Genomic DNA, 57,279 nt, shown 5'->3' with positions numbered 1-57,279 from the left:
TTTCAGAGCGCAGCGCCATTACATAGGGATCAAGGACATCTTCGTTAATGTACTTTAACGTTTATACCGATGCCAGAGACATCGTAGAAGGCTACCTAATCCCGGATGGCTTTTCGACCAAGCCGTCGATTATGGTAACATGCGGAGGCCACGTCTTCGGGCCCTTGAAGTGCGACGTTTTTCTCGATGCACCCGTCAAGCACGGTCATCACGACACGGGTATCGTTGGTTTTCGATTGACCGAAGAAAATGTGCCTGGCGTGACTAATGCGACCGAACTCGAAATCAGCGATGCGGAATCACGGTTTATTTTTTACCGCCGCCTGAAGCCTGAGCATATAAACAAACGCGTCTTCAGGCTGGAAACTCAATTCGCCCCGCATCGCGAACTCGACGATAGTTTCAGAGGCCATTTTCAGTTTTACGCGGGCAGTGCCGAACAATATGGCGGAGAGACGGTTCGCCAGATGTTGGAGATCATCAATCAGCCGTCGACTTACGTCAGCGGGCGCGTCTTGTTGCGCAGTGTTCATCGATACTTCACGGAGGACACGATAAAAATAACGTCTCTCAGAGATCCGTTCTACGAACTGGCCATCAGGCTAGTATCTGTTGCATCATATAAAAAACGGCCGATGTCTTTCGTCTCAGAGAGAGACGCGATCCTGTTTGAACCCGCAATGGAGTATTTTGCCGACACAAATTTTGCTGACGTCGAAAAAATAAGGTCTAAGATACTTTCAGCGCCCAAAGATGTGCTGTCCCTTTTCGAGTCTCCTTTTACGCACCAGTTTGTCGCATCAAGTCCAACGGACAAAATATCGCGGGAAGGGGTCTCAAGCGCATTGGATGCGTTGTCGCAATTCACGATATTCGACTCAGGCGAACTAGACAGTGCTATCGCGCAATCGATTGGCGAGTTTATCGGTTTGGATAGCGCTGAAATCTCGTTTTCGCCGGTGCGTTCACCGTTTCTGGAACTTTCAGAGGTGCTGCGAGAAATCAAGGTTCTCGAACAAGTTCTCGAGAACGATCTCATTCTTTTTCATTTCATCAGAAAAGCGGAGCAACGCGCCAGAGCGTCATTTGCGTAACGAGGATTTACTGGTCGTCATGCTGATGACACCATCTGCTGCTGGGTGTATCTAGAGACCTCAAGGCTCGGATTGTCGTCACGAGATTATTATATCTCGGTCAGATACAACGCAGTGCAACACACTGGTATGCTAACGAAGCACCATTGAATTCCAGCTCCAGGGATAAACCATGAATCTTGAGGTCGGTCATCTCGACAAGGCGGTTAGTATCGCGGCGGCAGACGACGTGGACGCCAATAGTGAGAGCTATGAGCGCGGCAGCAGATTGTTTAATAATACGAACTCATTGCTTATGTTCGTGATTCTCCCAGGAATAATCGCCGGAATATATTACTTCCTTTTTGCAAGCGGCCAGTACATTTCCGAATCCCGCATGGTTGTTCGCACAATCGGAGTGAGTGAGCAGTTCGATACCTCTGAAAAGCGTGACGGTCGGTCGATTATCGGTGGAGATTCACTGACTCAGGATTCCTACATCGTTGCCAATTATATCCAGTCGCCACAGATCGTACGGCTGCTCGATGAACGTATCCAATTACACGACCTGTTTTCACGTGCCGATGTCGATTATTTTTCGCGGCTGCCCAAAAATGCCAGGTTCGAAGACCTTCACAAATTCTGGTCACGGCAGGTCGACACCTATGTTGATGGTCCATCGGGAATTATTATTCTTACGATCCGTGCATTTTCACCAGAAGATGCCGTGGAAATTTCCAAGGCTGCCCTAGATGCTGCCGACGAGATGATTGATACAATTTCAGAAAAAGCAAAACACGACCTCATACAACGCGGTGAGAATGACGTTACCCTTGCGCTGGCGGAATATCGCAAGGCACTTGACGGTCTTAGAGAGTATCAAAACAAGACTGGAATTCTCGACCCTTTGGCTTCGGCAAAAATGTCAAACGCGATTATTGCCAAGTTGACAGAGCAGAAGTTGAGACTGACCGTGAGCTTGAACTCACTCGTAGCCGCTGGGGCCGATAACACCGCTAGGGGGCGTGAACTGACACGGTCCATTAACGCGATCGATGACCAAATACGGTTGCGTCAGGACAGTGTTGCCGGCGCAACGCCCAGCGACGGTGTGCAAATTTCGTCCAGCATGGCAGAGTTTTCGCGACTTGAAACGCAACGTGTCGTCACGCAGGCGTTGTATGAATCAACCGTGCGAAATCTGGACACAGCGAAATCGACGGCATTGAAAAGAACGACTTTCATCTCGGTTTTTTCGGACGCTCATGTTCCGGAGGAGTCACGGTATCCTGATCGTTTTTCGCAATGGATTATTCTTGTCGGTGGACTTTTGACCCTTTGGATGACCGGCACATTGATTTGGATGTCCATAGAGGATCATAGAGTATAATTATGATTTTTATGGACCGCGTCACAAAATACTACAAAACTGCCGCGCATCGGCGTTACATCCTGCGAGACCAGACGATGCATTTTGCCTCCGGGAGGTCTTATGGCCTGCTGGGTGTCAATGGCGCAGGAAAGTCGACGACGATGCGTCTGATTTCAGGGGCAGAACTCCCGAACTCAGGACGTATAACGCGACAAGTGCGTGTTTCCTGGCCTCTAGGTTTTGCGAACGGTTTGAACCATCAACTCAGCGGTAAGGAAAACCTGAAATTCGTTGCACGCGCGTATGGTGAAGATTTTCGCCGTGTTTTGCGTTTCGTCGCTGATTTTGCCGAGATTGGCAGCTATCTAAACGAACCAATACGGACGTATTCGTCAGGTATGATGGCACGTTTCGCTTTTGGGCTTTCGATGGCGATCGAATTTGATTGCTACCTCGTTGATGAAATCACCGCTGTCGGAGACTCGAACTTCCAGCGCAGATGCCGGGAAGCCTTTCGTCAACGCAGAGAGAGATCGGATGTGATTATGATCTCCCATGATATGGATACCATTAAAGATTATTGTGACGTCGCGCTTGTTCTCATAGATGGGCATATGGTGCAATTCGAGAGCGTCGAAGAAGGGATAGCGACTTACATGCGCTTGAACCGTTAATTGGCCTCGTCGTTCGGAGATTCGGTGTGAAAGAAGACAATAAGCTTATTCAACAGGGCGCGTTATCTGCATCGGAACGGAGCCAAAAACTAGCGTCCGCTCTTAGCTCCTACGCACGTATGCTGACGTTTGAAAACCGCAGCCGCCGTAATCTCTACCGTTTGGCAGGGTTGGCGCCGCGAACGCGCGACAAAATATTCTCCATCGTGATCGCGATTTGCTTTGCGCTGACATTCGTCATTCCGCTGCTGACAAGTGTGATTTATTACACAATGGTTGCCAGTCCAGGTTATGTGTCGGAGGTTCGTTTCGTCCTTCGGTCTTCTGCTCCCATGCTCTCTAGAGACCGTTACGCGAGTTCAACTGTCGAGCCAAAAGCGAAGATCGTTCAGGACACCGCCGTATTATTGAATTATCTCGATAGCCCCGCTTTGATTGAGGATGTGTCAAAAAACATATCGCTTGAAAAATATTTCGGGCGAGACGAAATCGATTACTTTTCAAGGCTGAAGCCCGAGGCCAATCAGGACAAGACGCTGAAATATTGGCGTAAACATTATTCCGCTTCGGTTAACCCCAAAAGTGGTATCGTCGAGCTTCAGGTCACGGCCTATACTCCGAAAGAAGCAAAAGATTTGCTACAGTTGGTCCTGAAACTGTCTGAGGCTCAGGTCAACAAACTGAGTTCGGGCATGTGGAATGATCTTTTGGTCACGACTCAGCACGACGTGGAAAATGCTACAAAAGATGTGAGCGACTTGAGAGGTCGGCTGAGGGATATCCAGAACACGACTGGCGTCTTTGATATTGACATGTCTGCGGAGCGATTCAGCTCGGTATTGACCGGCGTCGAAGCCAGCATAGCTGATCTTAGAAGTCGCAAGGCGGCTTTGGCTAAGACAGTTGGCGCGGATGCTCCACAAGCCTCTGAAATAGATAGACGACTGCAAGGGCTAGAGGCTCAGTCAAAAGAACTGCAGGAGAAAACGGCCGGTGTCGGTAAGGAGAGCCTCGCAGCCTACTCAACCGCTTTTGAAAATGTGAGGCTTGATCTCAGCATGGGGGAAGAACGTCTCCGTTCGGCTATCTCAGATCTTGAAAAGGTAAGACTGGTGAGTTCACTTCAATTGGTCTATGTCGATGACTTTACACAACCGACACTACCGGATGACGCCACTTATCCCAAAGTGCTTCTGGAGCTGTTTCTGCGGTTTTTGGCGTTCACTGCGTTAGCGTTTGTCGTTTGCGGTTCGATTGTACTGATCCGCAAGAAGCTGGATTGATTTGCTTCACCCACTCCCTGCACCGCAACTTCGACGCTGCAAATGCAGTGTTATCTCTTCGCCGACCGTAGCCTCTCAGACAAAAGGTTTTTGATGACGGATCAACAGTTTGATATCCGAAGAAAAGAAAATAGGTCTACTGTAAAAGTCGCCATAGCGCGCAAGCTTAATGTGATGCACGCCGTTATCCTGCGTGATATCCGAAGTCGATACTTCGACCACGGACTGGGGTTTTTAATCGTACCTCTTTTTCCTGTCGCGCATATGCTTTTATTGCTAATTATCTACAAATTGGTTGATCGCGAAGCGGTGTTTGGTGACGATCTTGTGCTGTTCTTTGCTACTGGGCTTATCCCAGTGCTTACATTCAATTATGTGTCGAGATTCATGTCAGTATCGGTGCTGTCCAACAAATCGATGTTAGCATTTCCCGCCGTTCGCCTATTGGATATCGTTCTCGCTCGTTCCGTGCTCGAACTCGTTGCAATCGTAATGTCGATACTAATTGTCTTGGGTATTCTTGTTTCGGTAGGATCAAATCCAGTTCCGCGTTCAATGGAAGATGCGGCGTTGGCTATACTGTGCGTTGCTATCCTGTCGATAGGTGTTGGGATCGTGGTGAGTGTGGTTAGCGCGATTTTTCCATTTTTTGCGATGTTCTATGCCTTATTTACAGCTGTAATATATTTGAGCTCGGGGGCGCCAATATACTTGCACGCGTTTCCTGATATCGCACTTTACTATTGCTCTTTCAATCCCGTCTTCCACGCTGTAGAATGGATGAGATCGGCTTATTATCTTGGCTACTCCGAACAATATCTCAGCAAGACGTACCTGTTGGCTTGGGCGTGCGGCAGCTTGGCCGTGGGACTTTTTATGGAGCGGCTCATGCGCCGACAAATTTTGAATGGCTAGAGCAGAGAAGTAGCTGGGTTTACGAGGTCAGCTGCGCCTGACGTGCGACCGACAGTTGATCTGAGCGGTCTATCATTTCTTTCCGCCCAGCAATCAGTTAGCGTCCGGTGAGCGGACTTTCGGTCGGCATCACTCAATCCTGTCTTACGCGGCCCATCAGGCCGCCTCGTTCAATTCTTTTAGCGGTGACCACCGCCAAGGCAAAAGCTCTTCGNGCGGCCCATCAGGCCGCCTCGTTCAATTCTTTTAGCGGTGACCACCGCCAAGGCAAAAGCTCTTCGAGGCGATGAGCGGGGTGATCCTGAATGCGTGTCAGGACATCGGTTAGATAGGCTTCCGGATTGTGGCCGTGGAGCTTTGCTGTTTCGATGATGCTCAGGATATTTGCGATGCGCTCACCACCCTTGTCGGAGCCTGCAAACAACCAGTTTTTGCGGCCAATTCCCAGTGGCCTCATGGCACGCTCAGCTATGTTGTTGTCGATTTCGACCCGGCCATCATCGAGATAGACGCTCAATGCTGACCATCGTGACAGGGCATACCGCATCGCTTCTGCAAGCTTCTGTTTCTGTGGCAGGGTCTTCTGGNGACCATCGTGACAGGGCATACCGCATCGCTTCTGCAAGCTTCTGTTTCTGTGGCAGGGTCTTCTGGGCATCCTCGATCCACTCTTTCAGCTCGGCCAGTATGGGCTTGGCATGCTGCTGGCGCAAATCCCGCCTCTCGTCAGGCAACATGCCACGGATACGATCCTCGATATCGTAGAGAGCACCAATGCGCGACAGCGCTTCCTGCGCGATCGGTGATGGCTTGAGTTTGATCACGTCATGGAATTTGCGGCGTACATGNCAGCGCTTCCTGCGCGATCGGTGATGGCTTGAGTTTGATCACGTCATGGAATTTGCGGCGTACATGCGCCATGCAGGCAGCCTCTATGATCTGATTGCCGTACAGCTTGTTGTAGCCAGCATAGCCGTCCGCGTGCATCACGCCACTGAAGTTGGAAAGATGTTCAGCCGGGTGCACCCCCTTGCGGTCAGGGCTGTAACAATAAGCGATCGCTCCGGGCCGGGGATCTTGATAGCCACGCCCATCGAAGACGTAGACCCAGACCCTCCCGGTCTTGGTCTTTCCTCGTCCAGGGTCGAGAACATCGACCGGAGTGTCGTCGGTATGGATCCGATCGACGGCCGCGATATGCGCTCTGATCAGCAANAACATCGACCGGAGTGTCGTCGGTATGGATCCGATCGACGGCCGCGATATGCGCTCTGATCAGCAAAATCAGGGGGCCGAGCAAAGCCGATGCACGCCCCATCCAGTCGGCCATCACGGAACGGGAGATATCTATCCCAAGCCGATCGTACATCTCCGACAGTCGGTAAAGTGGGATGTGATCGTCGAATTTGGCGACCATGATATGGGCAAGCAATCCGGGACCGGGTTTGCCGCGCTCGATCGGTAGGGTCGGCATCTTGCCAGACACCGATGTGTCGCAGTCCTTGCAAACGAAGCGCTTTTCGACATGGCGAACAATCTTCACGGATGCCGGCACATGCTCCATGACCTGGACCACCTTATCAGGTGCTTTCAGGAACGATGTCCCGCCGCAGGTCGGGCAATTGCACCGCGCTGGATAGATCCGCTCTTCTGTCGGCAGCCCATCCGGCAAAGGTCTGCGTTTTGGCTTTTCGCAGGCATCTTCCAGCTCCGGCAGAGGTGTCCTTCCAGAGCGAACCTCAGCCTCGGCGCGGGACGCTTCAATCTCCTCGAGCATCAGTTCGAATTGTTCGATCTTGCGGTCTATTTTCTCGGACGAGGCCCCATGCTGTCGATGTCGCAGCAACTCCAACTGCGCGCGCAAAATGTCGATTATGGTATCGCGCTTGGTAACTTCCGCGTCTTGTCGCTCGAGTTTCGCCGCCTGCTCAGCAACCAGTGCACGCAGTGCAGATAGCTCGTCCTGACCCTGTGGCGCCGTTGTTTCCATACCCAAAAATGTAACTGATTTGGCCCTTTAGCGCCAGTATTTTACCCCTGACACNCGTTGTTTCCATACCCAAAAATGTAACTGATTTGGCCCTTTAGCGCCAGTATTTTACCCCTGACACCCTTGCAAAATAACGCTTTCAGCCCGTGCGATGAGGCGCTGACGTCCATGTCGGTCGCCGCCAATCGATCCCCTCGACGAGCATCGACAACTGAGCCTGCGTCAGATGCACAACGCCATCTTTGGCCGCCGGCCATGGGAAGTATCCGCGTTCCAAAACCTTGTAAAACAGGCAAAACCCCTGGCCGTCCCACCATAAAAGCTTGATCCGGTCGGCGCGCCTGCCGCGGAACCCGAAGATCGCGCCAGAACCAGGCGCTTGCCTGATCACTCCCTCGACCAGTGCAGACAATCCGTCGATACCGCGACGCATGTCGGTCACTCCGCAGGCCAGATAAACCTGCACATTCCCTAACGGCCCGATCATGCGGCTTCAACACAAGCGATCAACGATGCCAAAGTCTCCCGCTCGATCTTTGCCGGTACCTTCAGGCTGCGACCGTTGCGCAGCGAGATCCGTACAAACGTTTCCGGGGACACAGTGGATGGCACGTGCTGGGAAGGATCGTTGTCAACAAGACGAACCGGCAAGAACGACGGCGAGTCATCTCGACCGTAGAGAGTTCTGCGCCAGACCCTGATTTGCGATGGATGAACGTCATGCCGACGTGCCACATCGCAGACGCGTGCGCCAGGCTGAGCCGCTTCCGCCAGGATGCCCAGCTTCACTTCCAACGGCCAACGCCGCCTGCGTTCAATGCCTGAAATAATCTCCATGCGAGCCATGCCAACCTCTAAGATCCCGATCTAATCCCAGCACTAATGCTGGTACTAACGCCAGATCATCGCCTGGATGGCTCAGTTCGCGAAATGACTTGGCCGGACGCACACATTTCATTTGAAGCGAAAACGGCTTTCCATGCACTTAAGGGTGCGCCGACGAAAGATGGCTCTCTAAGACAACGGCGAGGATCTAGAATGCCGTCGAAGTGAAATTCCAGGGCGGAATGAACGGGGGATGGTTCCAATAAACTGTGGCACTTCGCAGGCTCCGATCAGGGTGTCGATCGCGCCATTTGCGTGGCGAGGGTATCCGCCTATGCCGACTATCCTATGTCCGAGCTCAGCGAACATATGTCTTGTTCTTCGAAGACGGTATCGAAGACCTCCAGCAGATAATCGCCAACCTTCGGGTCTCGGAAGACGCACCGCCACAACCGACTGCCCAAAGCGATTGCGAGAAACCATAGCTATAGGCGCGCCGAACAGACGTGCTGATTACCCTGGTCGAGTCTCCTGAAAAACATCCTCAACTCTAGGCTTTGATCTTGGTACGAATCGCGTAGGCCATCGTCCTGGAGGATATAGGTTTGGGCAGAAAAAGCGCGGACGTCATGTCATCGCTGGAAAGTGACATTTTAAGATCACTTCCTCCAATGATGATGGACGCCGTCTTGAAGGCTGCGTGCAAAGCAGTAGCACTCTGATTCTCGGGAAGAGACGATTGGTCAACTAGAACCAGATCGGCTTGCTTGCCTTTTGATATCCAATTGCAAAGGTCTGCACATGTCTTAAAGCCCACCGGCTCATAGCCCAGAGCGGCGATCTTGTCTTCGTACACCTCCCGCAAGACAGGATCTGGCTCAATCAATGCCACAATTTCTCCGTTGCCACGCGGTGTTTTACAGGGCCCAAAAAACGCGTCCGGGCTGACGGGCTTCTTCGAGGAAGGAGGTAGATAAATGTCGAAGCGCGTCCCTCGCCCTACGGCTGAAGTAACGTCAATATATCCTGCAAGCGCGCTGACATGACCGTGCACGGCAGCAAGACCTAGACCCGTGCCGCCGCTGCAAGAGCGTGTTGTAAAGAAAGGCTCAAAAATGTGGGGGAGCACAGTTTCGGCAATGCCTTCACCGTCGTCGCTGACAGAAAGAAGAACATAGTCGCCAGCTGGCATAACACCATGCGCCAGTACTTTCTGTCGAGATACAAAAATTCGGCTAACGATGATGTCGATTTGACCATCGGCGGTAAACGCCTGGGAAGCGTTCTTGCAAAGATTCATCAGCATCTGCTGAACCTCTAGCGGGCTTCCTTCGACTACGCTCTTCTTGTCGTCAAACTTGAACTTCAGCTCGATGTTGCGCTGCAATGCAACACGCAATAAGGGAGCAATTTCCATTACGAGTTCGGAGACACTGAACGGCTTTGTCACGCGTTCTAGTTTTCGACTTAGAGTCAAGATCTGATCGATAATGAGCCTGGCTCTGTCACCCGACGAAATAATTTGGTCAATGTGTCTTCGGGTGACAGATGACCGACGCAGCATGTTTTGCGCCATTTCAGCGTACCCGAGGATTGCTCCCAAAATGTTGTTGAACTCATGCGCTATTCCACCAGCAAGTGTACCAACTGCCTGAAGACGTTCCGCATGCTCTAATCGCCTCTCCAGAATATCGCATTCGGTCTGCTTACGCCGAACATCGATATAGTGGCAGAGGCAGGCGGTGGCGAGTTCAAGAAGCTGAACTTCGCCTGGACAAGATTTCAGACGATAGCCCTGGTAACCGAGGGAACAAATCGCTATCAGTTGATCCGTAGATTTGTGTGCCAGCAGCATAGAAACGCCCGGAGTCTCCGGAGGAAGGCAGCTGACCTTTCGCGTCGACATGATGCGGAATACTGACGCACGCTCATCCGCTCTGGCAAGAGAAACCATCTCGCGTAGCGCGAGGTCCTCCCAGACGGGCTCAGGCAGCTTCGCAGCGAAACTTTCGACAGCCCACCTGTCACCATGGTCCACCAATGCTAGTGCACACGATTCCGCATTAAAGAAGCGTTGAATAATTCCAAGCGCAGCTTGCGCGGACGAATTGAGGGACGACGCTGTGGCCCCTCCCCCCTCGAAACAAACCCCAATCTCTTTGATTACCTCTTCGTAATCCAAACGCCGCGTTAACCAAGCCGTTTTCCGACGCAGCCTATAGACCAGTGAGATGATGTAGATGCAAAGGCCCACCGAAACGGAACCCAAGAAGATCCGTGCCCGCTGCTCCCTCACGCTTTGCAAGCTATAGGCCTCCAAACACTTGCGCTCCAATCTTTCGGCAATTTCAGCGGTGTCGGAGGTCTGAATCATGTTTACGGCATCGTTCACACGGGGCAAAATCGACAAGATGACGCGACCCTCGCGTGCAAGTATACGGATAGGAACTTCAGCCCCACCGCTAGCTTTTTGGAGCATGTCGAGTTCGTGACTGATCTCCAACGAGAGTGCTGGGCTTGGCTGACGCACAAACTGCAGCATCAGGCTGCCCAATTCGTTCGAATTTTCGACCGTCTGATCCGTCGACGACATTTTGGGAAGAATACTAAGCGCGCGAGTGAAGCTGGCAAGCGAATCTTGCAGGAGCACGTTTTGCGCTCCGAAGGCTGCAACGGCCGCGTCGGTCGTATCCACAGACACCTTTAGCTTGTCGAGCAGTTGAGAGAAATCATTGCCGATCACAAGATGAGATTGTTTAAATAGTCGCTTCAAATTTTCCAGGTTCTTCCGCAAAGCTCCCAACCTGGAGATAATGGGCCGGTAGTTCGCCACCACACCCGCTTCCGCGCGGAGTACATCCCGCTGCAGCGAAGCACTGTCGATGTTAATAGCTCGCAATTGGGTCAGGATCGCCCGATTGGTTTCATTGTCCTGCCAAGACGTAATCGCCATCAAGGCAAAAATCATTGCAGCAACTACCAAGGCCAGGATAGACCAAGGCTTGGCGCCTGTCTTGAAATCTTGCCGAGACGGTGAATACCTTCCATTCATCCGCACTTACGTCCTCGTACCAGCGCTCAGTCCCACCCCGGTGGCCCTTAGGCCGCACAGTAGGGTTTGTAAATGGGTTGAAGCAACAAACGTCGACTCAGTGTGTTTCAAATGAAACACAGCCTCGGCATTCCAATGGATGTTTCCGGTTGCCGAGGTGTTCTTTGACTCCGCGCGGTGGCTGGTAGGATCGATATGGTCGGGATGTCGCCGTTTGCACCGAGAAAAATGAAATCGTCGACATTAACAATATGGCTGATCATGCGTCGACAGGGCAAGTTGCTATGCTATGCGCAGCGAGAACTGCCGTGGCGGCTGCCGCGGACACTAGCGGATATTAGGTCTGTGTTCGTACCACCTTAGAGGCTGTCGGCTTCGAAACGAAGCCAGGACGTCAGCGGCATATGAGACCCAACCGGCTTTTTCGTGTGCATATCCGTTAAATATTCTTCAGCGGCATTTTTCGTTTCAGGTGACCAAGCAAAGCTGCAACACGAACTGTCAGGTGCTGACGGAGCATACCGCGCGGCCGATGTGGCTTCCCTACTCAAATCGCCTATCCGCTTTTCGACGTTGCGTTAACGGGGTCCGCTGCATTCACCATAAGCAGGTGTCGGGGCCAAACTCCTCAATTGTTCAGGAGGACAACGGGATGGAAACTCTCATGGCCGAATGAGCCGGCAACGTCAAAAATGTACGATTACAAATGTAGCGCGATATTAGTTCAGCAGATTGCGTAAAGCTGGTAAAAATCATGCAGTAAAACATCATAATCCGAATTGAAAAATCTGGTTTGGAACAGATGGGATATCCCATTAAATTTATATGAGGCGCACATGATACTCCATCTCATCTACGGACCGACTTGCAGCGGCAAAACGGACATGGCGATCCAAATCGCACAAGAAACCGGGTGGCCGGTGGTTGCCCTTGATCGTGTGCAATGCTGTCCTCAAATCGCGACAGGTAGCGGAAGACCTTTGGAATCGGAATTGCAATCAACGCGGAGAATATATTTGGATTCCCGCCCCCTCACCGAGGGCATCCTTGACGCTGAGAGTGCCCATCGTCGACTCATATTCGAAGTGGATTGGCGGAAGTCCGAAGACGGTCTTATTCTCGAGGGCGGGTCGATTTCGCTTCTCAATTGCATGGCTAAAAGTCCGTTTTGGAGATCGGGTTTTCAATGGCATGTCAAGCGGCTACGTCTTGGGGATTCGGACGCCTTTCTCACCCGAGCCAAGCAACGCGTTGCGGAAATGTTTGCCATCCGGGAAGATCGCCCCTCGTTGTTGGAGGAGTTGGCGGAACTCTGGAACTACCCTGCCGCTCGACCGATTTTGGAAGATATCGACGGATATCGCTGCGCAATTCGTTTTGCGCGCAAACACGATCTCGCAATCAGCCAGTTGCCAAATATTGATGCAGGGCGGCACGTAGAGCTCATAGAGGCCATAGCTAATGAATATCTTGAACATGCGCTCTCGCAGGAGCGCGATTTTCCTCAGTGGCCAGAAGATGGCGCAGGACAGCCTGTTTGCCCGGTCACGCTGACGCGAATTCGGTGATTCGCCGCTTCATCATTTGACCTGCGTGTTGGATGGCCATCGGCGGCGCAGCATCGGTCGGCGTCACCTCCAAGCGCGACATGCGGCGCGCCAAAGCTATTCGCACATCTTATTTGAGTAAGTGATTTCTTTCGAAGCACCTCGGCCGGCGCTCGGTCCTCGAGGGATTTGGCCGCTTCCGAGTTCCAGCAGTTGCAGATTTCGATTAGCCGGCGTCGGTCAGGCTTCAAAGTCGACTTCCATCAAAGTCATTTTGGTTACACGTCGACATTGCATCTCAGCAAGACGAGTGGCTGTGCCGACTGATATCGACCGATTGCCATTACGTACAGCAGGCTTATTCGGTTACATTTGAAACCAATCTTTGGTCTCCTGTAATCATTATACTGCTGATGGACTGCACATATCGTCGGTAAGCTTACATAAGGAGTACGATGACATGGGGCACCAAAAGAAATCAGACAAGCGCCTGGGCTACTCGCATCTGCGATTGGCAACTATCGACGGCGTATCCCTGCCTGATCTACAACTATCGCCCGACCGGCAGCAGCGCCCAACTTCGACGAAGAGGTCCTTTTTCGAGCAACTGCTCTTGGATTTTGCGTTCGGTTGCGAACTATTTTATCCGATCCAGCTATACGAGCATCTTGCAACGCGCGAGGGGGAAGACCAAGAGCGCTGACTCGCAAGTGAGAATAACGATTCGATAGATTTGGGAGAAATCCAACCAGCCGCCGCGCTCCTGGTTTGAAACCCAAGTCCATTGGATTTCCAAGTGCCACGATGAAAATTGTCGCCACGCTGGACGAAAACCAACGTGGTATCTCACTCGTCAACACCTGCAAATTCCAACTATAGGTCGGCGAGTGGACGGAGGATATCATGGACAACATCAATGCGACGCAAGCAAAGAACGGCTCGGGCACCTAGGCTTCAACAGGTGCGAACCTGCGCGGCAGGAACATCAAAAGATGGTGAGAAAGTCAATCGGGAACCTGACCGGTATACGGTGCGCCCAAGGCGCAGGCCAGATCTTGCTGCCGGTATCATATATGCTGACAACGCGCGCTCGCCTCCCAAAATCAACGCAATTTGACCGCAGGGTTCGCCCATCAAATTTGCTCCACAAAGGATTTCATTCTCCGTGTCATTATGCCCTTCGAAATGCTTTCGCATCGCCGCACTTGCAGCGGCCTCCATCGTGCTGGGCACCCAGATCGCAATTGCGCAAGAACCGTCTATAGGGTCTCAGTGGTTGAACACGCCGGCATCTCGAGTGGAAGCGCTTGCGGTTCTCCAGACCTTGAATGCCAATCTCCTGAGTAACGCCAGTGCTACGTTGACCCTTGACCGCTGGTGCGCCGGGCACAAGCTCGCACCGGAAGGTTCCAAGATCCTAGCTCAGCGTGTGCGCGGGCAAGCCAAGCCGGCCGATGATCACATCCGTGAACTACTGACCGTCGGACCCGACGAGCCGATCGCTTATCGCCGCGTTCGCCTGGTCTGCGGCGACCGCGTCTTGTCCGAGGCCGACAATTGGTATGTGCCGGCAAGATTAACGGCCGAGATGAATCAGGCATTGAATACCAGCGATATCGCGTTTGGCAGAGCCGTTCTGGCTCTCAATTTCACACGCACCAATCTATCTGCCAAGTTACTCTGGTCTCCTCTATCAGAAGGCTGGGACATGGACGGCTTGATTGCGTCTGGAAGGGGATCTCCTACCCTGCCGCCATTCCTGCTCGAACATCGTGCTGTGCTGAAACTTCCTGACGGCACGCCGTTTAGTACCTTGGTAGAAAGTTACACAAGCAAAGTATTAGACTTTCCGGTTCCACGCTCGCTTGCTCAGTAGTGTTTTGCGACGGCTACCGGATTCACTGCTCGAAAGAGAACGGATCGATACGAGTCATCCAGATCGCTTTTCAAGCTCAGGAGCTCGCTATAAAGGCGTGCTGCACAGGATCGGTTCGTCGTAACCGTGTTGAACAGCTGGCTGAAAACATCTTTGAGCGGGGCTGGCCATTCTGCCGCGCTCGCCCCTCGCATCATTCATGAACGGGCTGTCTTGGACGGCTGGCACTCATGTTCCCACGATACGTCAATAGGTCCCCAGTCGGATTGCAGAAACTGTTCGCGCCGCTATCGGCCAGCGGCTCCATCTCCTTACAAGAAACGCGAACGCAATTAGCAACGAAGAGGAACCCTATTTTTACAATGGCAGGTTGGTGCATCTGATATTGTTTGATCTAAAGCTAGATGAGGTCGGTTGTGCGTCGCGGACCGGTGCCTTCGCTGAAAGCAGCAAGGTGTGGAACTGGTGCTGCGTGATCTTAGAGCAATAGCGTTACCCGGCATGCAGCGGACGACGCGCTGCGCCTTAACTGCTTGTTTTTCTTCCCGTCCTAGAAATGCGGAGGCAACACGGATAGTTGTGGTTATCGGGAAAAACGATCAGGTTCAAAAACCTTTATGGAATGGGCGATTAATCGGGCCGAGGAGATTGTGTCGGCCAGGGACTGGATTTGCTGCGCTCGACATCCGAAGGTCATCGATGGAGCACCGATTATTGTACCATGCGCCTGACTAGTGCGATTATTGAAGCGCTGATCGAAGCTCGCAATTTTGAGCAGGCGCCGTTCGAAAACGTTCAAAAGAACTGATGGCCAGCCGCCAAGCGCAGCTTGTGCTCTATTTAGCCAAACTAATTGAGGGTCGGGGGATCTATTGAATATTAGCCCTGTCACCAAAGGTTAAGTTGGTGACAGGGCGTATCGCTGACACGGGGTGGCGATAGTGTCAACGACCAGGGCAAAATGCCAATACCCCAAAAGAAGTCCGATGAACATCCGCTCTGATCGCAAGGTTCATGCGAAATATGCGACCTGCTATCCAAGAAACCTTGGCGTCCGGATCATGAGTACAACCTTGGCGACATTTTTTGCGCATTTAAACCGGACGTTCGGTGCTCAAGCGCTTAGCTTCCTCGGTCCGAAGCGCATTGGGCCGGTCAGTACTCACTTGCCTATCCATTTCCAAAGGAGGTTGGCATTGACCCCATGTTCGAGCGCAAGTCTCGATACCGATGCCCCCGGCTCAAGGCAGGCTGCGACAAGCCGCTCCTTCGATACCGGATCAAAACGACGTCGCCCGTTCCGGCCTATAAGCCTCACACGCAGTTTCTGATCATCTTCCATGATTTGGCGTCCACCTCATTTTAGGTGGACACCAAATGCCTCAGCTCATTCAACGGAAAAAGGTGCGGGGTATTGCGCGCTTACCCTAAACCGCACCCGCACTTGGCGACTTGCGAGCTGAAAAATTCGTGAGATTATCTGCCGTTTCCAATGGATTGCCGAATGGCAAGTGCGTCGCGAATTCGGCGAGCAATTCAGGCGGAAAATGAGTTTTTCGTTCGGCATTGCATCCAACGCCGAGAGAGCCTTGTGGGATGCCAGTCTGCTGCTTTTCTCCCTTCGTAGATCAGCCTCCAATATGGCTCCGGCTCTACCACTTGGGCCTGGTCGGCCGAACCGCTTTCACGATACATTTGCGATCGCACCCTCGTCGAGGCAGGGATTCGTTGAAGGATGCGGAAAGAAACCTCATGAATTGAGCTTTCATTGCTATCACCCGCAATTATGCCGCTAAGATGAAGGCCTGCAGCTCATCTTTGCCCCAGGCTCCTCCCTTGGCGATGCCTGCCCGAAGGCCTCGGTCATCGACCAACATGGTCGACTCTCAATCGCGAAATTCCCGAAGGAGACCAACGACTACAGCATGGAGAGCTGGGAAGAGATCGCGCTGCGGCTGGCCGGCCAGGCAGGTATCGCCACTCCTCGGCACGAGTTGATCGACCTCGCCGGCAAGGCCGTCATGTTGTCGCGACGCTTCGATCGCGAGGGGCGATCCGCACCCCGTTCCTGTCGACGATGGCGACGATGGGCGGCGAGCGCGGCAGCTCTCCGGAGATCGTCGATGCCCTTGCTAAACACGGCGCCCAAGGTAAGACGGACGCCCATGTCCTCTATCGGCGTGTCGTCTTCCATGTGCTGATTTCCAATGTCGACGATCACCTGCGCAATCACGGTTTCCTGTGACTGGGAAAGGCGGACTGGTCGCTCTCGCCGGCATACGACCTCAAACCCGTTCCGACCGATCTGAAGGCTCGGGAGCTGACGGCGAACATCCATCTCGACGAGGGCACCTGCTCGCTCGATCTGCTGGAAGCCGCGTCGGAGTTTTTCGCGCTCTCACGCTGCCGCAGGCCCGCGCGATAATCAAAGAGGTCGCGACCATGACCGCAACCTGGCGCGATACCGCCAAGGCGATCGGCGCCCGCTCAGCCAAGATCAATCGCATGGCCAGCGCCTTTATTTTAAAACGAGCGCTTGCGCTATGACGAGTACCTTTTTCATACTCGAACCACCATCTGCAAATTGCCTCGCCGGGCAGATTAAGCCAACTCTGATTGGCGTCACACAGGAGTCAGAGATCACTATGGAGCGAAGAAACTCAACCCGTGACTGATCGCGCACTTGTAGGCCAAGCTGGTACCTTTTCTCTCGTAGCTTGGCATGTTGAATACGACCATAGTCAGTTCGGCGTCACCGTCCAACCGGATTTGGTAGCGAAGAAACTGAAGAATAGGCTTACCGTCACGATCAATCGTAAAGTGCTGATCCGCAAAAGCGAGGGTGCCGTCAGAAGTGATTCTATACCCATCTATGCGAATGCCTCCGCGCGTCTTCGTCGGCGGTGTATCGTCGGTCCCCGGAGTACACAAACTTAAATCGACCATAACGTCCACTGGCTTGCCGGTAGTCAGTGCAAGCGCAATCTCGGGAAAGGTTGCTAGTACATGACTATCATTGGCAGCGTTTGCAGCCGTAGCCAAAAGTATCCCAAACAGGGTGGGTAGCATAAGTTTCATAGGTGATCCCATTTAGATTGACTAAAAGAAGGTAAGCCATTCCGATACTATGGAATTGCTGTTACGTTGAGCTTTGAGATGAGGAGTCAGTCGCCTAGCAAGCCCTGCCTTGCAGTCGCCCCGTCTGCTTGATGAGAAGCAATCTCTCAGCGCGGACGATGATTCCACTAGGATGGCGTTTTCGGCATCTCCATGTTTCTGTTTGGTATGAAGTGTTGAGGGCGGCGGATTCCCCTGAAGCTCCGAGCGCCATGAGGCGATCCACGCGCTCATTCGCACGCGCTCCGGTGCTTCGAGACATTGCAGTTCACGGACAGCAAAACGCAACCCCGGAGGCGGGCCGCGCCGTTGCACTATCGCCACTTTGAGAATTTTCAGGCCCCGTATTCGCCTGTTTATTTCCGCGCATGGACAAGGCTCCGAAACCGTCCTCTTTTCCAAAGGCTGCACTCAGGGAAGATCGGCTCAATTGATATCCCTTTGCATTTTTTAGTTCAGTGCAGTCGACGTTGCATCACCGTGTTGCACCAGATCGCAACCAGAGGGGTGGGGCCGGATAGGTAATGCTTTCCAACCTAGGCGTTTTAGGCCGCAGCGTGAAACCGGAAAAACCGCTGCGTCTACCATCCCTATCACGTCCGGTTGACACGGCCCCTTCAGACGAACGTAGGGTCGGACGTTTTCAGAAGGATTTCAGAAACGCCGGCGAAAGCTTCATTTGAAACAAATGGGGCCGTACATTCGAGACCTGATGTCCCTTCAGAATTTGCGAGGGAAGTGATACGGGATCAAACAGCATTCGCGTCATGGGGCGGTTCAACTAAAGACGTCCCCAAAAGTCCCGTCAGCGGCAAGACGATGCGATGTGTCAACTTACAACAGCGCGGTGGATCCAGGAAATTATCGCGATAGTCCAGAGCGACTTCTGTCACGTGAAGAAGCGTCTAGCTCGGCTCGCGTACGGTTGTAGACCTCATTGATATTTTTCTCAAAGCTTTCGTTCGTCGTTAGGAGTCCCACTGCATTTGGACCGCCTCTTGCTAACGACGCACTATATCTCTCAATTGTCTCAATTACTGTGTCTACAGCTCTGACCTCAGGCCCCGCCGCGTCCCTATATCGTCTAGGATTTGCGTCCATGGTTTTTTGAACCTCGAAATCGGCTATGGCTCGGCCAAACAGGGGAGACAGCCGCGGACGGCTGCTCCTCTCTTGTTGTATGCGAGCCAGTTGATCCGCATTTAGGTACTTTTCGCCTTGGACCAGCACGTCGACCGCAGGGCATTTCTGGCCCATATTCCAGGTCAAAGGGGGTTCTAGCCGCAAAATTTCGATAGAGCGTTCGATAAGTCGCGTCTTGTTTGCTTCACCAAGATCATTCAAGTGTTTTATGACACTAAGAATTGCGTCGCACTGAGCAGATTCAGGCAAATTGAGTATATTGGTGACAAATCTCGATTTTCCCGCTTCAGACTGGAACTTAAGAATTGGGCCAACGGCTCGCGTTCTGGCCGTCGGAGAGGGTCGGTTCGTCTCCCACTCAGGTAATTGATTTCCGGGAATGACCGTATCGAACACGGTTTTGGCGGAGGCGCCAATTCGTTTCATTCGCGCGTGATATTTTCCGACGGGATCACTTGTAACGGCTTCACGACCTGCACGCCCTGTACGTTCCAGGCTTCCAAGATTTCGTGCCGTTTCTATCGGGTCCTGGGTAGGAATATAAGTTGCCACCTTAGCCAAAAGCTCGGGAGGCATATCCCTATTTGTCGATGTAGAATGGACTTCCGTACGGGACGCTTCGGATTCATCACTTAAGCTTCGTTGGTTGGGCTCCATCGTGCATGCTCCTTCTTTCTCTCAATCGGTCGGAACCTACTGTGATAAAGAGAGAGCCTCAATTTTTATTGTATTACTTTTGCAATTAACAACCTGTGATTCAATTGACCTGGTGAAAATGCACGATGTTGAAGTAGTCATTTTCCGAAACCAAAGCTTGAGTAGTGTCTTAGCGCCGTAGATGGTCACCCTCACGTTTAAGCGCCAAGCGATTCCGATTGCCACAGGCGGAATGATATAAGAAAATAGCTTATGGTCGATCTTATAGAGTAATATTAATCAGACTATAGCATGATTTTTCTCCTAACGCACATGCTGCAGGCTGACTGATTATAAAGAGAATCTTTACATTTCGATTCTCGAATAAGATACCGAACCACGTCGAAACGGTCGCATTCCTGGGGGCAGAACAAGATTAGTGCGAAATTGTACGCTCTCATGAGCGATTTAGGTTTTCCGGGCGCATTTAAACTACCCCGTTTTCGCGAGGTCAGTCAATTGATGCAGCCTGTGCACGGTGCTGGAGATGGCGATCCGAACCGATGGTTATCATACTCTCATCCGCGGATTTTCACCGCCTGACCATATTCGATGCGGGCTTGCCTCTCTCTAAGGACGGATATCTATCCCAACGTAAGTCGAGGGTTCCCTGTTCTTTGGCCGTCATCTCCAGCATGCTGCACAGGCAGAAAGGTGCGGTACGTCTCGGGCTATGCTGGGATCGGCACGTGCCGGGCAATATCCCAGATAAAGCCAGCAAGTTCGCGCGCAATAGCGGTCAGAACACGAGGTTGTGGTTTCCCGGTTTTTGAAAGGTCCCGGTACCGCTTGCACAATCGCGTCTGCGCTTTCCAGCCAATATCTTTAATCTCTTGAGGCTGATGCTGACTGCGCTTCAAAAAAGGATGTCTTTCTCGAGGTGGGTGTCGATACGACAACTAGCTTCAACCATCATGGTTCGGGCCAGGGCATTACCTGTCTTTGTAATGCGCCCCCGTCTGACTGTGCTGCCGCTGGAATGCTCACTTGGCACCAGCCCCAACCAGGCCATGAGCTGGCGTGGATTGTCGAAGCGGTTGATGTCGCCGATCTCTGCGGCCAGTGTCGCAGCGATGATCGTGTTGACGCCGTGCAATGATCGCAGGGCATCGACCAGTGCACCAAAACGCCAATCCTTTACAGCATCTTTAATGGCCTGATCCAACGTGGCGATGCGCTCTTCGATCTGGCGGATGGTTCGCTTCAGTTCCTCAAAAGCCAGTTGCTGATGTGGAAAGCGGAATTTGCGCAGCTCATTGACCCAGCGCCAATGGATTTTGGTCCAGTAAGTAGGTCGATTGTAGCGAAGGCCATGCCGCAGCAGAAAGCTCTGGAGCTGCTGTTTTGCAATCTTCAGCGCATCCAGGGACTGTTTGCGGGTTCGGATCAGATCCCGCATAGCTTCCTGTTCTTCATCCGGTGTCCAGACCGGGGTCAATTCGCCTGCTCGCCACAGCCGCGCCAGCATTTCCGCATCGCGTCGATCGGTTTTGATCCGGTCGCCTGCACGACGAGGGATCATGGCCGGAGAGACGACAGCACAATCAAATCCAAGCTTCGTGAGCAAGCGATGCAGACCGTATCCGCATGGGCCTGCTTCATAGCAGAAGATGGGTTGGGTGTTTGCGGCAACAAGCCGCTTGGTGAGACCTAGAACACTATCTGCAGTATTTTCAATCACACCGTGAAATCGGATCTCTCGATTCCGACCGTCGTCAGCAATGGCGACAGCTATCGTGTCAGCATGAACGTCGAGGCCTACATAAACTATTTTCTCCATGGCTTTTCCCTTCGAAACCAATATTGGCTCAGCAAGGAAAACCTAGCGGCTTTACCGCCAAAAATCGCTCATCTGGTCTAACCGAATTCGTGCATATTTCCCGTAGTTTGCGGCCTGTGCTGGATAAGAAGTTTTAGGGTGAAATGCTATTTAAGACTCAGTTTTGGGAACGGATATCCATCTCGATCATCACTTTCCCGGCCAAACGTACGATTTCGCACTAATCTTGTTCTGATCCCTTTCTACGGCTTAATGCCAAGCGACAGTGGTTACGATTATATAAGCGTAACCGGTAGACTAATCGGTCCGCGGAAGCCGAAGCCGCGCCATTGCACCGCGTCCGGGTTAGTCAGCGTCATGTTCGGAAAACGTTCAAACAGCGTAGGCAACATGATCGCCCCGACGGTTTGACGCGAGATTTGCGCACCGGCACAGTGATGCGGCCCCGAGCCGAAGGACTGGTGCGCATTATTCTGGCGGAAGACATTGAAGCGCTCTCCGTCGTCAAAGACATCTTCATCACGATTGGCAGAGGCTTGGATGGTCATCACGGTATCGCCCTTCGGGACAAGAAAACCGCGAATTTCCGTGTCCTCCAGGACGAGGCGCGAACTCGCCTGGATCGGAGCAACCCAGCGCACGCCCTCCTCGAAGACTTGCCCCCAGCACTGCTGCCTCTTAACCTCCTCGAACTGCTCCGGATTGGTCAGCAATCCATAGATGATCGTGCCAAGAGCGTCGCGAGGCTCGTTGATGCCTCCGCCGACGGCGATTTTGATGTTGGCGTAAATCTGGCTCATGGGTATGGGATCAGACGCGGTCACCATGATCGCGAAAGCCGAGGGGTTCGGTTCCGCCCGGTGCTTTTCGACCAAGTTGTCGAAGAGCCGGTTCATCTCCGCATTGGCTTCGTTTGCCCGCTCGAAAGGCTCAGGCCGCCATCCGAAGTTGCCCGCCCCTTCAATTAGCCGCTGCGACCAACGTATCATTTCTGCGTCGGATGCTTCGCTAATTCCAAGGATATGAGCCAGGATACGGGCAGCCACCGGGCCGCAGATCTCCGCGAACAGATCTACTGTGCTGCCGCGGGAAAGGCGATCAAGATACTCGTTTGCAATGTCCCGATAGATCGCCGCCCAATGCTCCGCGGTCGTTTTGGGAGCAAAGGCCTTAGCCATGGCCATTCTTTCGCGGGCGTGTTCCGCGCCGTCCTTGCGCATTAGAGTATGGGCCTGGAAGGCCGGCTTCATTGGCGTGTTGGGGTCATCCGAACTGAAGCGCCTGGGCTGATCCTTCACCATCTTCGTATCGGAGGCCTTGGTCAGAAACGTTCGCATCACTGAGGCGACCCGCACCACCGGGGTCTGCGCGCGCATTCGGCGATAAATCGGATAGGGATCAAGTGTAAGGTCGTCGATTGTGGTTACGCGATCCACTGGTGCCAATTGCATTGGGAGTTCTCCCGGTTCATTTAATCCTGGCTGTGATACTCAACCTCATCTCCGTCAACCGAACGGAACGGTGACCTCACCGATCGACGCCCAGATTGACTGTCATCCCCGTGGCGCGCCGTGCACCCCCGTGACCTATCATCCGTGGCCAGTCGCCTGTCACCCTAAGGCTCGGCGCGCGGCGCAGAAGTGTTCTAAGTCCTTCTTGCAATTCAATCCGCGCCAGAGCTTCGCCGAGGCACCGATGCACACCCGCGCCAAATCCGAGGTGCCTGCGCATTTGTTTGCGTTTTATGTCAAAAAGCTGAGGATGCTCGTAGTGTCTCTCGTCCCGCAGGCCGGACATGATGCTTAGGGCTAGGAAACTTCCCTTTGGCAATACGTACCCATCCAGATCAATATCTTCGAGCGCCAACCGCGGGAAAGACCCAACTGATGGCTCGAAGCGAAGCCCTTCCTCCACTGCGGCCGCGACGCCGGATTGATCGTGGCATAGAGAGGACCAGACAACAGGATTTTGCAGCAAAAGAGTCGGCAGCATCACCATCGCGTTACGAGTTGCATCGCTTCCGGCGAGTATGAGAAACACCAATTGCATGATCTCCTCGATGGGTGAAAGCGTTCCTTCTTCCCGCACCGCTTTCAAGTAGCAAGAGAGGAAGTCATCGCTTATACGTCGGCTGCGATCCGCTACCACTGCCCGGACATAATCCTGGAGCTCGACGGCAGAAGCCTCAATCTCCGGAAAATCGTCTTCTCCCCACGAAGGACTTAAGCAGCGCGAAACGTTGTAAACAAGTCGTGTGAAGAAAGGTGCATCCCCAAATGGCAAACCAAGTACACTGGCAATCGTTAGCGCAGGCAATTTCGACGCGTACATTTCAGCAAAGTCAAAATCGTCAACTCTCGGTACATCGTCCCACAAATGCTCCGTTAACTTCGTGATCTCCGGGCGTAGCGCGTCGATCATCCGGAATGCAAAGGTCTTCGCAAAGGCTGAGCGCCGTTTCACATGGACCTCGCCGTTTGAAAAGAGCATGCTGTAGCGGATTAAGTCGAAAACGGCGCCGCGGGTTACGCCTCGATTTAACATGAGTTCTGTTTCTATTTGCCTCGTACGAGGATCGGTGCCCAGCAGAAAGATATCATCCGCGCGGAGAACCAAAAAGACGCCGTCCTCCCTCCGAAGGAACGGGCGCTTAGGTCGCCATTCAGCAAAAATTTCATGGCCTTCAGAATCAAGCCTGCTTACAGGAACAGCATCAGGATCGAGCTCTTTTGGCTGCGTGGCGTTTTGAAACTGCTGGTCGGTCCCAGAAATGCTGCTCGTGATCATTTTTACATACTTTCATCGAAGTCGATACCAGAATCGACGTAAACCGTATGGGAATTCAAAGCCTTAGCTTCAATAATAAGCCTTCGGTTTAACGTAGCAACAAAAGATATGTCGACAAATTTGAATCTCGTTTCATCTGTAATATGGTCGAAATTATATTTCCGGCTTTGGTGCTTGAGGCGCTCGTCGCACAGGCCGCAGGCTACCGTCGACCAACTTTGTCCGTCGCGGAATTGGTGGAAAGCTGTAGGGATTGCGCCTAAGTTTGCCGCAAAGGCATTGTCCATTTTAAGCACAAAAGTTAGATGTGCGAATTCCACTCTGAACCCGGCCGCCATTCCAATCATTGACCGGCCACCGTTCCGATCTGAAGCCGGCCACCATTCCTATCAATAACCGGTCAGTTTCCGGCACTCAAGTTCCCCTGGGTCAGCAACATTGGCATGTGTCCCCTCGATATCCACGAGGGGAATTTAATGCCTGCAAAAAGAAAGCTGACCATGCGACACATACGACAAATGCTGCGGCTTGCGGGTAGCGGAACGAGTAGCCGCGAGATCGCTGTAATGCTTGGCATTGCTCGCAGCACCGTGCAGGACAACTTGAAGCGGGCTGCGATGGCAGGGCTGAGTTGGGCCCTCGCCAGCGGCCTGACAGACGATGTTCTCGAGGCCAAGCTCTTCGTTCACCCCGGCGTCAAGCGGGGCCAGCGACTGCGCCAAGAGCCCGACTGGGGACCGCTTTCAATCGAGCTGAAGAAGCCAGGCGTGACGCTGCTGATTCTTTGGGAGGAATACCGCAGCGCCCATCCGGATGGGTATGGATATAGCCGTTTTTGCGAGCTGTTCCGCGGCTTTGAGAAGCGCCTGTCACCGACGATGCGCCAGGAACACATCGCCGGCGACAAAGTCTTCGTTGATTATTCCGGCAAGAAGGTGCCGATTGTCGATCGCAAGACCGGTGAGATCCGCGAGGCGGAACTGTTCCTCGGCATGCTCGGCGCGTCGAGCTACTGTACGAGAGGAAGATCGGTGATCTTGGCGAGTTGCTTCGCAAGCGTGGATTTTCCAGCACCTGGGCAACCGACGATCATGACGCGTTTCATTTCCTGTCCCCGTTTGAGGCCCTACCAGCTCCTTTAGTTGGAACAACAGCAATCGGTCAGTTCAACTTGCAACGAGTTCTTGCAGCTTTCGCCAGGCAGAAGCAAAGGTCTGTCCTGTGCCAGGTCGGTGCGGGGTTCGACGCCGAGCGCAAACACTCCAGACTGATAAGCTCTCCAGATAGCAAGCTTGTTCAGTTGGTCGCGAGTGAACGTCAGGCCGACGGATATGTCGAGTTCACGGTTGCTGACAACGATCGGATCCGCTTCCGGAATCTCTAGGCTATCGACCGAGTCGACGTATTCGCCGTAATCGTCACTTGGCCGAGGTGGATCCACGACCAATTTTGCCGCAAGGAGCTCAGGAAGACCCGTGATCTCGAGGTTCTGATCCAGAAACGGATAGCCGTAGTTCAGGTGATAGATTATTGCATGTCCAGACGGGCGAAACCCCCGGTTTGTCACTGTGTCGTCAATCCGCAGCGCCTGACCAAAGACTGGTAAAGTGATCCTCCGTCTCAGCTCCAGGTTTTCGCCGAAGACACTTGCCTGCCTGACGATCCCCTCACAGAAGATCTCACCGGATTCTGGGTCGACGTCATATCCGACCAATCTTGCTTTTTCGGTCGAGATTCGGCCATGCTGAGGCATGCTTTTCGTCTTCAGGTGCGGATGATTATAGTGGGCAATATCAACTTCCAGAGGACGGCTGATGTGGTCGAGCCCGCATGTCACAAGGAAGCCATCGAAGTTGCGCATGAAAGCCCAGCCGCCTTCGGAGCCTGGATCAACCATTGGAAAACGCATCTGAGTCGGCGAGTTCCAACCAATATTGGTCCCCCTAAACGAAAGGCTGGAAATATCGAAGCCGCGATCCAACGCCACTTCGAACGCAATTCCTGTTGCATTTCGAGCGATCAACAGCCGTTGGCCACGCGCCGGACCGTCCTCGAGGGTCGCCAGCCGGATATCTGCTATGGCTCTTAGGTCGGGTGTTTTCTTGAGAAGTTCGATGTCCATGTCGTCCTCAATTGTGTGGGTCACTGCTGTCGCAGCTTAAAAAGCAGTTGTTTGAGCTCCGGCTCGATAACCAATCCAGAAGCTTCCTCCGGAGAAAACCACCTGATCTGGCGTTGTCCTTTCTCGGGGAAATCATCCTTCAGGGTCGATACGGTCAGCAGGTGAACCTGAACCAGACAAGGGATGAATTCGTCATGTGATACCTTCTTGTCATATCGGTAGTGACCATACGGGTTTTTGCAGACTCTTCCCCGCACGCCGGCTTCTTCCCAAGCTTCCTCCCGTGCGACTCGATGAAGCTTTTTCCTGCCCTCCGACCAGCCCTTGGGGATTACCCAGCGGCCAGTTTCGCGGCTGGTGATCAGAAGCGCTTCCATCTCGCTGTTAACAAGGCTTGTCGAGCGTACGCAAATCGCGCCGCATTGGTCCGCGTCGACCAGTGGCGATCTGTGACCGTTATTGTCAGAGGCGCGCCGCATTATGCGGCCAGCGCCACTTTATCGAGCAACGGCTTCACCTTCTCCAGGAAGTCGTGGCTGCCACAAGCAAACCGGAGTTTGGCCGACAAGTCGGTCCTGTCCCAGTCGATCGTATCCGCAACACCCAGATTGCTCAAAATAGGCAACGCTGCCATAACGTCCCACGTCGAGTCTCCCAATGAAACGTAGCCATCTGTCTCGCCCATGGCCACCTCGACCATCGAGAGTGTCGCAGCGCCGCAGAAACGGAAGCTGATATTGAGATCATCCGAGATATAACGGATGACTTCGAGCCTGTCCGCTGTCGAAGCCGAAGGATGGTAGCTGAACCCGGTCGATGCACGCGACATATCGAGCGGCGGAAGTGGCTTGACCGCCATGCCGTTGAGCTTCGTCTCCACCGTTTTCCCTCCAACAAACATCAGGTTTCGGACTGGAGCGAAGATAACCCCGAATGTAGGACGCTTGTTTTCATAGAGACCGATGGAAATTGCCCAGTTCTGACCGCCGCGGACGAAATTGAATGTCCCATCAATCGGATCGATCACCCAGATACGACCTGAACGCCCTTTGATTTCGCCCCCTTCTTCTCCAAATATGCCGTCTGCGGGAAACGCCTCCCGCAACTGCGCGATAAGAAATGTTTCGACCTCCTTGTCCGCCTTCGTCACAAGATCGAGATGTCCCTTGGTCTCGACCGACAGGCTCGATAGGGAGCGGAAATGAGCGAGGGCAAGGTCGCCTGCCTTGCGCGCGATCTCTTCCACAATCGAAGCTGTTTCTCCTGCGTGAGATGTCGATGTGTCCCGATCAGCCATTTGCACGGTCCTTGAGCCTGGCGACCTGTGCGACGTCGTCTCCGAGCAACTGATCCAACTGACCTTCACGAACCCACTGAACGAGCTGCGTTTCCACGTCCACGCCGTACTGCGCGAGTTTTTCATGGTACCCCGTCGGTAGGTAGCAAAAAGCGGCAAATCCCTCGTTGTGGAGTTGGCGGGCTTCACCGCTGGCGAAATGGTAGATCTCGATGTTCATGGCATCGAGATTGGCCTGACGGGCAAGGGCGGCTGGATCGATGAGGCGCGAATGCATCAGGCCAACGGTCGGTACCTCGGGAATTGCTTCCTTGACGGCCTTCAGCTGAACGTAGTCGAAGGAAGAGAACTGGAGGAGATCCGCACAGCCCAATTCATCGATGAGCGTCCTCAACTTTGGGAAGAAGACGTCGTTCGCGTCGTAGATCTTCAGTTCAAGCTGATAGATAATGCCAAGCTCACGGGCGAGCTGAAGCGCGTCCTTAAGTAGCGGCACACGCTCTCCGACAAACTCCGAACTGAACCAACTCCCTGCGTCGAGTTTCGACAACTCCGAATAGGTCATGTCGTGAACGATGCCGTGACCGTCTGTTGTGCGGTCGACGGTCTTGTCGTGAATCAGCACAAGTTCTCCATCGCGGGTAATTCCGAGATCGGTTTCGCATGTGACGTTACGTCCGCCGAATTCAAACGCCTTCCGAAACGCCGCGAGCGTGTTTTCGGGGGCGCCGGCGCTGTGGCCGCGATGGCCGCCCAAGCGGATCGTCTCCGGTGTCATTCTGAGAGGGTTCATTTTCATTCCTTTCGTTTATCGCAGGCGCGCGTCGAAGCGATCGCGCAAGTAGTCGCCGAGCAGGCTGATGGACAGGGTGGTGAGAACAATAACAACGCCGGGCAACGCGATGAGCCACCAGGCAATCGCGATATAGTTTCTGCCGTCTGCGACCATCAGCCCAAGGCTCGTTTCCGGCGGTTGGATCCCAAGCCCAAGGAAGCTCAATCCGCTTTCGAGCAGGATGATATCCGGGAAATTCAGGGTGATTTGAACGATGAGCGGTCCAGCAATGTTTGGAAGGACGTGGCGCACATAGATCCGAAGCGATGGTACGCCGACGATGCGCGCCGCCTCCGCATATCCCTCCTGGTTCGCACTCAAGACGAGGCCACGCGTCAGCCGCGCATAACGCTCGAATGATGCGACACCAACGAGCATAAGAAGTATCAGCGGGCTTGACCCGAGAAACGCCAGGACACCAAGCGCGAAGATTATAAAGGGCACGGAAGCCTTCGCGTCTGCGAAGCCCATAATGAGATTGTCGACCCAGCCACCGAAATGTGCCGCAAGAAATCCGAGGGTCGTCCCGATGAACGCGCAGATGAGAGAACCGACAAGAGCGATCATCAAAGACGTCTGGGTAGCGACCAGAATGTTGCTGAGCACGTCACGACCGAGATAATCAGTTCCCAGCAAATGTCCCGGCGCACCCGGCGGCGCAAATCGCGCCAGAGGTGACTGCTGCAGATAGTCGAACGGTGCCAACCATTGCGCCGTGATGCCCACGAAGACGACAACCGCAATCCAGATCAGGCATAGCCAGATACTGATCGGAATGCGGCGGGCAGATTTCAGGAATTGCCGCTTTGGTAATGAGAGTGTCGTATTAGCCATTTTTTTGAAGCCTGATTTTCGGGTTCAGCACCGCATAGAGAACATCGACGATCAAGTTGATCGTGACCATGAACGCCGTGAAGAGAAGGATCATTGCCTGAACGACATTGAGATCGCTGAGCGTGATTGCTCGAACAAAACCGCTACCAAGCCCGGGCCAGGCGAATACGGTCTCTACGATAGCCGACCCCCCCAGCAAGCCAGCTGCAACGAAACCCAGCATGGTCACCATCGGGATCGCCGCGTTCGGGAGCGCGTGGCGGATAACCACTTCCCACTTGGGAATACCATCGGCGCGAGCCGCTGCGATATAGGGCTGTTCCAGAACTTCGATCAGCGCGGAACGCGCGAAGCGCGCAATCGCAGCCGCATTGACAAGACCGAATGTCGCAACGGGCAGGATCGCATGCTGCCAGGTGGAACTTCCCGAGCTCGGCAGCACACGAAACCAGACGGCAAACACGAAGATGAGCGTCAGTCCGAGCAAGAAATTTGGTACGCTATAGCCGAGAACAGCGCCTGCCATGACGGATTTGTCGGCGGCACTGTCGCGGCGGACTGCTGCGATGATTCCCGCGGGGATACCGACGAGTATGCTTAGCACGAATGCTGAGATCGTCAGCGTCAATGTCTTGGGTATACGTTCGGAGATGACGGTGAATACCTCACGACCGTCGGCTGCCGATACCCCGAAGTCGCCTCTGAGCGCGCTGGCGAGATAGATCAGGAACTGTTCAGGAATGGATCTGTCCAGGCCCCATGCTGTTCGGAATGCTGCCAGCGCCTCTGGCGTCGCGTTCTCGCCCAACATGGCCCGAGCTGGATCTCCACCCAACCTGAGAATGATGAAGACAAACGTCACGGTCAGCATCATGACAATGATCGCTCGAACGAGGCGTGCAAGGATGAAACTAATCATCGCGCCACCTCCATCATCTGCGCCGGATCAGTCTGCGCGACTATAGATCTCGGAAACTCTTCCGCTCTATGGCACGCTGCCAGTTGCCCGCCCGCAGGCCGAAGCAGCGGCGTTTCTTTCGCACATCTTTCGATTGCAAAAGGACAGCGTGACCGGAAGGCACAGCCAGTCATTACCTTGCCAGCGTCGAGTTCCCCCTTGATCGGTGGTTCAATATTGCGGACCGTCGGGTCCATAGTGGGGACGGAGGCAAGCAATGCGCGGGTATAGGGATGGCGTGGCCACGCATAGACAGATTTGATATCGCCGGTTTCGACGACGCGGCCAAGATACATCACGACAATACGATCAACGAGATGGCGAACGATGCGCAGGTCGTGGGTGATGAACACATACGCCAGATCAAGCTCCTGCCAGAGCTGCCGAAGCAACGCAACGACCTGGGCTTGCACAGAGACGTCGAGCGCAGATACCGCCTCATCGAATACGACCAATTTGGGGTCGAGGATCAAAGCTCGGGCAATAACAACTCTTTGTCGCTGCCCTCCCGACATCTGATGTGGATAGCGGTTCATCATCGCGCTCGAGAGGCCGACCCGGTCCAGCATGGTTGCCGCCCGATCACGCGCGCCCGCGCGGTTGGCAACCCGGTGAACCCAGACGGCTTCAGCGATTTGCTCGCCGATCGTCATTTGTGGATTAAGGGCGGACAGCGGGTTTTGCTGAACCAGGGAGGTCTCCTTTCGGAACGTCGACCAGTCTCGCGCGCTACGATCTGTGTGCGCGAGTCCTTCGAACAAGACCTCTCCCTCGGTGGTGGAGGTCAAGCCGAGCAGAAGTCTACCGAGTGTCGATTTCCCGCTTCCAGATTCACCGACGACACCTACCCGCTCACGCGGCGCAAGTTCGAGATCAATTGAATTAACCGCCACATGTACCGATGGCTTTACGAAAAGCCCGGATTTCAGGCGAAAGACCTTGGTGACCCCGCGGGCCTGAAGAAGAGGCGCACTCATGGGCTCACCGGATGGTAACAGGCCGCGTCATGGAACGCGCCGACGTTGACAGGCCCGGGAAAGCTCACGGAACATTGTTCGCTCGCGCGGGGACAGCGTGGGTGATAATAACATCCGGCAGGCAGGTTATCGAGAAGAGGAACAGAACCCGGGATTGGTACTGGCGGCTCCAGGTCGTCCGCATCGATCGTTGGCATGCAGCCGATCAGGGCGCGAGCGTAAGGATGCGCTGCACGCTCCAACAATTCCGCAACCGGCGCCGTTTCGACGATCTTTCCGCAATACATGACCGCCGCACGATCCGCGAGGCGGGCGATCACGCCGAGATCGTGCGACACGATCAAAAGCGCCATGCCTGTTTCAGATCTGAGTTCCTCCAGAAGATGAAGGATCTGCGCCTGCGTCGTGACATCGAGCGCTGTCGTGGGCTCGTCGGCGATCATCAGCTTGGGCTTCGCAGCGAGCGCGTGGGCAATCATGACGCGCTGGTTCATACCGCCCGAGAACTCATGAGGATAGGATCGCAGCCGACTTTTGGCGCGGTCGATACCGACACGTTCGAGAAGACGCATGGCCTCGAGCCGTGCATCGTTGCCCTCCAGACCCTGATGGCGATAAAGGCTGCTCTCGAGATAATAACCGATCGAATGAACCGGATTGAGGCTGCTGGTCGGGTCCTGATAGATCATGGCAATAGCCGGCTTGCCATCAGCCTTTGGTCCACTGTCCAGCTCAATAGTTCCGCCCGTCTGCGAAATCCCTCGCGGCAATGCCTTGGCTATTGCGTAACATGTCATGCTCTTTCCGCAGCCCGACTCCCCGACGAGTCCAAGCGTCTGCCCTGCATCCAGTGAAAAACTGACACCGTTGATGATTGTGATATCGCGCGCCGGCACCTGAACGACCAGGTCGCGAACTGTTAGTAGATTTGACAACTTAGGCTCCTCCAGGGCGACGCGCACATCTCGCGCGCGCCGCCTTCTCGATTAACGAGTTCAGCCGAAGCTGAGATTGTTGCGGAATTCCATCATCTCGAAGCTCACGGGCTTCCAGTGGACATCCTTGCGCGCGGCATAAACGTCATACGGCTGATAGAGAATGACGGCTGGCGCCTCCTCTTCGAAAATGTCCCGCATGCGATTGTAGGCGTCGAAGCGCTCCTTGCCATTCGGCAGAACCGTGACCTTCTGACATAATTCGTTGAACTCGGCCGGCGCCTTCCAACCCCAACGCTTTTGAACCTGACCATTCGGCCCGAATTCGGGGACGATCGTGGCGTAGGCATCGGTCATCCATTGGCCGTTGGACCAGTTTCTCATCCAGGTCTGGTTGTCCGGGGGGAAGCTACCCGGTGCGTAGGTTTTCATGACCACGTTCACACCGATCTGCTTCCACATTTCGATCATCATCATCAACGCAGGCATGGCGTTGGCATAATAGTTGCCCATCGTGTGATAGGTGATCGGCGTTCCATCGTAGCCGCTCTCCTTGACGAGACGCTTGGCCTCCTCGACATTATATTCCATGGCCTTACGCTTTGGATCGAAGGTTTCCCCATAGTTCGGGAAATTGAAGCCGGCCGGGATAGATGCTTGTTTCTTCCAGAGCGCTTCAACCATGATTGGCCGGTTGACAGCCAGAGCAAGAGCGCGCCGAAGCTTCTTATCCTTGAAAACTTCTTGGTTCATATTGAAGGTGAACATGTGGAAGTTTTCGATGAGCGTCCCGCGCGTTTCGAGGTCCGGATAGCTATTTATCAGCTGAATGTCGTCCGGCGTCAGGGTAGTGATGATATCGTATTCACCGCTGATCAGACCCGCGACGCGTGTGGCTGGCTCTGCGACGATCTGGTAGGTGATCTTCGATGCAGTCGGCTTTGGACCCCAGTAGGCGTCGTTGGCTTCCAGCACCACACGGTCGCCGGCAACAAATTCCACGAACTTGTACGGGCCTGTTCCAACGGGCTTGTTACCGAAATCTACTGCTCCCAGTTTCTTGTAGTATTCTTTGGGAACAATGCGGCTCATCCAGGATGCGACGAAGGTCTCGATGAGATAGCTCGGGGTCTTTGTGCGAAGTGTGACTGTGTATTTGTCCTCGACCACGGGCTCATCGAAATCAAGCGAATAGGATTTCCCAAGCGGGATTTTCTTGATCGCTTCGGGACCCCAAAGGCGTTCGGAAGAAAAGGTGTATGCGACATCGTCCGCGGTCAGTTCAACACCATCGTGGAACATGACCTTCTGCCGCAGCTTGAAGCGAACCGATTTCTCATCGATGCGCTCCCAGCTCTCGGCAAGTGCCGGAACGAGGTCGATGGCATTGCCGGGAGCTCCCTTCGCGAAAAAATCGCGCGCTATCAGCGTGTCGAATATCTGGTTGACGATACGCGGGCCGACATTGCTGATTGCATTGACCGGCTCCAGCGAGTTCGGCAATCCGTTCACACCCAGGCGAAGCGCCCGGCGTTCTTGCGCGAAGGTGAACTTCGCACCGGCAGTTGAAGCGACCGCTATCGCCGCGGTGCCCATCATAAAATTCCTGCGATTGGTCTTAAGCATGTGGTTTTCCTCCCAGCTCTGTTGAATGAGGCTTTAATTCGCGCGCGGCCGTCGAACCTAGTTCGCAACAACGAACTTCTTCCGCAGCTTTTCCGGTATTGTCTCAATGATGGTTCGGGTTCCAGAGTCGGTGACGATCACGCCGACATCCTCGATCCTGGCCGTCACCGAGAGGCTCGATTTTGTGAATTTCGAATGATCCGCGACGACGATCACGCGGCTCGAAACTTCGATCATGGCGCGAGCGACACTCGCGTTCACGGGCGACGACGTACAGATCAATCCGCGATCAACATCGATCGACGCCGCGTTGAGAATGAGTTTGTCGACATTGAACTGGCGGATAAACTGCTCCGCCAAAGGGCCGCGGAAGGAGCGGTTCGTTTCGGTATACTCGCCCCCGACCGAATAGATGCTTTTGCCCTCCCCTCTCGTCAATTCCTCGACAATGTCGAGACCATTCGAGATGAAGGTGAGGTTTCTGCGGTCAGCGAGCTTCTTGGCAACTTCCAGCGCAGTTGTACCGGCGTCCAGAAGAACCGTGTCACCCTCGACGATCATACCGGCAACGACTCCGGCTATGGCCGCCTTCTCCGCCCGATTCCAGACGGCGCGGGCAGCGTTCGGCTTGTCCTGTGTAACCTGCGTGACGCTGACCGCACCGCCGTGAGTTCGACGCAAGAGTCCGGCCTCGTGGAGTTCGCTCAAGTCGCGCCTCGCAGTGGCCACCGAAATCTGGAAGTGCTCCGTCAATCTGCCGATAGCCAAAAACTGCTCATCGCGCAAAAGCTCAACGATTTTCGCCTGGCGGTCCTGAGTCGAGTTGAACACCAACGCTTCCCTTCCAACAAGAAATGGTCTATATCGCTCACACTATGAGCGTAATCGTTCTTCGTCAAATGAAAGTTTGGTGACAGTTTTGTTGCAGCGCAACAATACATTACAAGCGATTACGCATTGTTGGGGATCAAGAAGCTTCGGGTAGCTAAGCGGAAGCCTTTGTTAGTGTGATCGAAATCGCTCACTTTCGCACCGCACCAAGATCGTAAGCTTCTAGGAGGAGTGATGACTCATTCGATGTCGAACTGCCGTCAACAAAACCGGCGCGGATCAGCGCTACTCCGCACGACAACAATACGAAACCAGTTGGAATTCATCTTGCCTGCGATACGGCGCGGGCAAGATGCCGGTGGGCAGCCCTCCTCCCTGCTCGCCCACCGGCACCCTCATCAATCGCAAGCTGGACAAGGTCTGCGACGAGAACCGCTTCCCTCTCGAGACAAATCAAGACGGCACCCGTCTGGCCGATCTCTGTTGCGAGCAGCCGCTTGGCTGATCAAGGCTTACTTCCAACAGAATTAGCGAGAGGCGCGACTTGGAATCGACAATCGTTCTCATAAATCTCTGCGGCGCCGTCGCGTTGCTGCTGTTCGGCCTGGCCCAGGTGAAGGACGGAGCCTCCCGTGCGCTTGGGGCCAGATTGCGAACGGGCCTCGCCTCCGGCACGAAAAGCAGCGCCCGGTCGTTTCTATCAGGGTTCGTCGCCACAGTCGCGCTTCAGAGTTCTACAGCGACGGCGCTGATGGTCTCCTCGTTTGTGGAACGAGAGCTTATCAAGCCTCGCATGGCGCAGGTCGTCCTCCTCGGGGCCAATGTCGGAACGGCGGTCACCGCCTGGATCGTCGCAACGGGCATCGAATGGGTGTCCCCTGCCCTACTCTTCGTCGGCATCATTCTCTATCGAGGCGGTTCGACCTCCAGGCAGGGCGCCGGAACAGCGTTGCTCGGTATCGCGCTGATGCTGCTGTCACTACACCTACTCAGCAACGCGACCGAGCCGCTTCGCCGTTCGCCGGCGCTCGCAGCGTTTATCGGCCTGCTTGAAAACGCCTGGCCGGTCGCGATGATCTTTTCCGCGGCCATCGCATTCGCTTCATCTTCAAGCTTGGCCGCGGTCGTTCTGATTTTGTCGTTGACCTCCACCGGAATCCTCTCTGGCGGGCTTGTCGTAGCGCTGGTTCTTGGAGCCAATTTCGGTGGCGCAATACCTCCGGTGATCGCGTCGTTATCAGCATCGGCGGCGGCCAGGCGGGTCACACTAGGCAATCTGATTGTCCGGGCAATCGGCTGTCTGCTGATCCTGCCAGTGGCCGATATTTTGGCCAGCTGGCTTTCGATGTTGCCGGTCCCAGCGTCCAAACTTCCCGTGGACGCGCATCTCGCGTTAAATATCGGCCTGGCTCTCCTGGCCATGCCGTTTTCCCGCCTTCTTGCACGGTGGATGGGGGTCCTCATCCCCGCGTCCGAACAGGCTGACAACACACCGAAATTCCTCGATCCGGATGAGCTATCAACACCAGTCGTAGCACTGACGAGTGCTGCACGCGAAGTGCTTGGCGTTGGAGACCTGATCGAAAGAATGCTCTTGAGAGTGTCGGACGCGTTCCAGCAGAACAACGCCGCGAGATTGAAGGATATTGCGCAGCTTGAGCGCCAGGTCGACCGGTTACAGCAGGAGGTCAAGGTCTACTTATCGAAACTCGGCCGTACTGGACTGTCGGAAGACGAAGGCCGACGCTCGATCGTCATCATCGACTACGCCATCAACCTCGAACATATCGGGGATATTGTCGAGAAAGGTCTGCTGCCCGAGGTCACGAAGAAGATCGCCCACGGTTTGAAATTCTCTGATGACGGCTTCTCCGAACTAACACAACTCTTCCAGCTCACCGTCGATAATCTCCGGATCGCACAAACAATCCTTATCACCCGGGACATCAATCTCGCGCGTCAGCTCATGGAGCGGAAAGTCGAAGTCCGGCACATGGAAAAACAGTCTTCCGAGCGCCACCTGGAACGTCTGCGCGACGGGCGCACCGACAGCCTTCAAACCAGCTCGCTTCACCTCGACATCTTGCGTGATCTCAAGCGGATCAACGCGCATATCGTCTCGGTTGCTCACCCGATCATGGACGAGCAAGGATTACTGGGCGAGAGCCGTCTCATCGCGGGCGGCTCTGCAGACTGAGTGAAAGAAAATCAACTCGTCCTCGTAAGACGACACATACTGGAAATTGAAATGCAAAACAAAGTGCAGTTTATCACCTATGTTGACCGCCTGACCAGAGGTGGTTTCAGGCAATTGAAGGAACTGGTCGATGGCAAGTTCGCTGGCCTGTTCGGCGGCGTCCATGTCTTGCCTTTCTTCAATCCGATCGATGGCGCTGATGCCGGATTCGATCCAACAGATCACACGATCGTCGATCCGCGCCTCGGCGACTGGGAGGATGTGCGGGCTTTGTCGGGATCCGTGGAAATCATGGCCGATCTTATCGTCAACCATGTCTCATCGCAATCCGGCGCATTCACGGACTTCATTGCCAAGGGTTCGGCGTCCGAATTTGCCGACATGTTCATGACGTTCGAAAAGGTATTTCCCGATGGCGCCACCGAAGAAGACCTTCTGAGGATCTATCGACCGCGCCCCGGTTTACCGTTTTCGAAGGTGACCCTGGCTGATGGTACTCAGCGGATGCTCTGGACAACCTTCACACCGGAGCAGATCGACATCGATGTCCACAGCGCCAAAGGCACAACCTATCTCGAAACGATCCTCGATCGCTTTTCGGAGGCGAATGTGACGGCGATCCGCCTCGACGCCGCGGGATACGCGATCAAGAAAGCGGGCAGCAGTTGCTTCATGATCGACGATACCTACGCATTCCTCGAAGAAGTGGCTGGAAAGGCCCGCAACCGCGGCATGGAGGTTCTGGTCGAGATTCATAGTTATCATCGTGACCAAATCGAGATCGCGAAGAAGGTCGACCGGGTCTACGATTTCGCACTACCACCGCTCATCTTGCATGCATTGTTTACGGGAGACGCCACGCCGCTGGCAAAGTGGCTGGCAATAAGCCCCCGTAACGCGATCACCGTTCTCGACACCCATGACGGGATCGGCGTTATAGATGTCGGCGCCCGTAGCGACGGCCGGGCGGGCCTCCTCGAACCCCAGGCGATCGACAATCTTGTGGAAGAGATCCATAGGCGATCGGATGGCCAGAGCCGCCAGGCGACGGGGGCCGCTGCATCGAATCTGGACCTTTATCAGGTAAACTGCACCTACTATGACGCGCTTGGTCGCAACGATAATGATTATCTCATCGCTCGGGCAATTCAGTTTTTTGCTCCAGGAATTCCGCAAGTCTATTATGTCGGTTTATTGGGCGGCGTAAACGATATGGACCTGCTCGCCAAAACGGGCGTGGGGCGTGACATTAACCGGCACTATTACGGCAACGACGAAATCGGTACGGCCCTTGAGACCCCGCTCTTCCATCGCCTTTCAAATCTGATCCGTTTCAGGAACACCCATCCCGCCTTCGGTGGAGCGCTCAAGGCCACCATTGCTGATGCCGGAGCGTTGGTGCTTTCATGGCAACACGGCGATGCTTTTGCTGAATTGAAGATCTCATTTGCCGACCGCAAGGCGAGCATTGCCGCATCTGGTCAGAGCGAGATGCAGATCGTCGAGTGAACTGCACGCAAGTGCCGCTTCCCCGGCTCGATAGCATGTACAGGGGGATAGTACGGATATTCGTGAAGCGTTGGAGCATGTATGCCTCGTGGAAAAATGCTTCGGCTCAGCCTGAGTTGTCTGGGTAAAAGAGGATGAAAGCAGATTCAGCCCGGCGGTCGGCTGCTGGGAGCAAACGTTAGAGTAGGCATCGCACACCAGCATATGGGGGTATGGAATGCAGCACTGGCTGGACAAGTTGACCGATCTTGCCGCAATTCAGGGCGACGAGTGCATCCTGAAAGATGGCCTTGCCGACCTTGCCGAACATTTCGGCTTCACCGGCTACGCCTATCTCCATATCCAGCACAAACACACCATCGCGGTCACCAATTATCATCGTGACTGGCGATCGGCTTATTTCGAGAACAACTTCGACAAGCTCGATCCGGTCGTCAAGCGCGCGAAATCCAGGAAGCAAGTCTTTGCCTGGTCCGGCGAACAGGAACGATCGCGGCTATCGAAGGAAGAGCGTGCCTTCTACGCGCATGCGGCCGATTTCGGCATCCGCTCCGGCATCACCATTCCGATCAAGACCGCCAACGGATCAATGTCGATGTTCACGCTGGCGTCGGAAAGGCCGGCGATCGACCTCGACCGTGAGATCGACGCGGTCGCAGCCGCGGGCGCCGTCGGGCAGCTCCATGCCCGCATCTCTTTCCTTCAGACCACTCCGACAGTGGAAGATGCCGCCTGGCTCGATCCGAAAGAGGCGACCTATCTCAGATGGATCGCCGTCGGCATGACAATGGAGGAAGTCGCAGACGTGGAGGGCGTCAAGTACAACAGCGTCCGTGTCAAGCTCCGCGAGGCCATGAAGCGCTTCGACGTTCGCAGCAAAGCCCATCTCACCGCCCTCGCAATCAGAAGAAAGCTGATCTGAAAACGTGACAGACAAACCAGGGGAGAGGAATGATGTCAGTAACTTCCTATACGTTCTACATCTATTCTCAGGCGACTGCCGATGATCAGGCGCACTGGCTGCACGGGCACACCACCGTTCAGTTTTTCGATAGCCTGGAAGCGGCCCGGCAGGAGATAGTCAAGTTGCACGAAGACCTAAGCCAGGATCTCGACCTCACGTGGCGTCCGCTCTATCTCGAAAAAATCGAGACCCGGGCCGTCACAAAACACCTGCTGCTGTCTTTGCTCAATCGCAACATGGAAGCGCTTATCGAGCGGCACATGATTGTTGATACAATCTCCTCCTTCTCTTCGAGCGCTTTAAGCGGGCATAATTGATGGATGCCAGTTCCATGTTTAAATGAAGATTAAACATCGTATGCAACTATTCGCGCTCTGCCGCGACCTTCGGTCCGGTAAGTATCCTTGGGAGGTCGCCTAGTGAATATTCTCAATCGTGGTGCCAATGCATGCGCGGTACTTGCCGCCCTCTCTAAATCTCAAGCCATGATCGAATTCGATCTGACCGGAAGGATACTCACCGCCAACGACAATTTCTGCCGGGCGCTCGGCTACGAGCTATCCGAAATTATCGGCAAACATCACAGCATGTTCGTTGAACCGGACTTTGTAAAATCGGCGGATTATAAGGCGTTTTGGGCGAAACTCGCCGCCGGCAACTTCGACCAGCAGCAATATAAGCGCATCGGCAAGGGCGGCAAGGAAGTCTGGATCGAGGCGTCCTATAACCCTGTCATGCGCCGTGGCAAGCCGGTCAAGGTTGTCAAGATCGCCACCGACATCACCGCCCAGAAGCTGAAAGTTGCAGAAGATGCCGGCAAGATCGAGGCTTTGTCGCGGGCGCAGGCGATTATCGAGTTCACGCCGACCGGCGACGTCCTGACCGCCAACGAGAATTTCCTGTCCGCCCTCGGATATTCTCTGAGCGAGATCCAGGGCAAACACCATTCGATGTTCTGCGAACCATCCTATACCGCGTCGCCCGACTATCGGAATTTCTGGAAGATGCTTGCAGGCGGGGATTTGATGGCGGACGAGTTCATGCGGCTCGGCAAGGGTGGTCGCAAGGTCTTTATCCAGGCATCCTATAATCCGATCTTCGATATGAACGGCAGAGTTTTCAAGGTCGTGAAATTCGCGACCGACGTGACCACCCGGGTCGAAAACGTCGAACAGCTCGCGGGCTGCCTGAACAGTCTGGCGGACGGTGACCTGGCGCAGCAAATCGAAAAACCGTTCATCCCCTCGCTCGAACGTTTGCGCACCGATTTCAACGCCGCCTCCGACAAGCTGAAGCGCGCGATGGCGACTGTCGCCGACAACGCCAGGGCGATCTCCGCGGGATCCAGCGAGATTCGGACCGCCGCCGACGAGCTGGCGAAACGCACCGAGCAACAAGCCGCCTCGGTCGAGGAGACCGCCGCTGCGCTCGAGGAAATCACCACAACGGTCAAGGATTCCAGTCGTCGGGCGGAGGAGGCTGGCCAACTCGTTGCACGCACCCGCGAACATGCAGAGCATTCCGGGGAGGTGGTGCGCGACGCGATCGGCGCCATGGATCAGATCGAAACGTCCTCTCGCGAGATCTCCAACATCATCGGTGTCATCGATGAGATCGCGTTCCAGACCAACCTCCTGGCGCTGAATGCCGGTGTCGAAGCGGCCCGTGCCGGCGAAGCGGGCAAGGGATTCGCGGTCGTCGCGCAGGAAGTCCGCGAGCTCGCGCAGCGATCGGCCAAGGCCGCCAAGGAAATCAAGACGCTGATCACCGCGTCGGGCAGCCAGGTCCAGAGCGGGGTATCGCTTGTCACGAAAGCCGGTTCCGCGCTGCAGGAAATCGCAACCCAGGTCCACGACATCAACACGAATGTCGTCGCGATTGTCGAAGCGGCACGCGAGCAGTCGAACGCTCTCGGTGAGATCAACAAGGCCGTGAACAGCGTCGATCAGGGAACGCAACAAAACGCCGCGATGGTCGAGGAGCAGACGGCGGCCAGCCACAGCCTTGCTCGCGAGGCCGCCGCGCTATTCGAGCTGCTGGAGCATTTCAGGTTCGATGATACCGGCCGAACGCAAGCGTTTGCTGGCCAGGTTCATCGGCCATCCGTCGCGCCAGTCGCCAAACCGTCGAGCTTCGCTGCGTAGGGTTCCACCGCGGTCGGTATCAAAGAGACCGAACGGAGGAGCTCGTGTCAGGCCGCCTTTCCTCCGATGAAGATTGCGGGTCTGAGTTGCCGCGATAGTTCAGGGTATGACATCATAGCCCGCTATAAAAATTCGCCATGAGACAAACCGAAGCTGGTTCAGTTCACGGAGGCGTTCGGAATATAGCCAAGAATGCTGATCAGCGTGCTGACAGCGCTCATCTGCGCGTGCATCTCGATACTGGCCTCGATGTAACACAGATGCTGTGGGCCTCCGACTTCCTTTCCCGACTTATAGCTTTCCGGCAGGGCCTGGAAAAGTTCGTCGGCCTTTTCGACCAGTCGCCGATGCGCACGGATTGCGTCTATGGTCAGTTTCTCGAGGTCAGCCGGGTGTAGTCCACGAGTTAAGCCGACCAGTGGCCGGAGCTCAACTTTTTTCGTCAATGTTGCATCTTCCGATTCCATTCCTGACCTAACCCTGGTTTTGTCTGCGGTGCGCCCCCGCTGACGTTGAACCCTTTGAACCCTAGCCGGGGGTTAGAATCCGAGATGAATCGGCCCTGAGACCTTTAGCACCGAGGCGCCTGGACATGAGTCACAGGCCCCCGGCCACAAGGTCAGAGGGTTCCTGGCACCGTTTCGGTCAGCGCCAACCGTTCATCTGCGGATTCTAAGCCGCAACACAGCGCGTACTGCGTCATGCCCCTTATAAGAGCCATTCCAAAGAGATGCCAGCGCCGATCGACAGAACGACGGTGCAAATCTTCACATGCCCACCTCGATGGAAGGCACAAAATACCTCAAGGCCTATGCTTTCGAAGAAGAAATCAACGCGACTTGCGACCAGAGATAGAATGCATTGGTAAATCGCGACGACACTTGGTTGTTCTCTGCCGTGCTCTCATTGACTGCGATTCGCCTGGCGCACGGACCGAGCAATTTTTCGCTCCTGGCCCGCGTTCATCGACGCAGACGCGAGGAACTTGTCCTCACTTCCCGCGCGCGCCGATGCCGGAAAGGTCGATCCGAATACCAGCCTTGTTCGGGTCGACCGGTTCCGCTTCGAGTGCATCGACGTTGCCGCCCTTCATCTTGTCACTACCGGCTCCGGACCTTTCCTCTTCCACCCCTGGTTCCGGCTCTGGCAGCTTCACGTCGCCCGGATCGGCTGCCCGGAACACCGCTGTCCCCTCGAAATACCCCGTTTGCCATGCGATGATCGCGTCTTCAAAAACCTGCGGAAGGACCTCGCTTTCGGTAGGGTTACCGTACCATTTGGTGACGATACGATAGACTTTGGCGAACAGGGCCGTGCCCATTTTGATGTTTTCGCAAGGCTCGATCAGGTCCGGCTTCAACTGGCCCGCCTCGACGATACCGAGCCCGGCGGGATACTGCGTCAAGCCGACGCGAACGATATTGCGGCCGAGGTTCTGGCGTATCAATGCGAGCGCTTCGTCCGGCGTTGTCGGCTTCGGCACCAGAACGATGCGGTTGCCGGAGCGGACAGTGACCGCGAGCGGGTCCGGCGCCCCTGCCCGTTCGATGAACTGTTCGACGATCGCGGGTTTCAGGCCGGGATCGCTGCATTCCTTGATGAGGGCGGAATCGACCATCGCGAAAGTCTCCTTATGTGTTGAAAGCCGTGACGACGGGTCGCCCGAAGAGTTTCGCCCAGGCAATCACGCCTGCTTGTTGGATGGCGACGATCGACGTTCCCTCGGTCCACCATCCGTTGCCCGTGGCGACGATGGCGGCGGGGGAAAACAGCATCGAGTGCAGTATGGGCCAGACGATGAGCTGCTCGTAGCAGATCAGCGGCGCGATCCTCGTGCCAGCGAGATCCACGGCCGGGTTGCCGAAGAAATGCGCTTGAGCGCCACCGCCCTGCCCGGTCCATTGCAACCATGGCTGCCACATCGATACCGGGATCGGCATGCGCTCGCGATAGAGGATCCGTGCTTCACCCTCCGAGACCGTCACCATGACGTTGTCGTAGCCGCCCGGATCGATGACGGCCGCGCCGGCGATCACGGTGACGTCCGCCCCTCGCAAGCCCGCCTGCCAAAGCCGTGCGACAGTCGGGGTCCATAAGCCGAGGGCGCTTTCGGGAAGAACGATGACACGGGTTTCCGCTCCTGCCGCCGCGCGCACCGTTGCGATCAGGTCACGGTGATGGTCAAGCGAACCATCACGTCCAAGCGTTTGACCCTGTTCGAGGTCGACGCCTTTCCATCCATCCGGTAGGACAGGTTGCGTCCACGTAGCGGCGGACCAGAGCCAGTAGCCTCCCAGGGCAATGGCGGCAGCCGGCCAGTATCGCGATGTCATCATCGCGAGGCCGGCTGTGGTCGCACCCAGCCCCCACCATCCAAAGCCGGGAAACAGAACGCCCGCTGCGGTCAGTGGATGTGCCCACCCGGTGATGCCGAAGGGCGGCAGCCCCATCAGCACCGCGGCCGCAAGGTAGCGCACCGGCTTTCCCCAACCCAGAGCGCCCCTTCCCGGGAGCCTTGTCCAGAGCGCCGCGTGCAGGCCGACGAAGGAGGCGGACGCGGCCAGCCAGAGCAGGAGGCCGGGCCAGAAATCGGCTGCGTAGAAGTTCGCCACACCCTGCGGCAGGCCGCGCGAGGCGGCGAGGAAGTACCCGGCAGACACCGCGCCCGCAACCAGTCGTGATGGAGATTGCGCCCATAGCAACGGAAAGAGCATGGTTGTCGGAAGAAGGAGAACCTCGCCGCTCCACCCGACCGCTCCGACCACGATCGAAAGCAGGATCAGGAGCGCCACACGCCAGCGGTCACGGGTCAAACGTGAACACCGGCCGCGCCAGACCGAGAAGGCCGGATGCCGGGATCGGCCCAAAATATCGTGAATCATAAGAGCTCGCAAAGGATGAGTGAAGAAAGAGATGGCCGGGTGGCACGACGCCGCCCGGATAGGGATGGATCGCCCTGCCGGCACCATCTGTCGCCCGCACAGCGGATGCGGGTATCGGGCGATCGTCGATGACGACCTCCCCGCTGATCACGACCCGGTCGCCGGGAAGCGCGACAATGGTCTTGATCAGGGGCGCAAAACCGCCCCTGCAAAGCCCGCGGCGGAGATATCCGCGCTCCAGCGCCTCGATGAACGACGCGTTCGACGGCGGGCAGATGAACACCAGATCCCCGACCGCAGGGGAGCGGTTCAATGCCTCGATGCGCCAGAGCCCGAGCGGCTCGCTTGGCGTCAGGTTCAGGCGATAGCCGCCAACCGCGGCGACAACCGATCCGCAGAGAATGACGGTCACTGAGACCCCGATCAGGATGATCGCCCGGCGCGGCGTCATTGCTTGATCACCGGTGTCTGGCGCTGCGACAGCCGCAGGTCCTCGACCTGCTTCAACGTCGCGGCGGTGCGCTCGTGGGCAGCGAGTTGCTGTGCGGTGCGCATCACCGGCCATGCCTCGGCCAGGTGCTCCTTCTCCTGGGGCTGGAGTCCCTTTGCGAGCTGCTCGAACAGCCGCCCGGATGGTTCGCGCGCGGCGTTCGTCAGCAGGCTGCGTTCACCGAAGCGTTCCGATACAGCCTTGTTGAATCCGTCGATTTCGAGCTTGGCCTCCTTGTCGCTGACCGCATATCCGAGTGCTGCGGGAAGGTCGTTGCGGTCGATCGCATCGCGCACCCGTTCGAGTACCGTGCGGGCGGACGGCGACAGTGCCGGTATGTCGATCGAGACGCGATGCCGGATTGCCCTCTCCTCCGCTTCAAGGCGCTGCATGGCGTTCGTTCGCATCTGAAGATAACGTTCGAGATCACGCGAAAGCGCCGGCGCATTGACGTGTGCAATATCGCGGTCCTCCTTCTCCACGCGGCTGGCGAACAGGCCGGTCTTGCCTTTGAGCGCTCCAAAACTCTCCGGCTCGTTCGCGATTTTAGCGAGCGTGGATTTCGCAGTCGCCGGATCCTTCAACGCCGCGTCGACATCGACCGCGCGGAAGGCGGCTTCGGGCTGGGCGTAGATCAGATGAAAACGGGAGGAGACTTCCTCCCATTGCTTCTTCAGACCGGGATCGGCGGCGAGCTTGTCCTCGACCGCCTGGTCGAGGGATTTCGGATGAATGGTGATGCCGGCAACCATCGGCCTGACCTCCTTCATGTTGCTGGAAAGCGATTGTTGCTGGTGAGTGCTGGAAACGAGACCGAGCTTGCCGCCGATGGCGAGCAGCCGGCTTCCGAGACGGGCAAGCCGCTGTTTCTGCCGGACCGTCCAGTCGAGCCGGTCGCGCATCATGGTCCGGGCGACGTTCATGACGCGCAGGCCATGCGTGTCGGCGAAGCGGAGTGCCGCGCGATAGAAGCTGGCGTTCTCGTAGTCGAGCGTCGTTTCCTTCGCTGCGTCGCGCGACATGCGTTCCGTCATCCGCGACAGCGCCAGCTCGCGGATGTCGACGACCTTCCAGGTATGGCGCTTGACCTTCTTGCCGTCGGGAAGACGGACCATTTCGGAACCCTTGTGGTCGAGGCCGATGCGGTCGCCGATCTGAGGCGCCGCCTCTGCCATCGCGCGCCTCAGATCGACGCCCCAGATGGTGTTCTGCTTCCCCTCGCCCGTTTCGAGCGTGACGAAATAGCTGTCGTGGTTCTCGGGCTTGTTCTCGTAGGGAGCCTCTCCGTGATCGACGAGAACGCCGCCGCGGTTGGTGAACTCGTTCATGCCGACATAGAGCCGGGCTGCATCGCGATGACGGGTGAGCGCGACATAGGTCAGATGGCGGTCCATCGTGCCGGAAGCGAGCACCCTGACGTCGTCGACCGTCGCGCCCTGCGATTTGTGGATGGTGGTCGCATAGCCATGATCGACATTGGCGTAGAGATGCTGATCGACCGTCACCTGACGGCCATCCTCCCCTTCGCCGATCTCGGCGACAAACCTGCCGGGTGCGGCTTCGACCACCTTCGCCAGCATGCCGTTCTTGACGCCGAGCGATCCCTCGTTCTTCAGGAAGACGATCCGGTCGCCGGCGTCAAAGCGACGCTCGCCTTCTTCTGTCCGGAAGGCGAAGCCCTCGCCGACGAAACCGCGCCCGACCAGTCTTTCGCGGGCGAGTTCGTTGAGTGCGCGCACGTCGAGCCGTCGATGGGCGAGAATGAGAGAAGACCTCGCCGGATCGTAGTCGCGGTTCCAGTCTTCGATCAGCGAGGCTATGGCCTCGTCCTTCGACCAGTGCGAATGGATCAGGTTCGCGCGGTCATAGGCTGCGAGCGCCGACCCGACCTGACGGTGGGCAAGATCGACCGAGGCGCGACGCATCCACGCCTCGCGCTGGCGATAGATCGTGCCAAGTTCGGCATAGCCGATGCGGTCGGTAATCGCGCGGAATGCGGCGCCCGCTTCGATCGGCTGGAGCTGATCGGGGTCACCGACCAGCACCAGCTTGGCCCCGGCCTCGGTCGCTGCCTGGACAAGCATCGCCATCTGCCGCGACGACACCATGCCCGCCTCATCCAACACCATGACGGTCCTGTCGTCGAGACGGTCACGCTCCTGTTGCCAGCGCAGTTCCCATGACGACAGCGTGCGCGCGATAATGCCGGCCTCTTTCTCCAGACCCTCCGCCGCCTTGCCGGCAAGCGCTGCGCCCACGACGCGATATCCGGCGGCTTCCCATGTCTCGCGGGCCGCTTTCATCATCGTGGTCTTGCCCGCTCCGGCACGGCCAACGACGGCGGCTATGCGATTGGCGCCGGCGATATGCGCAAGCGCCGTCCGCTGTTCCTGCGACAGGCGGTCGTGGCGCGCGAAAGTCGCGTCGAGAAGGACCTTGCCGACACCATGCGAGGACCGTCGGTCAAGCCACATCGCGCTCCGGGCCATCGTCGCTTCGAGGCGGATCAGCTCGTGCGTCGTGAACTTCGACGGCTCGCGCTTGCCGGTTGCCAACGAGATCCGCTCACGCTCCAGCCGCAGCACTTGCCCACTCTGCATGATGCGCGCCATCGTGTTGCGGAACATGCCCGCATCGTCGATATAGCGATGCAGGATTTTGGCGACATCGCGCTCGTCGAAGACGCTCTTCTCGCGGGTGATGAGATCCAGCACGAGTTTGGGATTCTCCCGGATGCGGCGGGCATTCTCCTCGCGCCGCTCCTCGTTGAGCTCAAGGCGTTCGAGCTCGGCTTTGCGTCCCTCCCCTTCGGCCTTGCGCTCGATCGCCTTGGCCCCGACGCCGAGATGAATGGTCGGCACCAGGTCGATACCCTGCTTCTCGTAGGATCGCCCGTCGACGCGCAGATTGATGCCGTTGAGCGCCAGGTGATGGTTCATCCGTTCGAACCAGGCGTAGCGAAACGCGTTGAAGTCGTCCGTTCCGCCGGCCCATAGCTCATAGACGATCTTCCCGGCTTTCGTCCGCAGAGGTTCGCCGTCCTCGCCGATCACCGCGACCTTCTTCGCGCCAAAACCGTCTTCGGTCAGCGGCCGCAGGGTCGTCATCAGGTGGATGTGCGGATTGCCGGGATTGTCGTGGTAAACCCAGTCGGCAACCATCCCTCTGGAGAGAATGTGCTTTTCCACGAAGTCACGGACGAGCGCGATATTCTGCTCGGCTGTGAGCTCCAGCGGCAGCGCCACCGTCAGGTCCTTGGCAAGCTGGGCGTCGATCCGCTTTTCGAAAGCCTCGACCCTGTTCCAGAAGGCCTCTGAAGCGCCGGCAACAGAGCGGTCGGCGATCAGCATCCGGACCCATTTCGGCGCATGGTCCGGCAAAAGGAACTCTTCGTGAAGGAGCCCAACCTTGCGGGTGTAGTCGATGGTGCGCGCCTCGCGCTCGTAGTCCATCTTCGCACAGTGCCGATAGGCCGCCGACAGCACCGCGCTGCGGCCGTCGCCGCGGCTTACGATGCTGGCTGAGAAGTGGGCGATGGCCACGGCGGCGAAAACTCCCGATTGATCGGTCGAAACAAGCTGCTCGTCGCGAATAGCGGCCCCGCCAGGGTCATTGAGCAACGCGTCGCGCCAGCGACGTATAATTGCGCCCTTGGTTCCGCTTCTTCGAAACGGCGGGATGATCCTCCAAAGTGTCGGCTTTGCCGACGTGCAAATCTGCACGTTCCTTCGGACGTGCTTTTGAGGAAGTTTGGCGGCGAGAACATCACCGCGAGACTTCCAGGGAGATCCGACCGGAATGAAGAAACCGTCATCGAAGATACGTGAAGAAATCGCCCGCCTTCAGGACCAGCTCAGACAGGCGGAGACGCGGGAGGCCGAGCGCATCGGCCGCGTCGCGCTGAAGGCCGGTCTTGGCGAGATCGAGATCGAGGAGGCCGAACTCCAGGCAGCGTTCGAGGACATCGCCGGGCGCTTTCGCGGAGGTAAGGCAGGGACATCCGGAAGGAAAAATGCCGGTGACGGCCGGACCGCCGGCGAGCCGGGCGCGACGCTCGCATCTGGCTCGGATGCGGGCAGCCGTGGCGAGGCTTGAGCGGATGCACCGGACCGCATCGACCGACGCCCGAAAGAAGGACACCCGCGAGAAGATCGAGCTGGGTGGCCTGATCGTCAAGGCCGGGCTGCGCTACGAGAAACGGGCACTGTTGCTCGGCATGCTGATCGATGCAGGTCGCCGCATCAAGGGCGACGATGCCGAGCGATCGCGCCTCACCACGATAGGGGCGGAGGCCTTTGGTCGTGACGGCGAATAGAATTCTCCTCGCCGTCGTCCCCGCCACGACGATGATCGCAGCGGTGATCCTGATGCCGGGGATCGAGCACTGGCTGGCGGCGTTCGGAAGGACGGCGCAGGCGAAGCTGATGCTCGGGCGGTTCGGCATCGCCCTGCCCTACATCGCAGCGGCTGCGATCGGCACGATGTTCCTGTTCGCGGCCAACGGTGCCGCCAACATAAAGACGGCTGGATGGGGCGTCGTCAGCGGAAACGTCGCGGCGATTATCATCGCGATGATCCGCGAGGCGGCTCGTCTTTCCGGCATCGCCGGAAGCGTCCCCACGGACCAGTCCGTCCTCGCCTACACGGACCCGGCGACAGCGCTCGGTGCGGCCGGCCCATTCCTCGCCGGCGTCTTCGCACTTCGCGTCGTCATCAAGGGCAACGCTGCATTTGCCAGTCCGGCGCCGCGCCGTGTCCGCGGCAAGCGGGCCGTGCATGGCGAGGCGGACTGGATGGGCGTGGTCGAAGCGGGAAGACTGTTTCCCGATGCGGGCGGCATCGTCATCGGAGAACGCTATCGCGTCGATCGCGACAGTGTGGCGGGCATGTCGTTCCGCGCCGATCAGCGCGAGACATGGGGCGCGGGCGGCAAGTCCCCGCTGCTCTGCTTCGACGGCTCGTTCGGCTCGTCGCACGGCATCGTCTTTGCCGGCTCCGGCGGTTTCAAGACGACATCGGTGACGATCCCGACGGCGCTCAAATGGGGTGGCGGGCTTGTGGTTCTGGACCCGTCAAGCGAGGTGGCGCCGATGGTCTCGGAACACCGGCGCAAGGCCGGCCGAAAAGTGATCGTGCTCGATCCCGCCACGCCCGCCATCGGCTTCAACGCGCTCGACTGGATCGGGCGGTTCGGCGGAACGAAGGAGGAGGATATCGTGTCGGTCGCGACCTGGATCATGACCGACAACGCGCGCACCGCCTCCGCCCGCGACGATTTCTTCCGGGCTTCCGCCATGCAGCTGCTGACCGCGTTGATCGCAGACGTGTGCCTGTCAGGGCATACGGACGAACAGGACCAGACGCTGCGCCGGGTGCGCGCCAATCTCTCGGAGCCTGAACCGAAACTGCGCGAGCGGCTGACGCGGATTTACGAGCAGTCCGAATCCGATTTCGTCCGGGAGAATGTCGCGGTGTTCGTCAACATGACGCCGGAGACGTTCTCCGGCGTTTATGCCAACGCCGTCAAGGAAACGCACTGGCTCTCCTATCCGAACTATGCCGCCCTGGTGTCCGGCGACAGCTTCTCGACGGACGATCTCGCCAAGGGCGAGACGGACATCTTCATCGCACTCGACCTGAAAGTGCTGGAGGCCCATCCGGGCCTTGCCCGCGTCGTGATCGGCGCGTTCCTGAACGCGATCTATAATCGCAACGGCGAGGTCGAGGGCAGGACGCTGTTTCTGCTCGACGAGGTGGCCCGTCTCGGCTATCTGCGCATCCTCGAGACAGCGCGCGATGCCGGTCGCAAATACGGCATCACGCTGACGCTGATCTTCCAGAGCCTCGGGCAGATGCGCGAGGCCTATGGCGGTCGGGACGCCACGAGCAAATGGTTCGAGTCGGCGTCATGGATCTCGTTTGCGGCGATCAACGATCCCGACACGGCCGACTACATCTCGAAGCGATGCGGCGACACGACGATCGAGGTCGACCAGACGAACCGGTCGACCGGAATGAAGGGATCGTCGCGCTCGCGGTCGAAGCAGCTTTCGAACCGGCGGCTGATCCTGCCGCATGAGGTGATGCGCATGCGGACCGACGAGCAGATCGTGTTCACGGCTGGCAACGCGCCGCTCAGATGCGGCCGCGCCATCTGGTTCCGCCGCGACGAGATGACGAGGATCGTCGGCAAGAACAGGTTCCATCAAGGCGATGCGCCGGCCAAGGGGCCGGAACCTTCCACACCCTGACAGAACGAAAGGAAGCGCGCATGATGCATTGGAGAAAGGACTGTTACTCGTTGATGGGGCCGTTGATGATCTGGGTGGCGTTCATCATCGCCATTCCGTTTCTCGGCGCCGGGGCGATCGTCAGCATGGCCATTCTGTTAGCGATCGGCGATACGATCGTGAAGACGGTTGGCCTTTTCTGCGCTCTGGTGCTTGGGCCACTGGCGGCGTTCACGGAGATCGCGCCGCCATTTGTGACGAGAGAAGAGGTGGCCTGGCGCAACAGAAACAGAGAGATGCTCTTCGAAGGCGATGTCGCCTGGGAAGATGTTCCGTTTCTGCCACCGGTGCTGAACCGGATTCGGTCCACAACCGGAAAACGAAAGCGGGAGGAAGAGAAGGAGGGGGCCGCTGCCAGCGATGCGAAGCCGTCCATCGCATGACGTCCGAAAGCGCGTCCCCGGATGCCGTACGGGACCTGTATCCGGCACACTGCGACAAGCTGCTGAATTCAGGGGGAGAGGCTATCACCGGTGCATAAAATCACCAATGAGCGACGCCGATCTCCCGGAGCTTTAAGCCGGCCGCAGGCCGCACCCGGGAGAGGGATAGGGGTTTGGGAAAGGGTGGAGGGAACCGTCCCCTTTCCCCATGGGAGGGTGTTTGAGGGAGGGGCTTGCCCTTCCCTCATGGGGTGAGCGGCGAGAGGGGCGGCGCAGCCGCCCCCCTTTCGTTAGCCATGCCGGCCGGTCGATCCGGCTGACGAGGCTCGCAGACAGGGATACGGACGAAAGGTGGCACCACCACCTTTCGTCCTCGACATTAATCGGGGCTAACGTTGAGTTCACGGATCACCGTGTCGATGCGCCAGTCGCCAATCTCGGTTCGTCGCTGGGCAACCAGAATATCGACGGCCGTTTCGTTGGCCTCGATAGCACTGATCGCCGCGTCCATCGCATCCCATGGACCGAGGTTTTCGACAGGGATGACGTCGCCGTCATCGTCATAGCCGCCTGAGATGTACATTGGCGCGCGCGTGACGCGGTCATGTGCACGCTCGGCTTCTCGAATCAACCGAAAACCCTCTTCCCGCTGACGCCAGTATTCCGGGCTGCCACCATCGATGTATTTGATTTTCTGCTCTGTCATGACAATCTCCTTTCGTCTTTCTGACGCAAGGAGGCTGCGCCGTAGACGCGAGGGGTCAGGGATCGCATTGCGACCGCCGGAGGCGGCGAGTGGAGGAGCCGATTTGCAAGAGCCGTCGCGGACGGCGGCTGCAAATTGGAGGTGCTACGACGTCCTTGACGCCGGAGTGGCGGGTGCAAAATACAAAGTCAGAGAGAAGAGAGACCCGCGCCTGCAGGGCGCGTCCGTCTGCCGGTAGAAGCGGCCGCGAGAGGATCGCAACCGGATGGCCGAAACCGCTTGCGGGTTCGGTGCGCCTGCGCATAGAGCCGTGCGGCGAAGCCGTCTCGCCCAGTTCCCGTCTGAAACCATCACGACGATGAATCGGTGACGCCGGATCGATTCATATAACTCGTTGGACGCCGCTTGCCGGGACAGCGACAAGGGGAACATGGAAAACAAGGAGACACGCCAGGTTCATCTTCACCGCATTGATGCGGCGCAGAACATGCGGCGCTACTACAGGATCGCGATCCAGCCGACGCTGTTTGGCGGGGCTTCGGTCGTCCGCAACTGGGGCAGGATCGGATCAGGCGGCCAGACGATGATGGAGACCTTCGATCATCCGGACGATGCGGACACAGCACTCTTCCTTATCGAACGAACGAAGAGACGACGCGGCTATCGGGACGCGGGCAGCTCCCAATAGCCTGTCTCAATCGGCCGAACGCCTGCATTTCCTGTGGTTTTCGCAATCCTTGCGAGGATTCCTGCCGTTCTGCCCCTTTCTTCGCCACATCTTCATTGTCAAAGCTGAAAGACCGAAAACAGAAAGAGGCCTTTCCGATATGACCACGACCAACGAAATCGCCGACAAGATCGCAGCCGAACAGAGCCTGACCAAGGCGCAGGCCAAGACGATCGTCGAGAGCGTCTTCAAGCAGATCACCGACGCGGCGCTTGCTGGCGCGGAAACGTCGATCCCCTCGTTCGGAAAGTTCAAGCTGAAGGACACGCCGGAACGTGAAGGCCGTAACCCGGCAACAGGCGCAACGATCAAGATCGCCGCTTCGAAAAAGCTGACGTTCACGCCTGGCAAGGCGGTCAAGGACGCACTCAACGGCTGAGGCAGGAGAGCCGCACAGGGGACGCAGAAATAGAGCCTCCTAGAAAGGAGGCTCCGTGCTGATGCGCCCGTCCTGTTCGGCCTCGATCGTTGCAAGCTCCGCCTGCACCATCTCCAGCTCCGACGCGATCTGGCGACGCTCCGCCGGATCGCAGGCGTTCCTGAGTTCGGCCTTAAGCTCTTCGCGTTGTATTTCGAGAGAAATCGTCATCGTCGTCTCCTTGACGTTTGTGAAAGACGACGCCGCGCGTCATGGCGGAGCGGAGGGGTCCAGCATCGCGGGACGCGACCGCCGGAGGCGGCGAGGGGAGGAACCGATTTGCGGAAGCCGCCAAAGGCGGCAGGAGCAAATTGGAGGCGCCGCTCGTGCTGGACGCCTTCGGTTCGCCATGGCACGCTTGGACGAACTGAGCAGCTCACACCTCCTCGTATGGCACCGGAAAAGCCGGAAGCAGGCTCGATGCCTGCGCCCGGCTTCGTCAATGGGAACGGAAAAAGAGCCCCGCCTTTCGGCGAAGCTCTTCGGGGTGATCAGGCCTCCCGCTTCGGGCGGTTCCAGATGAGGGCGTATTCGCCGTCCTTATCGCTTGGCCAAAGGGCTGCGGTGATCGGTGCGTTGAAGCTCGGGTCGTCCAGCTTGACCGAGATGTATTCCTCGCCGTCGTTGGAGACCGCCTTCCAGCCGGCGCCGACCTCGACGCCGTTGCCGGCGGTGATGCGGAAATCCGGAGCGTCGCGCGAGACGCGTTCGATCGGGTTCAGGCGGGCCTTCATGCTGACGGTGAGTGTGCGCACGTTGCCTATGATGGAGTTGTTGCCGTTGGTGGTGAATTCGCCGATGACTGCCATTGTCGTAACCTTTCCGGTTTGCTCGGGCCGCGCCCATCGCGTCCTCGATGACGGTGTTAAGACCGACGGCGATCGACGCCGCACCCTTGGGCCGAAACGTCAGTGGAGGGCGGCCGGGAGCGGCTTTCTTGTCGCGCGAGGAATGCGAACCTGTTCGTAGGGGAAGAAAGTCGCGTATGGCCGTTGCGGCCAAGTCGGTCGAGACGAAGGCGTCCTTCGGTCACACCAGATCCATCGAGGACGCGATGGGTGTGGCCAGCCCGAACCGGATTGTGCACGACATGCCGAGAGACCATTCGGTGAATTCACACCAGCGCGCTGCAGGCACGATCGCTATCCGCACCAAGCTCACGCCACGTCACGGCTGCGGTCCTGCCGTTCCGTTCGACTCCTTCGCCGATAGGTGGGTCTGCCCTACCGACTGTTCGACAACCGAGCCCATCGTCGACAGGATGGTGCCTCATTCTGCCGGCAAGGACCGTGGTTAGGATGCGATCCCCCCAGCCCTCAGCGCCCACACCGCACCGGCTGGCCGGCACGGAAGACGTTCCCGGGCTTCAGGAACTGGCTGAGTAGCCGTCTTTCACAACGGAAATCCGCATAGGCCCAGTCGGTCCGAAGCTGTGAAAATTGCCAACTCGAAGAACGAGGTGTAATTCTTAGTTTCTACGCCAGGTGCCGGTGAAAAATAGGCTGTTGCGAAACTCTCTCGCAGAACTCAAATTTAAATCGGGAATTTTGCGACGGAAGCACACAAGACAGGTTCATGCGTCTATTCAATATCATTATCGCGACCCTAGCCATTTCCTTTCTTCCAGCAGGAGCCAATGCTCAATCGTCTCGACAACGGTTCACCATGGCGACCGACAGCGGCGGGGTTCTGGTCGAGAGCTTCGGGAGCTGCGCGAACGCAACCTGCCCGGCTGTGGTGATCTTGAGCGGCAGCAAGGGCTTTGTAGCGCCCGTTTATGACGAGATCGGCCAGTCGCTCCGGGCGGCGGGCTTGAATGCCTATCTCGTGCACGTTCTGTCGGCGGCCGACCGCGACGCCATCGCTAAGGCGGGCAGCGCGCGGGCGCGCATCGCCTATTATGCGCAGCGATTGCCGGACTGGATTTCCGCCGTTCAAGGTGTGGCCGCCCATCTTGAGGGGCAGCCGCGCCACGGCGGCAAGGTCGGCGTTCTCGGAATCTCCCTTGGCGCGCAAATCGCTTCGGCCGCTTCGGTCGGGCGAGCCGATATTGACGCCCTGGTGCTGGTCGATGGTGGTTTCCCGAATGGCTATTCGCAGCCTGTCCGCTCGTTGCCGCCTCTGCATTTGATTTGGGGCAGCGCCGACCGGACTTTTCCCTTGTCGACTGGCCGGGAGCTGCAACGGACTGCGCAGCAGCTTGGCGGACCTGTTACCCTTGACGTTTATGAGGGCGGCACGCACGACTTTTTCTTGAGATCGGGAACTCGGAACGCCGGCGCAGCGCACCAGAGCGCGGCAAATTTCTTGTCATCGCATTTGTTGCGATAAGTGTCGCAGGTTTCGGAAATTTTGCGACTGCACCTCATTTTGTAAGCTGGATCGACTACCATGGCAGAAATCCCAATCCGTAGCTTTGGCGTATCCGTTGTTCTTCTCCGCAACGCCAAACCCGAAACCGAAGTCTTGTTGCTACGCCGGAATCACACCCTCGTTGGCGAGTGGTGTCAAATTGCCGGAGGCATTGAAGACGGCGAGAAGGCGTGGGAAACAGCTCTGCGTGAGGTGAAAGAGGAAACGGGCTTAGGCTGCAACCGCCTTTATTCAGCGGACATATGCGAGCAGTTCTATGAGGCTGATCGTGACGCCATCAGCATGTTTCCCGTATTCGTCGGCTTTGTAGATGCCGAGGCGGCGGTTACGATCAATCACGAGCATAGCGAGTTTCGGTGGGTCTCATTTGCGGCGGCTTTGACGATGGTGCCGTTTGCAGGGCAACGCCATGTTCTAAAGCACGTAGAGGCCGAGTTTGTTCAGCGGGAACCCGTTCAGCACCTGCTCATCCACGAGATGTCGCAGAAATCCTAATTTTGCAGCGCTGCAAAAGTCCGGCTAACATATCGAGCAAAACTCGGGCAAACCGTCTCAAAACTCTCATCAGGAATCTCACGGAGGGTTTTGGGACGGTCTGCTAGGAGATTTCCGGCAACTCGCTGCTTTGTGAGCGCACAGATAAAACTCATTCGACGTCACAAAGATTGCAAGGCAATATCGGATAGGGATGCAGTGAAGGAAAGGCAGAGATGAATCATTCCGATATACTTGGCCGCAGCATCGCCGACCCGATTGTCGGGTCGTACCTGGCGGATCACGAAAAGCTGGACCCTATCGATTTCCGCACAAATGCGGAGATTGGGTTTTTCGGCGGTTTCGATAGCGGCTTCGGCCTGCAGGTGGAAAGCCTTTCCGCATATAGTGCCGAATTCGAAGAGGTACGGTCACGGCACTTGCCGGACGACGAGGAGAGGATCGTCTCTCGGCTGTCCTTTACCGGGCTGGATGCCATCAGAGCCGTGCAACGGTCCTATATGTCGGCGCTGCCATTCGGTCTGACGTTTGGAGACAGCAGCGACGTCGTGGCCGAGAAACTCGGGGCGGGTCCGTTTCGGGAGGGAAAGAGCAGCTCGCTGCCGGAATATTCAGCCGAACGCTTCGATCACGCCCATGCTGTTGGCAATATGGTCGTGATCGTAAAATATGATGCGAACTTGCGGCTGATGGCGGTCTATCTGATGCATGCTGACCGCACCATGCTCAAGGCCAAGCGCCGGAAGGCGTCCTTGCCCAAGCAGAAGATCGTGCCCGACAACATCGATAAAGTCGAAGCGTTGCGGGCCCATATTCCAACGCAACGTTGGCGCGCGTCCATGGCCGAGGGAGACGAGCTGTTCAACGAAACCGATATTGCAACGGCTGAAACGGCGCTGAATGCGTTCCTCGACAGGGTGAAGGCCGCAACCAGCGAGCGGGATGCACAGGCCATCCAGACGGCGGTCAAGGACATCGTTCTTGCGATCAATGAGATCAACGCCAGAAGCGGGATGATCGAAACACTGGAACGCGACGAACTTGGCGTCCTGATCGACGCGGTGGTAAGGGCGTCAGGCTTCAGCCTCCCGGATGATGAAGATATCACCGCAGAATGGCGGGAGTGGTAACGCGAGCCAATGGCCGTAGGGGGGGG

General features: G+C 56.5%; 52 protein-coding genes and 5 pseudogenes. 25 read left to right on the top strand and 32 right to left on the bottom strand.

Annotation, left to right across the window (positions count from 1 at the left end):
- The first annotated feature begins 47 nt into the window (after positions 1 to 47).
- The 5 genes from CPJ18_RS25365 to CPJ18_RS25345 all read left to right on the top strand — a co-directional run bounded on the left by CPJ18_RS25365 (position 48) and on the right by CPJ18_RS25345 (position 5,317).
- Positions 48 to 1,094, top strand: a complete 1,047-nt coding sequence (locus CPJ18_RS25365; protein ID WP_103660363.1) for a hypothetical protein — start codon at positions 48 to 50, stop codon at positions 1,092 to 1,094.
- A 172-nt stretch (positions 1,095 to 1,266) separates the two neighbouring features.
- A complete protein-coding gene (locus tag CPJ18_RS25360; RefSeq protein ID WP_103660362.1) occupies positions 1,267 to 2,463 on the top strand; it encodes a KpsE/RkpR family capsule polysaccharide export protein in 1,197 nt (398 codons plus the stop codon).
- Positions 2,464 to 2,465: 2 nt separating this feature from the next.
- Positions 2,466 to 3,119 (top strand): ABC transporter ATP-binding protein, encoded by a 654-nt coding sequence (locus tag CPJ18_RS25355; protein WP_103660361.1) that lies wholly within the window; start codon positions 2,466 to 2,468, stop codon positions 3,117 to 3,119.
- Between the two features lie 26 nt (positions 3,120 to 3,145).
- Positions 3,146 to 4,402 (top strand): KpsE/RkpR family capsule polysaccharide export protein, encoded by a 1,257-nt coding sequence (locus tag CPJ18_RS25350; RefSeq protein ID WP_146258726.1) that lies wholly within the window; start codon positions 3,146 to 3,148, stop codon positions 4,400 to 4,402.
- Between the two features lie 93 nt (positions 4,403 to 4,495).
- Positions 4,496 to 5,317 (top strand): ABC transporter permease, encoded by an 822-nt coding sequence (locus CPJ18_RS25345; protein ID WP_167397980.1) that lies wholly within the window; start codon positions 4,496 to 4,498, stop codon positions 5,315 to 5,317.
- A 223-nt stretch (positions 5,318 to 5,540) separates the two neighbouring features.
- Here the strand turns inward: CPJ18_RS25345 and CPJ18_RS27390 are convergent.
- The 7 genes and pseudogenes from CPJ18_RS27390 to virA form a co-directional block, all read right to left on the bottom strand.
- A pseudogene (locus CPJ18_RS27390) lies at positions 5,541 to 5,904 on the bottom strand (IS66 family transposase); the annotation flags it as partial.
- 1 nt (position 5,905) lies between these two features.
- Positions 5,906 to 6,165 (bottom strand): annotated as a pseudogene (locus tag CPJ18_RS27385) (IS66 family transposase); the annotation flags it as partial.
- A gap of 1 nt (position 6,166) precedes the next feature.
- The coding region (locus CPJ18_RS27380; protein ID WP_425353165.1) for an IS66 family transposase at positions 6,167 to 6,532 on the bottom strand (366 nt) is incomplete at its 3' end.
- Between the two features lies 1 nt (position 6,533).
- A partial coding sequence (locus CPJ18_RS27375) for an IS66 family transposase (RefSeq protein ID WP_425353164.1) occupies positions 6,534 to 7,307 on the bottom strand: 774 nt, incomplete at its 3' end.
- Between the two features lie 139 nt (positions 7,308 to 7,446).
- Positions 7,447 to 7,794: an IS66 family insertion sequence element accessory protein TnpB gene (gene tnpB / locus CPJ18_RS25335; RefSeq protein ID WP_045232029.1), complete on the bottom strand. Its 348-nt coding sequence runs from the start codon at positions 7,792 to 7,794 to the stop codon at positions 7,447 to 7,449.
- Positions 7,791 to 8,153 (bottom strand): IS66-like element accessory protein TnpA, encoded by a 363-nt coding sequence (gene tnpA, locus CPJ18_RS25330; RefSeq protein WP_103660358.1) that lies wholly within the window; start codon positions 8,151 to 8,153, stop codon positions 7,791 to 7,793. The genes tnpB and tnpA overlap by 4 nt, the downstream gene beginning before the upstream one ends.
- A 529-nt stretch (positions 8,154 to 8,682) precedes the next feature.
- Positions 8,683 to 11,184 (bottom strand): two-component system sensor kinase VirA, encoded by a 2,502-nt coding sequence (gene virA / locus CPJ18_RS25325; RefSeq protein ID WP_065698655.1) that lies wholly within the window; start codon positions 11,182 to 11,184, stop codon positions 8,683 to 8,685.
- An 836-nt stretch (positions 11,185 to 12,020) separates the two neighbouring features.
- On the opposite strand from virA, the gene tzs reads away from it, so the two are divergent.
- The 3 genes from tzs to CPJ18_RS25305 all read left to right on the top strand — a co-directional run bounded on the left by tzs (position 12,021) and on the right by CPJ18_RS25305 (position 14,607).
- On the top strand, positions 12,021 to 12,752 hold the full coding sequence (gene tzs / locus CPJ18_RS25315; protein WP_010891505.1) for a (dimethylallyl)adenosine tRNA methylthiotransferase: 732 nt from the start codon (positions 12,021 to 12,023) through the stop codon (positions 12,750 to 12,752).
- Between the two features lie 439 nt (positions 12,753 to 13,191).
- A complete protein-coding gene (locus CPJ18_RS26945; RefSeq protein WP_045023278.1) occupies positions 13,192 to 13,434 on the top strand; it encodes a hypothetical protein in 243 nt (80 codons plus the stop codon).
- 462 nt (positions 13,435 to 13,896) lie between these two features.
- Entirely contained in the window at positions 13,897 to 14,607 is a 711-nt protein-coding gene (locus CPJ18_RS25305; RefSeq protein WP_010891506.1) for a hypothetical protein, read from the top strand.
- Between the two features lie 1,165 nt (positions 14,608 to 15,772).
- Here CPJ18_RS25305 and CPJ18_RS25295 read toward each other — a convergent pair.
- Positions 15,773 to 15,949: pseudogene (locus tag CPJ18_RS25295) on the bottom strand (transposase); the annotation flags it as partial.
- Between the two features lie 463 nt (positions 15,950 to 16,412).
- Here CPJ18_RS25295 and CPJ18_RS27720 point away from each other — a divergent pair.
- Positions 16,413 to 16,852 (top strand): annotated as a pseudogene (locus CPJ18_RS27720) (HipA domain-containing protein).
- 398 nt (positions 16,853 to 17,250) lie between these two features.
- Here CPJ18_RS27720 and CPJ18_RS25275 read toward each other — a convergent pair.
- The 6 genes and pseudogenes from CPJ18_RS25275 to CPJ18_RS25240 form a co-directional block, all read right to left on the bottom strand.
- Positions 17,251 to 17,685 carry a VirK family protein gene (locus CPJ18_RS25275; RefSeq protein WP_010891509.1) on the bottom strand — a complete coding sequence of 145 codons (435 nt, stop codon included), beginning with the start codon at positions 17,683 to 17,685 and terminating at the stop codon, positions 17,251 to 17,253.
- 900 nt (positions 17,686 to 18,585) lie between these two features.
- Entirely contained in the window at positions 18,586 to 19,524 is a 939-nt protein-coding gene (locus CPJ18_RS25265) for a hypothetical protein (RefSeq protein WP_083212572.1), read from the bottom strand.
- Between the two features lie 710 nt (positions 19,525 to 20,234).
- Positions 20,235 to 21,343, bottom strand: a pseudogene (locus CPJ18_RS25255) (IS110 family RNA-guided transposase).
- Positions 21,344 to 21,618: 275 nt separating this feature from the next.
- A complete protein-coding gene (locus CPJ18_RS25250; protein WP_065698654.1) occupies positions 21,619 to 22,794 on the bottom strand; it encodes a cytochrome P450 in 1,176 nt (391 codons plus the stop codon).
- Positions 22,795 to 22,870: 76 nt separating this feature from the next.
- A complete protein-coding gene (locus CPJ18_RS25245) occupies positions 22,871 to 24,130 on the bottom strand; it encodes a cytochrome P450 (RefSeq protein ID WP_010974908.1) in 1,260 nt (419 codons plus the stop codon).
- 2 nt (positions 24,131 to 24,132) lie between these two features.
- Positions 24,133 to 24,450 (bottom strand): hypothetical protein, encoded by a 318-nt coding sequence (locus CPJ18_RS25240; RefSeq protein ID WP_167397979.1) that lies wholly within the window; start codon positions 24,448 to 24,450, stop codon positions 24,133 to 24,135.
- 246 nt (positions 24,451 to 24,696) lie between these two features.
- Between CPJ18_RS25240 and CPJ18_RS27715 the strand changes: the two genes are divergently transcribed.
- Complete coding sequence (locus CPJ18_RS27715; RefSeq protein ID WP_202032973.1) at positions 24,697 to 25,272, top strand: transposase; 576 nt, start codon at positions 24,697 to 24,699, stop codon at positions 25,270 to 25,272.
- On the opposite strand, the gene CPJ18_RS25225 is transcribed toward CPJ18_RS27715, so the two are convergent.
- The 10 genes from CPJ18_RS25225 to CPJ18_RS25180 all read right to left on the bottom strand — a co-directional run bounded on the left by CPJ18_RS25225 (position 25,269) and on the right by CPJ18_RS25180 (position 34,548).
- A complete protein-coding gene (locus CPJ18_RS25225) occupies positions 25,269 to 26,252 on the bottom strand; it encodes an aldose 1-epimerase family protein (RefSeq protein WP_010974785.1) in 984 nt (327 codons plus the stop codon). The two genes, CPJ18_RS27715 and CPJ18_RS25225, sit on opposite strands and share 4 nt — an antisense overlap.
- Before the next feature lie 20 nt (positions 26,253 to 26,272).
- The gene (locus CPJ18_RS25220) at positions 26,273 to 26,629 is read right to left on the bottom strand and encodes an NUDIX hydrolase (RefSeq protein ID WP_233109024.1); all 357 of its coding nucleotides are present in this window, start codon (positions 26,627 to 26,629) and stop codon (positions 26,273 to 26,275) included.
- A 101-nt stretch (positions 26,630 to 26,730) separates the two neighbouring features.
- The gene (locus CPJ18_RS25215; protein ID WP_010974906.1) at positions 26,731 to 27,549 is read right to left on the bottom strand and encodes an inositol monophosphatase family protein; all 819 of its coding nucleotides are present in this window, start codon (positions 27,547 to 27,549) and stop codon (positions 26,731 to 26,733) included.
- Positions 27,542 to 28,342, bottom strand: coding sequence for a glycerophosphodiester phosphodiesterase family protein (locus CPJ18_RS25210; RefSeq protein ID WP_010891519.1), 801 nt, complete (start codon positions 28,340 to 28,342; stop codon positions 27,542 to 27,544). The genes CPJ18_RS25215 and CPJ18_RS25210 overlap by 8 nt, the downstream gene beginning before the upstream one ends.
- 15 nt (positions 28,343 to 28,357) lie before the next feature.
- On the bottom strand, positions 28,358 to 29,218 hold the full coding sequence (locus CPJ18_RS25205; protein WP_010891520.1) for an ABC transporter permease: 861 nt from the start codon (positions 29,216 to 29,218) through the stop codon (positions 28,358 to 28,360).
- Complete coding sequence (locus CPJ18_RS25200) at positions 29,211 to 30,137, bottom strand: ABC transporter permease (RefSeq protein WP_010974904.1); 927 nt, start codon at positions 30,135 to 30,137, stop codon at positions 29,211 to 29,213. The genes CPJ18_RS25205 and CPJ18_RS25200 overlap by 8 nt, the downstream gene beginning before the upstream one ends.
- Entirely contained in the window at positions 30,134 to 31,153 is a 1,020-nt protein-coding gene (locus CPJ18_RS25195; protein ID WP_010974903.1) for an oligopeptide/dipeptide ABC transporter ATP-binding protein, read from the bottom strand. The genes CPJ18_RS25200 and CPJ18_RS25195 overlap by 4 nt, the downstream gene beginning before the upstream one ends.
- The gene (locus CPJ18_RS25190) at positions 31,150 to 32,088 is read right to left on the bottom strand and encodes an ABC transporter ATP-binding protein (protein WP_065698653.1); all 939 of its coding nucleotides are present in this window, start codon (positions 32,086 to 32,088) and stop codon (positions 31,150 to 31,152) included. The genes CPJ18_RS25195 and CPJ18_RS25190 overlap by 4 nt, the downstream gene beginning before the upstream one ends.
- A gap of 60 nt (positions 32,089 to 32,148) precedes the next feature.
- Complete coding sequence (locus CPJ18_RS25185; protein WP_010974902.1) at positions 32,149 to 33,714, bottom strand: ABC transporter substrate-binding protein; 1,566 nt, start codon at positions 33,712 to 33,714, stop codon at positions 32,149 to 32,151.
- A gap of 57 nt (positions 33,715 to 33,771) precedes the next feature.
- The gene (locus tag CPJ18_RS25180; protein WP_010974787.1) at positions 33,772 to 34,548 is read right to left on the bottom strand and encodes a DeoR/GlpR family DNA-binding transcription regulator; all 777 of its coding nucleotides are present in this window, start codon (positions 34,546 to 34,548) and stop codon (positions 33,772 to 33,774) included.
- Positions 34,549 to 35,089: 541 nt separating this feature from the next.
- On the opposite strand from CPJ18_RS25180, the gene CPJ18_RS25170 reads away from it, so the two are divergent.
- The 5 genes from CPJ18_RS25170 to CPJ18_RS25150 all read left to right on the top strand — a co-directional run bounded on the left by CPJ18_RS25170 (position 35,090) and on the right by CPJ18_RS25150 (position 41,359).
- Complete coding sequence (locus tag CPJ18_RS25170) at positions 35,090 to 36,742, top strand: Na/Pi cotransporter family protein (protein WP_065698652.1); 1,653 nt, start codon at positions 35,090 to 35,092, stop codon at positions 36,740 to 36,742.
- 51 nt (positions 36,743 to 36,793) lie between these two features.
- Entirely contained in the window at positions 36,794 to 38,251 is a 1,458-nt protein-coding gene (gtfA, locus tag CPJ18_RS25165; protein WP_065698651.1) for a sucrose phosphorylase, read from the top strand.
- Between the two features lie 217 nt (positions 38,252 to 38,468).
- Positions 38,469 to 39,173: an autoinducer-binding transcriptional regulator TraR gene (traR, locus tag CPJ18_RS25160; protein WP_010891527.1), complete on the top strand. Its 705-nt coding sequence runs from the start codon at positions 38,469 to 38,471 to the stop codon at positions 39,171 to 39,173.
- A 32-nt stretch (positions 39,174 to 39,205) separates the two neighbouring features.
- On the top strand, positions 39,206 to 39,532 hold the full coding sequence (locus CPJ18_RS25155; RefSeq protein WP_234791139.1) for a hypothetical protein: 327 nt from the start codon (positions 39,206 to 39,208) through the stop codon (positions 39,530 to 39,532).
- A 102-nt stretch (positions 39,533 to 39,634) separates the two neighbouring features.
- A complete protein-coding gene (locus tag CPJ18_RS25150; RefSeq protein WP_065698650.1) occupies positions 39,635 to 41,359 on the top strand; it encodes a methyl-accepting chemotaxis protein in 1,725 nt (574 codons plus the stop codon).
- 158 nt (positions 41,360 to 41,517) lie between these two features.
- Here CPJ18_RS25150 and CPJ18_RS25145 read toward each other — a convergent pair whose 3' ends face one another.
- From CPJ18_RS25145 to traA, 5 genes are all read right to left on the bottom strand, one after another.
- Entirely contained in the window at positions 41,518 to 41,826 is a 309-nt protein-coding gene (locus CPJ18_RS25145) for a transcriptional repressor TraM (protein WP_010891530.1), read from the bottom strand.
- Between the two features lie 524 nt (positions 41,827 to 42,350).
- The gene (locus CPJ18_RS25140) at positions 42,351 to 42,977 is read right to left on the bottom strand and encodes a TraH family protein (protein WP_010891531.1); all 627 of its coding nucleotides are present in this window, start codon (positions 42,975 to 42,977) and stop codon (positions 42,351 to 42,353) included.
- Between the two features lie 13 nt (positions 42,978 to 42,990).
- Positions 42,991 to 44,172: a conjugal transfer protein TraB gene (locus CPJ18_RS25135; protein ID WP_065698649.1), complete on the bottom strand. Its 1,182-nt coding sequence runs from the start codon at positions 44,170 to 44,172 to the stop codon at positions 42,991 to 42,993.
- Positions 44,162 to 44,692, bottom strand: coding sequence for a conjugative transfer signal peptidase TraF (gene traF, locus CPJ18_RS25130; RefSeq protein WP_010891533.1), 531 nt, complete (start codon positions 44,690 to 44,692; stop codon positions 44,162 to 44,164). Before traF ends, CPJ18_RS25135 begins: the two co-directional genes overlap by 11 nt.
- Positions 44,689 to 48,273: a Ti-type conjugative transfer relaxase TraA gene (traA, locus tag CPJ18_RS25125; protein WP_099086251.1), complete on the bottom strand. Its 3,585-nt coding sequence runs from the start codon at positions 48,271 to 48,273 to the stop codon at positions 44,689 to 44,691. Before traA ends, traF begins: the two co-directional genes overlap by 4 nt.
- Before the next feature lie 256 nt (positions 48,274 to 48,529).
- Between traA and traC the strand changes: the two genes are divergently transcribed.
- Genes traC through CPJ18_RS25105 form a run of 4 tightly spaced genes read left to right on the top strand, consistent with a single transcriptional unit; the run spans position 48,530 to position 51,404 of the window.
- Positions 48,530 to 48,826, top strand: a complete 297-nt coding sequence (gene traC, locus CPJ18_RS25120; protein WP_010891535.1) for a conjugal transfer protein TraC — start codon at positions 48,530 to 48,532, stop codon at positions 48,824 to 48,826.
- Positions 48,827 to 48,830: 4 nt separating this feature from the next.
- On the top strand, positions 48,831 to 49,046 hold the full coding sequence (gene traD / locus CPJ18_RS25115) for a type IV conjugative transfer system coupling protein TraD (protein ID WP_010891536.1): 216 nt from the start codon (positions 48,831 to 48,833) through the stop codon (positions 49,044 to 49,046).
- On the top strand, positions 49,033 to 50,982 hold the full coding sequence (traG, locus tag CPJ18_RS25110) for a Ti-type conjugative transfer system protein TraG (RefSeq protein WP_099086246.1): 1,950 nt from the start codon (positions 49,033 to 49,035) through the stop codon (positions 50,980 to 50,982). The genes traD and traG overlap by 14 nt, the downstream gene beginning before the upstream one ends.
- 20 nt (positions 50,983 to 51,002) lie before the next feature.
- Complete coding sequence (locus CPJ18_RS25105) at positions 51,003 to 51,404, top strand: hypothetical protein (protein ID WP_099086247.1); 402 nt, start codon at positions 51,003 to 51,005, stop codon at positions 51,402 to 51,404.
- Between the two features lie 379 nt (positions 51,405 to 51,783).
- Here the strand turns inward: CPJ18_RS25105 and CPJ18_RS25100 are convergent, their stop codons facing one another.
- Positions 51,784 to 52,110 carry a hypothetical protein gene (locus CPJ18_RS25100; protein ID WP_065698646.1) on the bottom strand — a complete coding sequence of 109 codons (327 nt, stop codon included), beginning with the start codon at positions 52,108 to 52,110 and terminating at the stop codon, positions 51,784 to 51,786.
- Positions 52,111 to 52,540: 430 nt separating this feature from the next.
- On the opposite strand from CPJ18_RS25100, the gene CPJ18_RS25095 reads away from it, so the two are divergent.
- Both CPJ18_RS25095 and CPJ18_RS25090 read left to right on the top strand, forming a co-directional pair.
- The gene (locus CPJ18_RS25095) at positions 52,541 to 52,798 is read left to right on the top strand and encodes a WGR domain-containing protein (protein ID WP_099086233.1); all 258 of its coding nucleotides are present in this window, start codon (positions 52,541 to 52,543) and stop codon (positions 52,796 to 52,798) included.
- A 139-nt stretch (positions 52,799 to 52,937) separates the two neighbouring features.
- Complete coding sequence (locus CPJ18_RS25090; RefSeq protein WP_010891541.1) at positions 52,938 to 53,216, top strand: HU family DNA-binding protein; 279 nt, start codon at positions 52,938 to 52,940, stop codon at positions 53,214 to 53,216.
- A gap of 39 nt (positions 53,217 to 53,255) precedes the next feature.
- Here the strand turns inward: CPJ18_RS25090 and CPJ18_RS26935 are convergent, their stop codons facing one another.
- Both CPJ18_RS26935 and CPJ18_RS25085 read right to left on the bottom strand, forming a co-directional pair.
- Entirely contained in the window at positions 53,256 to 53,426 is a 171-nt protein-coding gene (locus CPJ18_RS26935) for a hypothetical protein (RefSeq protein WP_162992506.1), read from the bottom strand.
- A 320-nt stretch (positions 53,427 to 53,746) separates the two neighbouring features.
- A complete protein-coding gene (locus CPJ18_RS25085) occupies positions 53,747 to 54,064 on the bottom strand; it encodes a DUF736 domain-containing protein (protein ID WP_010891567.1) in 318 nt (105 codons plus the stop codon).
- Between the two features lie 128 nt (positions 54,065 to 54,192).
- Between CPJ18_RS25085 and CPJ18_RS25080 the strand changes: the two genes are divergently transcribed.
- The 4 genes from CPJ18_RS25080 (at position 54,193) to CPJ18_RS25065 (ending at position 57,253) form a co-directional block, all read left to right on the top strand.
- Positions 54,193 to 54,552 carry a hypothetical protein gene (locus tag CPJ18_RS25080; RefSeq protein ID WP_137006675.1) on the top strand — a complete coding sequence of 120 codons (360 nt, stop codon included), beginning with the start codon at positions 54,193 to 54,195 and terminating at the stop codon, positions 54,550 to 54,552.
- A 278-nt stretch (positions 54,553 to 54,830) separates the two neighbouring features.
- A complete protein-coding gene (locus CPJ18_RS25075) occupies positions 54,831 to 55,586 on the top strand; it encodes a dienelactone hydrolase family protein (RefSeq protein ID WP_065698644.1) in 756 nt (251 codons plus the stop codon).
- Between the two features lie 60 nt (positions 55,587 to 55,646).
- Entirely contained in the window at positions 55,647 to 56,123 is a 477-nt protein-coding gene (locus CPJ18_RS25070; protein WP_010891569.1) for an NUDIX hydrolase, read from the top strand.
- A 215-nt stretch (positions 56,124 to 56,338) separates the two neighbouring features.
- Positions 56,339 to 57,253, top strand: coding sequence for a hypothetical protein (locus CPJ18_RS25065; RefSeq protein ID WP_010891570.1), 915 nt, complete (start codon positions 56,339 to 56,341; stop codon positions 57,251 to 57,253).
- Positions 57,254 to 57,279 lie beyond the last annotated feature (26 nt).

The sequence above is a fragment of the Agrobacterium rosae genome (genome assembly GCF_002915175.1).
Taxonomy (GTDB): Bacteria; Pseudomonadota; Alphaproteobacteria; order Rhizobiales; family Rhizobiaceae; genus Agrobacterium; species Agrobacterium rosae.
This window is presented reverse-complemented; position numbering and strand designations above follow the sequence as displayed.

What these genes read in the sequence shown, in the direction of transcription:
- CPJ18_RS25065 (WP_010891570.1), top strand. Translation starts at nt 56,339, where the DNA reads ATGAATCATTCCGATATACTTGGCCGCAGCATCGCCGACCCGATTGTC.
- gtfA (WP_065698651.1), top strand. Translation starts at nt 36,794, where the DNA reads ATGCAAAACAAAGTGCAGTTTATCACCTATGTTGACCGCCTGACCAGA.
- CPJ18_RS25355 (WP_103660361.1), top strand. Translation starts at nt 2,466, where the DNA reads ATGATTTTTATGGACCGCGTCACAAAATACTACAAAACTGCCGCGCAT.
- traC (WP_010891535.1), top strand. Translation starts at nt 48,530, where the DNA reads ATGAAGAAACCGTCATCGAAGATACGTGAAGAAATCGCCCGCCTTCAG.
- CPJ18_RS25140 (WP_010891531.1), bottom strand. Translation starts at nt 42,977, where the DNA reads ATGGTCGATTCCGCCCTCATCAAGGAATGCAGCGATCCCGGCCTGAAA.
- CPJ18_RS25365 (WP_103660363.1), top strand. Translation starts at nt 48, where the DNA reads ATGTACTTTAACGTTTATACCGATGCCAGAGACATCGTAGAAGGCTAC.
- traR (WP_010891527.1), top strand. Translation starts at nt 38,469, where the DNA reads ATGCAGCACTGGCTGGACAAGTTGACCGATCTTGCCGCAATTCAGGGC.
- CPJ18_RS27715 (WP_202032973.1), top strand. Translation starts at nt 24,697, where the DNA reads ATGCTTGGCATTGCTCGCAGCACCGTGCAGGACAACTTGAAGCGGGCT.
- CPJ18_RS25265 (WP_083212572.1), bottom strand. Translation starts at nt 19,524, where the DNA reads ATGGAGCCCAACCAACGAAGCTTAAGTGATGAATCCGAAGCGTCCCGT.
- traF (WP_010891533.1), bottom strand. Translation starts at nt 44,692, where the DNA reads ATGACGCCGCGCCGGGCGATCATCCTGATCGGGGTCTCAGTGACCGTC.
- CPJ18_RS25210 (WP_010891519.1), bottom strand. Translation starts at nt 28,342, where the DNA reads ATGAACCCTCTCAGAATGACACCGGAGACGATCCGCTTGGGCGGCCAT.
- CPJ18_RS25070 (WP_010891569.1), top strand. Translation starts at nt 55,647, where the DNA reads ATGGCAGAAATCCCAATCCGTAGCTTTGGCGTATCCGTTGTTCTTCTC.
- traD (WP_010891536.1), top strand. Translation starts at nt 48,831, where the DNA reads ATGCACCGGACCGCATCGACCGACGCCCGAAAGAAGGACACCCGCGAG.
- CPJ18_RS25085 (WP_010891567.1), bottom strand. Translation starts at nt 54,064, where the DNA reads ATGGCAGTCATCGGCGAATTCACCACCAACGGCAACAACTCCATCATA.
- CPJ18_RS25095 (WP_099086233.1), top strand. Translation starts at nt 52,541, where the DNA reads ATGGAAAACAAGGAGACACGCCAGGTTCATCTTCACCGCATTGATGCG.
- CPJ18_RS25275 (WP_010891509.1), bottom strand. Translation starts at nt 17,685, where the DNA reads ATGAAACTTATGCTACCCACCCTGTTTGGGATACTTTTGGCTACGGCT.
- tnpB (WP_045232029.1), bottom strand. Translation starts at nt 7,794, where the DNA reads ATGATCGGGCCGTTAGGGAATGTGCAGGTTTATCTGGCCTGCGGAGTG.
- CPJ18_RS25090 (WP_010891541.1), top strand. Translation starts at nt 52,938, where the DNA reads ATGACCACGACCAACGAAATCGCCGACAAGATCGCAGCCGAACAGAGC.
- CPJ18_RS25225 (WP_010974785.1), bottom strand. Translation starts at nt 26,252, where the DNA reads ATGGACATCGAACTTCTCAAGAAAACACCCGACCTAAGAGCCATAGCA.
- virA (WP_065698655.1), bottom strand. Translation starts at nt 11,184, where the DNA reads ATGAATGGAAGGTATTCACCGTCTCGGCAAGATTTCAAGACAGGCGCC.
- CPJ18_RS25185 (WP_010974902.1), bottom strand. Translation starts at nt 33,714, where the DNA reads ATGCTTAAGACCAATCGCAGGAATTTTATGATGGGCACCGCGGCGATA.
- CPJ18_RS25360 (WP_103660362.1), top strand. Translation starts at nt 1,267, where the DNA reads ATGAATCTTGAGGTCGGTCATCTCGACAAGGCGGTTAGTATCGCGGCG.
- CPJ18_RS26935 (WP_162992506.1), bottom strand. Translation starts at nt 53,426, where the DNA reads ATGACGATTTCTCTCGAAATACAACGCGAAGAGCTTAAGGCCGAACTC.
- CPJ18_RS25220 (WP_233109024.1), bottom strand. Translation starts at nt 26,629, where the DNA reads ATGGAAGCGCTTCTGATCACCAGCCGCGAAACTGGCCGCTGGGTAATC.
- CPJ18_RS25345 (WP_167397980.1), top strand. Translation starts at nt 4,496, where the DNA reads ATGACGGATCAACAGTTTGATATCCGAAGAAAAGAAAATAGGTCTACT.
- CPJ18_RS25215 (WP_010974906.1), bottom strand. Translation starts at nt 27,549, where the DNA reads ATGGCTGATCGGGACACATCGACATCTCACGCAGGAGAAACAGCTTCG.
- CPJ18_RS25200 (WP_010974904.1), bottom strand. Translation starts at nt 30,137, where the DNA reads ATGATTAGTTTCATCCTTGCACGCCTCGTTCGAGCGATCATTGTCATG.
- CPJ18_RS25100 (WP_065698646.1), bottom strand. Translation starts at nt 52,110, where the DNA reads ATGACAGAGCAGAAAATCAAATACATCGATGGTGGCAGCCCGGAATAC.
- CPJ18_RS26945 (WP_045023278.1), top strand. Translation starts at nt 13,192, where the DNA reads ATGGGGCACCAAAAGAAATCAGACAAGCGCCTGGGCTACTCGCATCTG.
- CPJ18_RS25075 (WP_065698644.1), top strand. Translation starts at nt 54,831, where the DNA reads ATGCGTCTATTCAATATCATTATCGCGACCCTAGCCATTTCCTTTCTT.
- CPJ18_RS25245 (WP_010974908.1), bottom strand. Translation starts at nt 24,130, where the DNA reads ATGATCACGAGCAGCATTTCTGGGACCGACCAGCAGTTTCAAAACGCC.
- tnpA (WP_103660358.1), bottom strand. Translation starts at nt 8,153, where the DNA reads ATGGCTCGCATGGAGATTATTTCAGGCATTGAACGCAGGCGGCGTTGG.
- CPJ18_RS25105 (WP_099086247.1), top strand. Translation starts at nt 51,003, where the DNA reads ATGATGCATTGGAGAAAGGACTGTTACTCGTTGATGGGGCCGTTGATG.
- CPJ18_RS25250 (WP_065698654.1), bottom strand. Translation starts at nt 22,794, where the DNA reads ATGCAATTGGCACCAGTGGATCGCGTAACCACAATCGACGACCTTACA.
- CPJ18_RS25205 (WP_010891520.1), bottom strand. Translation starts at nt 29,218, where the DNA reads ATGGCTAATACGACACTCTCATTACCAAAGCGGCAATTCCTGAAATCT.
- tzs (WP_010891505.1), top strand. Translation starts at nt 12,021, where the DNA reads ATGATACTCCATCTCATCTACGGACCGACTTGCAGCGGCAAAACGGAC.
- CPJ18_RS25145 (WP_010891530.1), bottom strand. Translation starts at nt 41,826, where the DNA reads ATGGAATCGGAAGATGCAACATTGACGAAAAAAGTTGAGCTCCGGCCA.
- CPJ18_RS25155 (WP_234791139.1), top strand. Translation starts at nt 39,206, where the DNA reads ATGTCAGTAACTTCCTATACGTTCTACATCTATTCTCAGGCGACTGCC.
- CPJ18_RS25195 (WP_010974903.1), bottom strand. Translation starts at nt 31,153, where the DNA reads ATGAGTGCGCCTCTTCTTCAGGCCCGCGGGGTCACCAAGGTCTTTCGC.